64 protein-coding genes and 1 pseudogene are annotated in these 56,864 nt (G+C 45.0%); 54 read left to right on the top strand and 11 right to left on the bottom strand.

Annotated elements, in window-relative coordinates:
* The first annotated feature begins 73 nt into the window (after positions 1-73).
* Together BGM23_RS15485 and BGM23_RS15480 are read left to right on the top strand one after the other, a co-directional pair.
* Complete coding sequence (locus BGM23_RS15485; protein WP_029726253.1) at positions 74-715, top strand: DUF4352 domain-containing protein; 642 nt, start codon at positions 74-76, stop codon at positions 713-715.
* A 78-nt stretch (positions 716-793) separates the two neighbouring features.
* Complete coding sequence (locus tag BGM23_RS15480; RefSeq protein WP_080477798.1) at positions 794-1,420, top strand: NUDIX hydrolase; 627 nt, start codon at positions 794-796, stop codon at positions 1,418-1,420.
* Positions 1,421-1,450: 30 nt separating this feature from the next.
* Here the strand turns inward: BGM23_RS15480 and BGM23_RS15475 are convergent, their stop codons facing one another.
* Positions 1,451-1,729, bottom strand: coding sequence for a hypothetical protein (locus BGM23_RS15475; RefSeq protein ID WP_029726251.1), 279 nt, complete (start codon positions 1,727-1,729; stop codon positions 1,451-1,453).
* Positions 1,730-2,117: 388 nt separating this feature from the next.
* Between BGM23_RS15475 and yjiB the strand changes: the two genes are divergently transcribed.
* Positions 2,118-3,308: a monooxygenase YjiB gene (gene yjiB, locus BGM23_RS15470; RefSeq protein WP_029726250.1), complete on the top strand. Its 1,191-nt coding sequence runs from the start codon at positions 2,118-2,120 to the stop codon at positions 3,306-3,308.
* A 22-nt stretch (positions 3,309-3,330) separates the two neighbouring features.
* Positions 3,331-4,509 (top strand): glycosyltransferase, encoded by a 1,179-nt coding sequence (locus BGM23_RS15465; protein WP_029726249.1) that lies wholly within the window; start codon positions 3,331-3,333, stop codon positions 4,507-4,509.
* Between the two features lie 40 nt (positions 4,510-4,549).
* Here the strand turns inward: BGM23_RS15465 and BGM23_RS15460 are convergent, their stop codons facing one another.
* A complete protein-coding gene (locus BGM23_RS15460; protein ID WP_003232781.1) occupies positions 4,550-4,738 on the bottom strand; it encodes a DUF8096 family protein in 189 nt (62 codons plus the stop codon).
* Between the two features lie 173 nt (positions 4,739-4,911).
* Between BGM23_RS15460 and BGM23_RS15455 the strand changes: the two genes are divergently transcribed.
* Positions 4,912-5,724: a uroporphyrinogen-III synthase gene (locus BGM23_RS15455; protein ID WP_029726248.1), complete on the top strand. Its 813-nt coding sequence runs from the start codon at positions 4,912-4,914 to the stop codon at positions 5,722-5,724.
* Between the two features lie 45 nt (positions 5,725-5,769).
* Here BGM23_RS15455 and BGM23_RS15450 read toward each other — a convergent pair whose 3' ends face one another.
* From BGM23_RS15450 to BGM23_RS15440, 3 genes are all read right to left on the bottom strand, one after another.
* Positions 5,770-6,522 carry an ABC transporter permease gene (locus BGM23_RS15450; protein ID WP_029726247.1) on the bottom strand — a complete coding sequence of 251 codons (753 nt, stop codon included), beginning with the start codon at positions 6,520-6,522 and terminating at the stop codon, positions 5,770-5,772.
* Positions 6,522-7,274, bottom strand: a complete 753-nt coding sequence (locus tag BGM23_RS15445; protein ID WP_003232774.1) for an ABC transporter ATP-binding protein — start codon at positions 7,272-7,274, stop codon at positions 6,522-6,524. The genes BGM23_RS15450 and BGM23_RS15445 overlap by 1 nt, the downstream gene beginning before the upstream one ends.
* Positions 7,275-7,393: 119 nt before the next feature.
* Complete coding sequence (locus tag BGM23_RS15440) at positions 7,394-8,368, bottom strand: DMT family transporter (protein WP_029726246.1); 975 nt, start codon at positions 8,366-8,368, stop codon at positions 7,394-7,396.
* Between the two features lie 131 nt (positions 8,369-8,499).
* Here BGM23_RS15440 and BGM23_RS15435 point away from each other — a divergent pair, with 131 nt between their 5' ends.
* The 13 genes from BGM23_RS15435 to BGM23_RS15375 all read left to right on the top strand — a co-directional run bounded on the left by BGM23_RS15435 (position 8,500) and on the right by BGM23_RS15375 (position 23,574).
* A complete protein-coding gene (locus tag BGM23_RS15435; protein ID WP_029726245.1) occupies positions 8,500-8,997 on the top strand; it encodes a cupin domain-containing protein in 498 nt (165 codons plus the stop codon).
* Positions 8,998-9,385: 388 nt separating this feature from the next.
* Positions 9,386-9,808: a helical membrane plugin domain-containing protein gene (locus tag BGM23_RS15430; protein ID WP_003220510.1), complete on the top strand. Its 423-nt coding sequence runs from the start codon at positions 9,386-9,388 to the stop codon at positions 9,806-9,808.
* Positions 9,809-9,847: 39 nt separating this feature from the next.
* Positions 9,848-11,026, top strand: a complete 1,179-nt coding sequence (locus BGM23_RS15425) for an NAD(P)/FAD-dependent oxidoreductase (RefSeq protein WP_003232765.1) — start codon at positions 9,848-9,850, stop codon at positions 11,024-11,026.
* Between the two features lie 186 nt (positions 11,027-11,212).
* Positions 11,213-12,634, top strand: coding sequence for a glucuronate isomerase (gene uxaC, locus BGM23_RS15420; RefSeq protein ID WP_029726244.1), 1,422 nt, complete (start codon positions 11,213-11,215; stop codon positions 12,632-12,634).
* Between the two features lie 67 nt (positions 12,635-12,701).
* A complete protein-coding gene (locus BGM23_RS15415) occupies positions 12,702-14,081 on the top strand; it encodes an MFS transporter (RefSeq protein WP_029726243.1) in 1,380 nt (459 codons plus the stop codon).
* 104 nt (positions 14,082-14,185) lie between these two features.
* The gene (gene allD, locus BGM23_RS15410; protein ID WP_029726241.1) at positions 14,186-15,199 is read left to right on the top strand and encodes an ureidoglycolate dehydrogenase; all 1,014 of its coding nucleotides are present in this window, start codon (positions 14,186-14,188) and stop codon (positions 15,197-15,199) included.
* Between the two features lie 5 nt (positions 15,200-15,204).
* Positions 15,205-16,224 (top strand): zinc-binding alcohol dehydrogenase family protein, encoded by a 1,020-nt coding sequence (locus BGM23_RS15405; RefSeq protein WP_029726240.1) that lies wholly within the window; start codon positions 15,205-15,207, stop codon positions 16,222-16,224.
* A 25-nt stretch (positions 16,225-16,249) separates the two neighbouring features.
* Positions 16,250-17,329: a mannonate dehydratase gene (gene uxuA / locus BGM23_RS15400; protein ID WP_029726239.1), complete on the top strand. Its 1,080-nt coding sequence runs from the start codon at positions 16,250-16,252 to the stop codon at positions 17,327-17,329.
* The gene (locus tag BGM23_RS15395; RefSeq protein WP_003245605.1) at positions 17,326-18,162 is read left to right on the top strand and encodes an SDR family oxidoreductase; all 837 of its coding nucleotides are present in this window, start codon (positions 17,326-17,328) and stop codon (positions 18,160-18,162) included. The genes uxuA and BGM23_RS15395 overlap by 4 nt, the downstream gene beginning before the upstream one ends.
* 47 nt (positions 18,163-18,209) lie before the next feature.
* Complete coding sequence (locus tag BGM23_RS15390; protein WP_029726238.1) at positions 18,210-19,478, top strand: MFS transporter; 1,269 nt, start codon at positions 18,210-18,212, stop codon at positions 19,476-19,478.
* Positions 19,479-19,565: 87 nt separating this feature from the next.
* Complete coding sequence (locus BGM23_RS15385) at positions 19,566-20,567, top strand: LacI family DNA-binding transcriptional regulator (RefSeq protein WP_029726237.1); 1,002 nt, start codon at positions 19,566-19,568, stop codon at positions 20,565-20,567.
* A 74-nt stretch (positions 20,568-20,641) separates the two neighbouring features.
* Complete coding sequence (locus tag BGM23_RS15380; protein WP_029726236.1) at positions 20,642-22,084, top strand: tagaturonate reductase; 1,443 nt, start codon at positions 20,642-20,644, stop codon at positions 22,082-22,084.
* Positions 22,081-23,574 (top strand): UxaA family hydrolase, encoded by a 1,494-nt coding sequence (locus BGM23_RS15375; RefSeq protein WP_003245409.1) that lies wholly within the window; start codon positions 22,081-22,083, stop codon positions 23,572-23,574. Before BGM23_RS15380 ends, BGM23_RS15375 begins: the two co-directional genes overlap by 4 nt.
* A 38-nt stretch (positions 23,575-23,612) precedes the next feature.
* On the opposite strand, the gene BGM23_RS15370 is transcribed toward BGM23_RS15375, so the two are convergent.
* Both BGM23_RS15370 and BGM23_RS15365 read right to left on the bottom strand, forming a co-directional pair.
* Complete coding sequence (locus BGM23_RS15370; protein ID WP_003245643.1) at positions 23,613-24,377, bottom strand: sulfite exporter TauE/SafE family protein; 765 nt, start codon at positions 24,375-24,377, stop codon at positions 23,613-23,615.
* Between the two features lie 224 nt (positions 24,378-24,601).
* Positions 24,602-25,066 (bottom strand): DinB family protein, encoded by a 465-nt coding sequence (locus BGM23_RS15365; protein ID WP_003245144.1) that lies wholly within the window; start codon positions 25,064-25,066, stop codon positions 24,602-24,604.
* A 148-nt stretch (positions 25,067-25,214) separates the two neighbouring features.
* On the opposite strand from BGM23_RS15365, the gene yjoB reads away from it, so the two are divergent.
* The 3 genes from yjoB (at position 25,215) to phrA (ending at position 27,891) form a co-directional block, all read left to right on the top strand.
* The gene (yjoB, locus tag BGM23_RS15360) at positions 25,215-26,486 is read left to right on the top strand and encodes an ATPase YjoB (protein WP_003245490.1); all 1,272 of its coding nucleotides are present in this window, start codon (positions 25,215-25,217) and stop codon (positions 26,484-26,486) included.
* Positions 26,487-26,630: 144 nt separating this feature from the next.
* A complete protein-coding gene (gene rapA, locus BGM23_RS15355) occupies positions 26,631-27,767 on the top strand; it encodes a response regulator aspartate phosphatase RapA (protein ID WP_010886491.1) in 1,137 nt (378 codons plus the stop codon).
* On the top strand, positions 27,757-27,891 hold the full coding sequence (phrA, locus tag BGM23_RS15350; RefSeq protein ID WP_003245487.1) for a phosphatase RapA inhibitor PhrA: 135 nt from the start codon (positions 27,757-27,759) through the stop codon (positions 27,889-27,891). Before rapA ends, phrA begins: the two co-directional genes overlap by 11 nt.
* 30 nt (positions 27,892-27,921) lie before the next feature.
* On the opposite strand, the gene BGM23_RS15345 is transcribed toward phrA, so the two are convergent.
* Positions 27,922-28,179, bottom strand: coding sequence for a YciI family protein (locus BGM23_RS15345; protein WP_003232731.1), 258 nt, complete (start codon positions 28,177-28,179; stop codon positions 27,922-27,924).
* 120 nt (positions 28,180-28,299) lie between these two features.
* On the opposite strand from BGM23_RS15345, the gene BGM23_RS15340 reads away from it, so the two are divergent.
* Positions 28,300-29,253, top strand: coding sequence for an N-acetylmuramoyl-L-alanine amidase (locus BGM23_RS15340; RefSeq protein ID WP_003244876.1), 954 nt, complete (start codon positions 28,300-28,302; stop codon positions 29,251-29,253).
* A gap of 39 nt (positions 29,254-29,292) precedes the next feature.
* On the opposite strand, the gene BGM23_RS15335 is transcribed toward BGM23_RS15340, so the two are convergent.
* Positions 29,293-29,670 (bottom strand): PH domain-containing protein, encoded by a 378-nt coding sequence (locus tag BGM23_RS15335; RefSeq protein ID WP_003245254.1) that lies wholly within the window; start codon positions 29,668-29,670, stop codon positions 29,293-29,295.
* Between the two features lie 105 nt (positions 29,671-29,775).
* Between BGM23_RS15335 and BGM23_RS15330 the strand changes: the two genes are divergently transcribed.
* Positions 29,776-30,378: a poly-gamma-glutamate hydrolase family protein gene (locus tag BGM23_RS15330; protein WP_003244789.1), complete on the top strand. Its 603-nt coding sequence runs from the start codon at positions 29,776-29,778 to the stop codon at positions 30,376-30,378.
* 76 nt (positions 30,379-30,454) lie between these two features.
* Complete coding sequence (locus BGM23_RS15325; RefSeq protein WP_003245071.1) at positions 30,455-31,291, top strand: manganese catalase; 837 nt, start codon at positions 30,455-30,457, stop codon at positions 31,289-31,291.
* A gap of 43 nt (positions 31,292-31,334) precedes the next feature.
* On the opposite strand, the gene BGM23_RS15320 is transcribed toward BGM23_RS15325, so the two are convergent.
* Together BGM23_RS15320 and xre are read right to left on the bottom strand one after the other, a co-directional pair.
* Positions 31,335-31,931, bottom strand: coding sequence for an ImmA/IrrE family metallo-endopeptidase (locus tag BGM23_RS15320; RefSeq protein ID WP_003232721.1), 597 nt, complete (start codon positions 31,929-31,931; stop codon positions 31,335-31,337).
* A 162-nt stretch (positions 31,932-32,093) separates the two neighbouring features.
* Positions 32,094-32,435, bottom strand: a complete 342-nt coding sequence (gene xre, locus BGM23_RS15315) for an HTH-type transcriptional regulator Xre (RefSeq protein WP_003232719.1) — start codon at positions 32,433-32,435, stop codon at positions 32,094-32,096.
* Between the two features lie 177 nt (positions 32,436-32,612).
* Here xre and BGM23_RS15310 point away from each other — a divergent pair, with 177 nt between their 5' ends.
* The 30 genes and pseudogenes from BGM23_RS15310 to BGM23_RS22205 all read left to right on the top strand — a co-directional run.
* The gene (locus tag BGM23_RS15310) at positions 32,613-32,792 is read left to right on the top strand and encodes a hypothetical protein (RefSeq protein WP_003232712.1); all 180 of its coding nucleotides are present in this window, start codon (positions 32,613-32,615) and stop codon (positions 32,790-32,792) included.
* On the top strand, positions 32,779-33,615 hold the full coding sequence (locus BGM23_RS15305) for a phage-like element PBSX protein XkdB (RefSeq protein WP_003245799.1): 837 nt from the start codon (positions 32,779-32,781) through the stop codon (positions 33,613-33,615). The genes BGM23_RS15310 and BGM23_RS15305 overlap by 14 nt, the downstream gene beginning before the upstream one ends.
* Positions 33,515-34,315 carry an ATP-binding protein gene (locus BGM23_RS15300; RefSeq protein WP_010886492.1) on the top strand — a complete coding sequence of 267 codons (801 nt, stop codon included), beginning with the start codon at positions 33,515-33,517 and terminating at the stop codon, positions 34,313-34,315. Before BGM23_RS15305 ends, BGM23_RS15300 begins: the two co-directional genes overlap by 101 nt.
* On the top strand, positions 34,315-34,482 hold the full coding sequence (locus tag BGM23_RS15295; protein ID WP_003245588.1) for a hypothetical protein: 168 nt from the start codon (positions 34,315-34,317) through the stop codon (positions 34,480-34,482). Before BGM23_RS15300 ends, BGM23_RS15295 begins: the two co-directional genes overlap by 1 nt.
* An 84-nt stretch (positions 34,483-34,566) precedes the next feature.
* Positions 34,567-34,917 carry a phage-like element PBSX protein XkdD gene (gene xkdD / locus BGM23_RS15285; RefSeq protein ID WP_003245290.1) on the top strand — a complete coding sequence of 117 codons (351 nt, stop codon included), beginning with the start codon at positions 34,567-34,569 and terminating at the stop codon, positions 34,915-34,917.
* On the top strand, positions 34,914-35,120 hold the full coding sequence (gene xtrA / locus BGM23_RS15280) for a phage-like element PBSX protein XtrA (protein WP_003244900.1): 207 nt from the start codon (positions 34,914-34,916) through the stop codon (positions 35,118-35,120). Before xkdD ends, xtrA begins: the two co-directional genes overlap by 4 nt.
* Positions 35,121-35,235: 115 nt before the next feature.
* Positions 35,236-35,745 (top strand): sigma-70 family RNA polymerase sigma factor, encoded by a 510-nt coding sequence (locus BGM23_RS15275; protein WP_003245797.1) that lies wholly within the window; start codon positions 35,236-35,238, stop codon positions 35,743-35,745.
* A gap of 115 nt (positions 35,746-35,860) precedes the next feature.
* The gene (xtmA, locus tag BGM23_RS15270; RefSeq protein ID WP_003244697.1) at positions 35,861-36,658 is read left to right on the top strand and encodes a phage terminase small subunit; all 798 of its coding nucleotides are present in this window, start codon (positions 35,861-35,863) and stop codon (positions 36,656-36,658) included.
* The gene (locus tag BGM23_RS15265; protein ID WP_003245584.1) at positions 36,655-37,956 is read left to right on the top strand and encodes a PBSX family phage terminase large subunit; all 1,302 of its coding nucleotides are present in this window, start codon (positions 36,655-36,657) and stop codon (positions 37,954-37,956) included. Before xtmA ends, BGM23_RS15265 begins: the two co-directional genes overlap by 4 nt.
* Before the next feature lie 3 nt (positions 37,957-37,959).
* On the top strand, positions 37,960-39,447 hold the full coding sequence (locus BGM23_RS15260) for a phage portal protein (protein ID WP_003245427.1): 1,488 nt from the start codon (positions 37,960-37,962) through the stop codon (positions 39,445-39,447).
* 19 nt (positions 39,448-39,466) lie between these two features.
* Positions 39,467-40,294: an XkdF-like putative serine protease domain-containing protein gene (locus tag BGM23_RS15255; RefSeq protein ID WP_003245836.1), complete on the top strand. Its 828-nt coding sequence runs from the start codon at positions 39,467-39,469 to the stop codon at positions 40,292-40,294.
* A gap of 25 nt (positions 40,295-40,319) precedes the next feature.
* Positions 40,320-41,255, top strand: coding sequence for a phage major capsid protein (locus BGM23_RS15250; RefSeq protein ID WP_003232690.1), 936 nt, complete (start codon positions 40,320-40,322; stop codon positions 41,253-41,255).
* Positions 41,256-41,276: 21 nt separating this feature from the next.
* Complete coding sequence (yqbG, locus tag BGM23_RS15245) at positions 41,277-41,660, top strand: protein YqbG (RefSeq protein ID WP_014479552.1); 384 nt, start codon at positions 41,277-41,279, stop codon at positions 41,658-41,660.
* Positions 41,657-42,013 (top strand): YqbH/XkdH family protein, encoded by a 357-nt coding sequence (locus BGM23_RS15240; RefSeq protein ID WP_009967053.1) that lies wholly within the window; start codon positions 41,657-41,659, stop codon positions 42,011-42,013. The genes yqbG and BGM23_RS15240 overlap by 4 nt, the downstream gene beginning before the upstream one ends.
* Positions 42,010-42,495, top strand: a complete 486-nt coding sequence (locus BGM23_RS15235) for an HK97 gp10 family phage protein (protein ID WP_003245226.1) — start codon at positions 42,010-42,012, stop codon at positions 42,493-42,495. The genes BGM23_RS15240 and BGM23_RS15235 overlap by 4 nt, the downstream gene beginning before the upstream one ends.
* Positions 42,496-42,507: 12 nt before the next feature.
* Complete coding sequence (locus tag BGM23_RS15230; protein WP_029726235.1) at positions 42,508-42,948, top strand: phage tail terminator family protein; 441 nt, start codon at positions 42,508-42,510, stop codon at positions 42,946-42,948.
* 3 nt (positions 42,949-42,951) lie between these two features.
* Complete coding sequence (locus tag BGM23_RS15225) at positions 42,952-43,170, top strand: YqzN/YkzM domain-containing protein (RefSeq protein ID WP_003232679.1); 219 nt, start codon at positions 42,952-42,954, stop codon at positions 43,168-43,170.
* The gene (locus BGM23_RS15220; protein ID WP_003245369.1) at positions 43,167-44,567 is read left to right on the top strand and encodes a phage tail sheath family protein; all 1,401 of its coding nucleotides are present in this window, start codon (positions 43,167-43,169) and stop codon (positions 44,565-44,567) included. Before BGM23_RS15225 ends, BGM23_RS15220 begins: the two co-directional genes overlap by 4 nt.
* A gap of 1 nt (position 44,568) precedes the next feature.
* A complete protein-coding gene (locus BGM23_RS15215; protein ID WP_003232677.1) occupies positions 44,569-45,012 on the top strand; it encodes a phage tail tube protein in 444 nt (147 codons plus the stop codon).
* A gap of 90 nt (positions 45,013-45,102) precedes the next feature.
* The gene (locus BGM23_RS15210; protein WP_015715734.1) at positions 45,103-45,549 is read left to right on the top strand and encodes a phage tail assembly chaperone; all 447 of its coding nucleotides are present in this window, start codon (positions 45,103-45,105) and stop codon (positions 45,547-45,549) included.
* Between the two features lie 41 nt (positions 45,550-45,590).
* Entirely contained in the window at positions 45,591-45,731 is a 141-nt protein-coding gene (locus BGM23_RS15205; protein ID WP_072692631.1) for a hypothetical protein, read from the top strand.
* An 813-nt stretch (positions 45,732-46,544) separates the two neighbouring features.
* Positions 46,545-50,813, top strand: coding sequence for a transglycosylase SLT domain-containing protein (locus BGM23_RS15200; RefSeq protein ID WP_442855614.1), 4,269 nt, complete (start codon positions 46,545-46,547; stop codon positions 50,811-50,813).
* Positions 50,806-51,465 carry a LysM peptidoglycan-binding domain-containing protein gene (locus BGM23_RS15195; RefSeq protein WP_029727048.1) on the top strand — a complete coding sequence of 220 codons (660 nt, stop codon included), beginning with the start codon at positions 50,806-50,808 and terminating at the stop codon, positions 51,463-51,465. The genes BGM23_RS15200 and BGM23_RS15195 overlap by 8 nt, the downstream gene beginning before the upstream one ends.
* 15 nt (positions 51,466-51,480) lie before the next feature.
* Positions 51,481-52,458, top strand: a complete 978-nt coding sequence (locus tag BGM23_RS15190) for a phage-like element PBSX protein XkdQ (RefSeq protein WP_003245730.1) — start codon at positions 51,481-51,483, stop codon at positions 52,456-52,458.
* Positions 52,458-52,724: a DUF2577 family protein gene (locus tag BGM23_RS15185; protein WP_015715735.1), complete on the top strand. Its 267-nt coding sequence runs from the start codon at positions 52,458-52,460 to the stop codon at positions 52,722-52,724. The genes BGM23_RS15190 and BGM23_RS15185 overlap by 1 nt, the downstream gene beginning before the upstream one ends.
* A gap of 57 nt (positions 52,725-52,781) precedes the next feature.
* Positions 52,782-53,207 carry a DUF2634 domain-containing protein gene (locus BGM23_RS15180; protein ID WP_015715736.1) on the top strand — a complete coding sequence of 142 codons (426 nt, stop codon included), beginning with the start codon at positions 52,782-52,784 and terminating at the stop codon, positions 53,205-53,207.
* A complete protein-coding gene (locus tag BGM23_RS15175) occupies positions 53,200-54,246 on the top strand; it encodes a baseplate J/gp47 family protein (protein WP_015715737.1) in 1,047 nt (348 codons plus the stop codon). The genes BGM23_RS15180 and BGM23_RS15175 overlap by 8 nt, the downstream gene beginning before the upstream one ends.
* Positions 54,230-54,808, top strand: coding sequence for a YmfQ family protein (locus tag BGM23_RS15170; protein WP_015483131.1), 579 nt, complete (start codon positions 54,230-54,232; stop codon positions 54,806-54,808). Before BGM23_RS15175 ends, BGM23_RS15170 begins: the two co-directional genes overlap by 17 nt.
* The gene (locus BGM23_RS15165; RefSeq protein ID WP_015715738.1) at positions 54,805-55,077 is read left to right on the top strand and encodes a hypothetical protein; all 273 of its coding nucleotides are present in this window, start codon (positions 54,805-54,807) and stop codon (positions 55,075-55,077) included. The genes BGM23_RS15170 and BGM23_RS15165 overlap by 4 nt, the downstream gene beginning before the upstream one ends.
* 2 nt (positions 55,078-55,079) lie before the next feature.
* Positions 55,080-55,343: pseudogene (locus BGM23_RS22205) on the top strand (terminase); the annotation flags it as partial.
* Between the last annotated feature and the right edge of the window lie 1,521 nt (positions 55,344-56,864).

Below are 56,864 nucleotides of genomic sequence, written 5' to 3'. Positions count from 1 at the left end.
ACTTTCTTACCTGTTAAGAAAAGGGAAAATCTGATTATAATAGAAATCGATTACTTTAGATGGGGGAACAATCATGAAAAAAGTCTTATTACTATTATTTGTCTTGACGATCGGGTTAGCGCTTTCTGCGTGCAGCCAATCGAGCGATGCGTCAGAGAAGGAAAAACCGAAAGAGAAAAAATCGCAAGAAGAGCTTGAAAAGGAACTTGATAAGGAATTGAAAAAAGGCGGTGAGCCGAAGACCAAAAAAGATGATCAAATACATAAAATAGGAGAAACATTTAAAGCAGGACATACGAATTTTACAGTGAATAAAGTTGATAGAGTGCAAAAAGGTGAATATATGAATGTTGGCGGAGCTGTAAATGAGGAGACAAAAACAATAAAAGATGATGAGGAACGGCTTATTATAGAAGTTACGATGGAAAATATAGGGGGAGATTCAATAAGCTACAATTTTATCGGGTTTGATTTAAGAGATAAGAATGATCAATCAGTGCGGCCTGTTTTTTCTATAGAAGAGAAGGGCAGAATCCTTATGGGAGGAACACTAGTATCGGGGAAAAAGGTTACAGGTGTACTCAGTTATGTCATCCCTAAAGGAGAACAGAAACATTACACACTGGTATATAATCCGTTTTTAGCTGATACAAATAGCAGTAATACAGAAGAGAGAGTAAAGGACGATATTGATTACTTGGTGAAGTTAGATTAGAAGCTAATTTACAGTTGCACGTTTTTCATCTGTGGAAAACGTGCATTTTTTATAGCAAAACTTGACTTGAAAGGATGAGTGATAAAAGTGCAAACCAAATGGCTGGAACGGGCACAGCGGATTCGGGCGATCGCCCAAGCGGGGCTTGCTTTTTCCAAGGATGTGTACGACAGGGAGAGGTACGAAGAGCTAATGAAGCTTAGCGCGGAAATGATGGCGGATTACTCGGAGAAGGACATTGAACTTATCACTGATTTATGGCAAGGCGAGAAGGGCTATCCGACACCGAAAGCGGATGTTCGCGGCGCAGTATTCCGAGAGAATCAGATTTTGCTTGTCCGGGAGAAGCATGATGAGCTGTGGTCGCTGCCGGGTGGATTTTGCGAGATTGGTTTATCGCCAGCTGAAAACGTCGTCAAGGAAATCAAAGAAGAGTCGGGGTACGATACAGAGCCGTCTCGATTGCTGGCCGTGCTAGACAGCCATAAACACTCTCATCCCCCTCAGCCTTATCACTATTATAAAATCTTCATCGCATGCAGCATGACGGGCGGGCAGAGGGAAACAGGGATCGAGACGAATCATGCCGCTTTTTTTCCGGAAGACAGACTCCCGCCGCTCTCTCCAAAACGAAACACACCCTCACAGCTTAGCATGCTGTTTGACTTTTTGCGCCATCCGGACAAGAAAACGATATTTGACTAAAAAAGAAAGAGCCAATGGGCTCTTTCTTTTTTATAATGTAATGTGTTTTTCGTTGGCGAGTTTCAGAAGGGTCAAAATAGAATCGGCTTGTTTATAGCCGAGTTTTTGCTTTAATTTGTTTTCTTCAACTAATCGGCTGCCATAAATTTTGACAGAGGCTTTGTCGACGACAGTATGCCAGTTTTCCTGTTTTTTTCCCTCAACAAGCGGTTTTTCATGTCTCTCAGAAAAAGAGAACACAAACAGTACGAATGCAAGTGAAAGTAGGATGCCGACAACTTGTTTTTTGTAATTAGTCTGTGCTGCCACGTTGTTCTCTCCTTCACCTTTTACCTTCTATTTAATCATAGAATCAGCTTATTTTACATAATGGGAAAGTCATTTTTGGAGTTAGTGCATTTGGTTGAAAACAGAGACGTTTTTTGAGCGGAGCGGTGCAATTGAATCCATATTGGATTTGCGTGCTTATGCCTAAGGTCACGTTGTGAGCCAAAACAGCAGTGCAGAATAGAAAAAAATTGAAAGATTATGGTAAGATGAACGAAATTCGAGGGGGAATATATGATGCCTGCATCGAACATCGTGATCGCCTGCCTGCTGTTATCAATTTGATTATATGTGGTAGTCCCTCTCTTTTTCGAAAGCGGGAGGTGAAGTGGAACATTCATTGCTGAATTTTTTCAAGGGAGTGACCATAATGAGTGTGTTAAACCGCCGGCAAGCCTTGCAGCGAGCGCTGCTCAATGGGAAAAACAAACAGGATGCGTATCATCCGTTTCCATGGTACGAATCGATGAGAAAGGATTCGCCTGTTTCCTTTGATGAAGAAAACCAAGTGTGGAGCGTTTTTCTTTATGATGATGTCAAAAAAGTTGTTGGGGATAAAGAGCTGTTTTCCAGTTACATGCCGCAGCAGACAAGCTCTATTGGAAATTCCATCATTAACATGGACCCGCCGAAGCATACAAAAATCCGTTCAGTCGTGAATAAAGCCTTTACTCCGCGCGTGATGAAGCAATGGGAACCGAGAATTCAAGAAATCACAGATGAACTGATTCAAAAATGTCAGGGGCGCAGTGAGTTTGACCTTGTTCACGATTTTTCATACCCGCTTCCGGTTATTGTGATATCTGAGCTGCTGGGAGTGCCTTCAGCGCATATGGATCAGTTTAAAGCATGGTCTGATCTTCTGGTCAGTACACCGAAGGATAAAAGTGAAGAAGCTGAAAAAGCCTTTTTGGAAGAACGAGATAAGTGTGAGGAAGAACTGGCTGCGTTTTTTGCCGGCATCATAGAAGAAAAGCGAAACAAACCGGCACAGGATATTATTTCTATTTTAGTGGAAGCGGAAGAAACAGGCGAGAAGCTGTCCGGTGAAGAGCTGATTCCGTTTTGCACGCTGCTGCTGGTGGCCGGAAATGAAACCACTACAAACCTGATTTCAAATGCGATGTACAGCATATTAGAAACGCCAGGCGTTTACGAGGAACTGCGCAGCCATCCTGAACTGATGCCTCAGGCAGTCGAGGAAGCCTTACGTTTCAGAGCGCCCGCCCCGGTTTTGAGACGCATTGCCAAGCGGGATACGGAAATCGGGGGGCATCTGATTAAAGAAGGTGATATGGTTTTGGCGTTTGTGGCATCGGCAAATCGTGATGAAGCGAAGTTTGACAGGCCGCACATGTTTGATATCCACCGCCATCCCAATCCGCATATTGCGTTTGGTCATGGCATTCATTTTTGCCTTGGGGCTCCGCTTGCCCGTCTTGAAGCAAATATCGCGTTAACGTCTTTGATTTCTGCTTTTCCTCAAATGGAGTGCGTCAGTATCACTCCGATTGAAAACAGTGTGATATACGGATTAAAGAGCTTCCGTGTGAAAATGTAATAGATAAGGAGACTGGAGATTCATGAAAAAGTACCATATTTCGATGATCAATATCCCGGCGTACGGACATGTCAATCCTACGCTTGCTTTAGTAGAGAAGCTTTGTGAGAAAGGGCACCGTGTCACGTACGCGACGACTGAGGAGTTTGCGCCCGCTGTTCAGCAAGCCGGTGGAGAAGCATTGATCTATCATACATCCTTGAATATTGATCCTAAGCAAATCAGGGAGATGATGGAAAAGAATGACGCGCCCCTAAGCCTTTTGAAAGAATCACTCAGCATTCTGCCGCAGCTTGAGGAGTTATATAAGGGTGATCAGCCTGATCTGATCATCTATGACTTTGTTGCGCTGGCTGGTAAATTGTTTGCTGAAAAGCTTAATGTTCCGGTCATTAAGCTCTGTTCGTCATATGCCCAAAATGAATCCTTTCAGTTAGGAAATGAAGACATGCTGAAGAAAATAAAAGAAGCAGAGGCTGAATTTAAAGCCTACTTGGAGCAAGAGAAGTTGCCGGCTGTTTCATTTGAACAGTTAGCTGTGCCGGAAGCATTAAATATTGTCTTTATGCCGAAGTCTTTTCAGATTCAGCATGAGACGTTCGATGACCGTTTCTGTTTTGTCGGCCCCTCTCTCGGAGAACGAAAGGAACAAGAAGGCCTGTTGATTGACAAGGATGATCGCCCGCTTATGCTGATTTCTTTGGGTACGGCGTTTAACGCATGGCCGGAATTTTACAAGATGTGCATCAAGGCATTTCGGGATTCTTCATGGCAAGTGATCATGTCGGTTGGGAAAACGATTGATCCAGAAAGCTTGGAGGATATTCCTGCTAACTTTACCATTCGCCAAAGTGTGCCGCAGCTTGAGGTGTTAGAGAAAGCTGATTTGTTCATCTCTCATGGCGGGATGAACAGTACGATGGAAGCGATGAACGCAGGTGTGCCGCTTGTCGTCATTCCGCAAATGTATGAGCAGGAGCTCACTGCAAATCGGGTTGATGAATTAGGCCTTGGCGTTTATTTGCCGAAAGAGGAAGTGACTGTTTCCAGCCTGCAGGAAGCGGTTCAGGCTGTATCCAGTGATCAAGAGCTGCTCAGCCGCGTCAAGAATATGCAAAAGGATGTAAAAGAAGCTGGCGGAGCGGAGCGTGCGGCAGCTGAGATTGAAGCGTTTATGAAAAAATCCGCTGTCCCGCAGTAAAAACATAAAAACCGAAATCAATTTGATTTCGGTTTTCTGTTTAAATATTTTTTTTCATCCCGCATCTCCGGCATTCTCTAAGAAATTTTCCGCCTTTTACAGAGCTTTTGAACAGTGTGTAATCACAGTTGTCGCAGCGCCCGCTGCGGGCATCCGGATATTCATTGAATTCGTAAACAATCGATGTATCGTAGCCTTTTGTTTCATATTCTTCTTTTTTGGTTTCCATGTCGATCCTCCGTTACAAGACGTGTCTGCTGTTTATCTTACAGCAAGCTTCCGGCGTATTCAATGGATTTTAGGAGTTTGGGTTTATCTTGATTTCTCCCTTGGTTTGCGCCAAAATAGCTTTAATAAGCTTGTATACATAAAAAGCCTATGCAAAGAGGAGAGGAAACGGGTATGGGAAAAGGGTTACTTGGAAAACGTGTGGCAATCGGTGGCTCACGAAAAACGGAAGAAATCAGTACAATCATTGAAAAACAGGGCGGAATACCTGTCATCCGGCCTCTCCAAGGTACAGTTTACTTAGCAGAGAAGCAGGTGGAGCCGGATTTGCGGACGTTTGCGGAAGAAAAAGCTGACTGGGTCATTTTCACGACAGGCATCGGGTTGGAGACTCTTGTCGATATGGCAGAGAAAATTGGACTGAAAGATGAGTTTCTGCAGGCCATTCGCCAAGCGAAAGCGGCATGCCGGGGATACAAAACGCTGTCTGCGTTGAAAAAGCTTGGAATCACACTGGAAGCTTCGGATGAAGACGGGACAACAAGAGGCTTAATCCGTTCTTTGGAGCCTCACGACTTTTCAGGAAAAACAGTCATGGTGCAGCTTCATGGCGAAAAAGCGCCGGCTCTCATGGCATTTCTTGAAGAAAAAGGCGCGTCTGTCCTGCCGATTCTGCCTTATCAGCACATCCCGCCGGAGGAGGAAACGGTGGAGCGGTTATGCCGAGAGCTGATGAACGGTGAGATCGATGCCGTTTGTTTTACAACGGCCATTCAGGTTCGTTCCCTGTTTGATTTTGCCAAGGGGCGAGGTTATATCAATGAAGTGAAGAAGGTATTCAAAGAACGCGCCATCGCAGCTGCTGTCGGAAAAGTGACTGCTGAAGCACTGCGGGAAGAGGGCATTACGAGACTGCTTGCGCCAGAGATTGAGCGGATGGGTGCGATGATTGTTGAGCTGGCCAAGTATTATGAAGAAAAGGAATAACAAGTACAAAAAGCCGCTTTTCCCTCGGAAAGCGGCTTTTGTCTGTCATTCATTCTGCTTCAGCTGCTGATGAACGGTGAATAATGATGGGTATGTCAGCACGCTTAAGATTACACAAGTCAGCGCGGCTGAGGCCATCGTTGTAAACACGATTAAGAGTTGAAAGCGTACTGCCTGAATCGGGTCCGCGCCGGCTAGAATCTGGCCTGTCATCATGCCGGGAAGCTGGACAAGACCCAGTGTTTTCTGGCTTTCGAGCGTCGGGATCATACTCATTTTCATCGCTGAAGTAAGAATGCGCTGTATGGATTGCTTCGGTGTGCCGCCAAGTGACAATATTAATTGAATTTCTTCTTTGCGAACGCCGGCTTCTGAGTTAAGCCGGTTTAGAAACAAACTCGAGAGCACCATCGAATTTCCGATGACCATCCCGCTGATCGGAATGACATATCGTGCCGTAAGCGGAATGATATGAAGAGACAGCAGAATTCCCTGCGTCACAATTTCTACGATTGCTAACGCGGCAAACACTCTCCAAAACGAACCGATTGTATTTTTCTTTCGCTTGATGACATTTTGTGCCGCCACCGCGAGCATTAACAGCACCATCAGCAGGATAAAAACAGGGTGGTCTCCGCGAAAAATCAGCGACAAAACATAACCGATGATAAGCAGCTGCACCGCGGCCCGGATGGTGGCAATGATCATGTCTTTTTCTACCCCGGCTTTAAAGGATTTTGATAAAAACAAGGCGATCAATACAAAGATCATCGTTAAAGAGAGAGAAAGGTAATCCATTACCGGGTCCCTCCCTTCAAAAATTCTTTCGCTGCTTCATGCTGCGGAGCGGAGAAAAATGTGTCGGTTTCAGCGATTTCAAGCAGCCGGCCATCTGCCATAAACCAAATGGTATCGGCTATTCGTTTTGCCTGCTCCATATTATGAGTGACCCACATGACTGTCCATTTTTTCTCTTGATGCTGACGTTTGATCAGTTCTTCAATCTCAAGAGCAGAGACCGGGTCCAAGGCCGATGTGATTTCGTCCAACAATAGAATGGAGGAAGGATTTGAGAGCGTTCTGGCCAGTGACAGTCTTTGCCGCTGCCCGCCCGATAAGTCTCTGGCGCTTCTGTCTAACAGCTCTGGCGGCAGCCCTGCAAGAGAAGCCAGCTTTTCAGGAGAGTACAGCTGGGATTGATGCAGCCTTTGTACAAGACTTAAATTGTCACGCACTGTCCCGTCGAGCACGGGAGCCGATTGAAACGCGAGGGCTGCCGTTCGCCTCAGCTCATTGACATTCCATTCTCTGACTTCCTTTCCGTATATGTTGACTTCGCCGCTGTCAGGCGTTCTCATTAAATTACACATAGAAAGGAGGGTGCTTTTGCCTGAGCCGGAAGGACCTAAAACGGCTACGATTGCGCCCTGTTGAATGTCTCCGGTGACATCCTGCAGCACATCATAGGTTTGTCCATCTTGTTTATAGCTTTTTCTGACTGATCTGAAGGAGATGGCTGGTATGTTTTGTGTTTGATCGTTTGCTTCCATTACAATAATCACCTTTCAATATAAGTAGGCTGACATTATATTTAACTATAACGTGAAACAGATTCCTTTTGGTAGCACAAATAAAGGAGAACAGGCTTTCACCCATTCTCCTGCAGATGCTACGCAGTCAGATTTGACTGTGCTTTCTTTTTCGGTTTTCTCGGCTGTGAAGCGAAGGTATGTAACATCATCCCCGCTATTATAATGAACAAACCGGCAAATGATAATAGAGATGGGAAAACGCCTGACAGCAGAACAATTTCACCAAGCAGCGCGAAAATCACTTCACCGGATTGAGTGGCTTCAACAGCTGCGAGTTTTTGCGGATTGTCTCTTACCATATCAGTAGCCCAGAAAAATAAAACCGTCGCAATGATGCCTGAGCTGACGGCAACGATAAAGGATTGAACGGTTTGACTTGCTGTTGGAAGGCCATCTGACCACCAGCCGTAGGCTGCTAATATAAGCCAGAATGGAAGGCTTGCCAATGTCATTCCAAGCACGCGCTGAAATGTATCAAGCCGGCCTCCGTATTCTTCGAGCATTCTCCTGTTTCCTAACGGATAGGCAAAAGCCGCAATGACAACCGGCAGCACACTGAAAAGCAGCATCCTCCCAGAAAGCGATTCTGCATGCTGAAGCTGAATCAGAGCCGCTCCAATCAGGATGATCACAGAAGTGCCAAGTGAAACCAGGGGAATCTTTTGGCGAACGAGCTGCGGAGCGCCCGGCATATCTTGTTTGACATAAAACAAAGGAGATAAGAGTACCCCGGCTACAATTGTAATTTGCCAGGTTCCGGCTATGAGCCACCCCGGACCGTATGCAGCCGCAAATGTAATCGGCGCGTAAAAAAGCACGAAGCCGACGAAGCTCCATTTGATCCAATAAAACGGCTTTTTCCTCATCTCTAGTAAGAGAGGCGTGAATGTCCCTCTCATGATGACAATCAAACATAAAAATGGCACCATAAAAATAAAGCGCAGCGAAGAGCTCCAAAGCCAGCTGCCTCCTGATAACTCCATCGCTCTGTTTAATATAAAGGTAACGGCGAAAAAGAGTGAAGCCAATATTCCGATAACGATAGCTTTCATGATATCCCTCATTCTGGCATTATTTTTTTATACTATACTATTCGGTATCATGCAGATCAATGGAATCATGAGAAAAACATCATGTTTGGCGAACCGCTATGTGTGGAAGACAAAAAAGGGAGGTGAAATTGATGGAAAAAGAGACACAGACATACTTCTTTCCGGATGACGGCAGGATTCCGAATCACCCTGATTTTCCGCTCGTGGTGTATCAAAACGCGCTTAAGGACACCGGACTGGCAGAGCGGATCGTCATCCGGCATGGCTGGTCAAACAGCTGGTCAGGGAGTGTTTTTCCATACCATCATTATCACAGCAATACGCATGAAGTCCTGATTGCCCTTAGGGGAGAGGCTGTGATTCAGTTTGGGGGAGAACAAGGGGCTGCCATCCCTTTCAAATCAGGCGACGCAGTCGTGATTCCAGCCGGAGTCGGACATAAAAAGCTTAGCTCAAGTCCCGATTTTACTGTCCTTGGCGCCTATCCCGGTGGCGTTCAGTATGATATGAAGACGGGGAAACCGAATGAGCGGGAGGAAGCGGTCAAACAGATTAAGCAGGCGGCGTTGCCGACGAATGATCCGATCACAGGAAAAAGAGAGCCTCTATTGGAAATATGGGTAAAGTGAAGGGGAGAAATTGCTGGATTGTCAATAACTAGTGACGCAGAAACGTTATGACATGAGCTCCATATAAATTAATTTCATAATCGAAGCAATTCACGTTCAAATTTTGTTCAAAAAGTGTTATCATATAGAAGGTAATCGAATTGGAGTTTTTTGTGTTTGCTATTTTCAGAGAGAGTAAAGGATTTTGACTTATTCAATTGTTTATTTTTAGATAAAAATAATACTGAATATGGCAAGATGAAAAACTGGGTAGTAAACATTTATTTTTGTAAATGATTGTGCACGAATTCACAATCCTTATTCTTATGCCTTAAAAGCGTGAGACAGGGAGAGGCACTACCCTTTCCAAAAAAATCAGCAAACTGCTTATAGTAAAGGAGAATTGGATATGCCAGAAACAATCGATCAAACAAATGCGTCTGTCAGCCAAAGCCAGCAAGATCTTATTGATCAGCTATTAAAGCCAGAAGTTCAAGAATCATTGACTGTTTTAGTTGACCAGCTTCCGAAGCTGACTGAGTTAGTGAATATTTTAACGAAGTCTTATGATTTCGCTCAGTCTGTAGCGACTGACGAAGTGTTAAAGAGCGACACAGTCGGTGCGATCACTGAAATTCTCGAGCCTGTAAAAGAAACAGCGAAAGAAGTAGCTGCGACTGCGATTGAAGCAAAAGACCGCGCGGAAGCAAGCAACGAAACAATTGGACTTTTCGGCCTTCTTCGCATGCTGAAAGATCCTCAAGCTCAAAAGCTGTTCCGTTTTGCTAACAGCTACCTTGAAGTCATGAACGAACGCGAAAACCAAAAATAATCTCAGATTCAAATTGATATAAAGGACGGAGGATATACGATGTCAAAACATATTGTCATTCTAGGCGCTGGTTATGGCGGAGTTCTTTCTGCTCTAACAGTTCGCAAACATTACACAAAAGAACAAGCACGCGTGACAGTGGTAAACAAATACCCAACTCACCAAATCATTACGGAATTACACCGCCTTGCTGCAGGCAACGTGTCTGAAAAAGCGGTTGCAATGCCATTAGAAAAACTTTTCAAAGGCAAAGACATTGATCTTAAAATTGCGGAAGTAAGCTCTTTCTCTGTTGATAAAAAAGAAGTTGCGCTTGCTGACGGTTCTACATTAACTTACGATGCGCTTGTTGTAGGTCTTGGTTCTGTAACGGCTTACTTCGGCATCCCAGGTCTTGAAGAAAACAGCATGGTATTGAAATCTGCTGCCGATGCGAACAAAGTCTTCCAACATGTTGAAGATCGTGTGCGCGAGTACTCTAAAACGAAAAACGAAGCAGATGCAACAATCCTTATCGGCGGAGGCGGCTTAACAGGTGTTGAGCTTGTTGGTGAGCTTGCTGACATCATGCCGAACCTTGCGAAAAAATACGGCGTAGACCATAAAGAAATCAAATTGAAACTTGTTGAAGCAGGTCCGAAGATCCTTCCTGTTCTTCCGGATGATCTTATCGAGCGTGCGACTGCAAGCCTTGAAAAACGCGGCGTTGAGTTCTTAACAGGTCTTCCTGTTACAAATGTAGAAGGAAACGTAATCGATCTGAAAGACGGATCTAAAGTTGTTGCCAACACATTTGTTTGGACTGGCGGCGTACAAGGTAACCCATTAGTCGGTGAATCAGGTCTAGAAGTGAACCGCGGACGCGCGACTGTAAATGACTTCCTGCAATCTACATCTCATGAAGATGTATTCGTTGCTGGAGACAGCGCAGTTTACTTCGGTCCAGACGGCCGTCCATACCCGCCAACTGCACAAATCGCATGGCAAATGGGTGAGCTGATCGGTTACAACCTATTCGCTTACCTGGAAGGCAAAACGCTTGAAACATTCAAGCCAGTAAACTCTGGTACACTTGCAAGCCTTGGACGCAAAGACGCAGTTGCCATCATTGGTGCTAATTCTACACCGCTTAAAGGTCTTCCTGCTTCCTTGATGAAAGAAGCAAGTAACGTACGTTACTTAACACACATTAAAGGACTTTTCAGCCTGGCTTACTAATCCTTTTAATGAATCTGACATTGCCAAAAGCGTTCCTTACCGAGTGCTTTCTGGCAATGTCTTTTTTATGTTTATGACAGCGTTAACATTTCATTTTATTGATCCCAGAGGAATATAAAGGTAAAATAAAAACAAATCAAAATGTTAACGTTAACATTTTGAAATAGAATGAAAGACGGTGAGGACATGGAACCCTTCATGGGCGAAAACTTTTTATTGAAAAATGAAACCGCTGTCAGCCTCTATCATAATTTTGCGAAAGACATGCCAATTATTGATTACCACTGCCACTTAAGTCCGAAAGAAATCTATGAAAATAAGACATTTCAAAACATCACGGAAGCCTGGCTGTATGGTGACCATTATAAATGGCGCATCATGAGAGCCAATGGAATTGAGGAGACATACATCACCGGAGATGCGCCTGATGAGGAGAAATTTATGGCTTGGGCGAAAACCGTGCCGATGGCGATCGGCAATCCGCTCTATAACTGGACTCACTTAGAATTGCAGCGTTTTTTTGGCATTTATGAGATTTTAAACGAGAAGTCTGGGCCGGCTATATGGAAACGGACAAATGAACTGCTCAAAGGGGAAGGCTTCGGGGCAAGGGATTTAATCGTGAAATCAAATGTAAAGGTCGTGTGCACCACAGATGACCCTGTTGATTCTCTTGAATACCATCTATTATTAAGAGAAGACAAAGACTTTCCTGTCAGCGTGCTGCCTGGATTTCGGCCGGATAAAGGACTTGAGATCAATCGTGAAGGCTTTCCTGAGTGGGTGCAGGCGCTTGAAGATGCCGCCGCCATATCGATTACAACCTATGATGAGTTTTTAAATGCGTTGGAAAAACGAGTGCGATTCTTCCACTCAGCCGGCGGCAGAGTTTCTGATCACGCGATAGATTCAATGGTATTTGCCGAAACAACAAAAGAAGAAGCTGGACGGATTTTTTCTGACAGATTACAAGGAACAGAGGTTTCTTATGAAGATGAGAAGAAATTTAAGACACATACGCTTCAGTTTCTTTGCGGTTTGTATGCGGAGCTCGATTGGGCGATGCAGTTTCATATCAACGCTTTAAGAAACACGAATACAAAAATGATGAAAAGGCTCGGACCTGATACAGGCTATGATTCAATGAACGATGAAGAAATTGCTAAGCCTTTATACAAGCTGCTGAACTCAGTTGAGATGAAGAACCAGCTGCCGAAAACGATTTTATATTCACTGAATCCAAATGATAACTATGTCATCGCCAGCATGATCAACAGTTTTCAGGACGGTATTACCCCAGGAAAAATACAATTCGGCACAGCCTGGTGGTTTAACGATACTAAAGACGGGATGCTCGACCAAATGAAAGCGTTATCAAATGTTGGCCTTTTCAGCCGTTTTATCGGCATGCTCACCGATTCCAGAAGCTTTCTTTCGTATACGCGCCACGAATATTTCAGGCGGATCGTCTGCAATTTGATTGGAGAATGGGTGGAAAACGGCGAAGTGCCGCGCGATATGGAGCTTCTGGGAAGCATCGTTCAGGGGATTTGCTATGACAATGCGAAACACTACTTTCAATTTCAAGAAGAGAAAGCAAACGTGTAACAAAGTATCCGCTCAGTATCGCTGAGCGGATCACTATCCGAAAATTCTTAAGACACAGAGGTGGAACATGCGAACTGAACTGGCAAATAAGGTTGTGTCGGTCGAAACGGAAAAAAGGCTTTCATTGAAAGAGAAAATGTCCTATGGTTTTGGTGATTTTGGCAACGGTTTTATGTTTGATCTCGGCCAGATTTATTTATTGAAGTATTTCACTGATGTAGCGGGAATCCCCGCTGCGATGGCCGGCGGCATTTTTTTAGTCAGTAAGCTGTTTGCGGCGATAACAGATCCAATTGTCGGCTCATCAATCGATTATCGCAAAAATATCGGCAAACGGGGGAAATTCAGGCCTTATCTATTAATCGGCAGCATCGTGCTTGCGGTGCTTACTGTTCTTATTTTTCTGTCTCCCAATGTATCAACGACCGGAAAACTGATTTATGCATATGCATCCTATATGATTTGGGGCATCGGCTATTCATTTGTGAATATTCCGTACGGCTCATTAGGGGCAGCGATGACTCAAAATTCTGAGGACCGGACCTCCATTTCGACGTTCCGCCAAATCGGATCACTTGGCGCCTTGTTTATCACAAGTGTGGCCGTGATGCCGCTGCTCATCAAGTTTGATAATCCGAAGGTCGGCTACCCGGTGGTCATGGGCTTGTTCGCCGCACTCGGTGTGTTTTGGTTTTATATTTGCTACCGCAACTGCAAAGAGCGCATTGTCATATCGGAAGCACCAAAAGAAAAATTAACACTCTCATCTGTCGTCAAAACATTTATTACAAATAAACCGCTGTTAACCCTTGTCCTGATGACGATTTTTTCAATTTCCGCATACAACATTAAATCCGCCATGCTCGTCTATTTCGCACAATATAACTTGGGCAATGTTGAATTAATGGCTTATATGAACTTCATCATTATTGGTTCTTCCTTTTTGGGCGTCGTATTCCTTCCAAAGCTCGTCAAGATGTTTGGAAAGAAACGAACGGCAATGATCGGCTTCGGCATCAGTGTGGCCGCGGATCTGATCAACTTTATGCTCCCATCTAACGTATATGTGTTTACAATTCTCGCCAGTATCGCCTTTATCGGAATCAGTATCCCAAATGGCATCACGTGGGCTCTTGTCTCCGATATTATCGACTATGGCGAATGGAAATCCGGTGAACGGAAGGAAGCAACGACATATTCACTTTTCAATTTCTCAAGAAAGCTTGCTCAATCTTTGTCTGGCTTTCTCTCGGGGATCGGTTTGGGGATTATCGGCTATGTCCCGAATGCAGTCCAGACAGCACAGGCGCTGATTGGCATCAAAGCGCTGCTTCTTCTGTATCCGGCCATTGCTTTGGCATTAGCGATGATCATTATCGGCTTTCTTTATAAACTCACAGACCAGCAGCATGCTCAGATCGTTCAGGATCTTCATCAAAAGATCTGACAATATAATATAGAGAATATTTAAAATAATTTGTAAATAAAATGTGTTTGTAGGGGTTTCGCTAGGAGAGTGCCCAAAAAACTGAAAAGGAAGGAGGCACTTGCTTGAAAACGATAACAATTGCAGCTGAAGAAGCAAAGGAACTCGTTCGGCAAAAGCTGGCCGGTGCCGGTTTGAATGAACGAGATGCTGAAAAAGTAGCAGATGTTCTCGTGCACGCTGATTTGCGCAATGTACATTCGCATGGCGTGCTGCGCACAGAACACTATGTGAACAGGCTTTTAGCGGGAGGGATCAATCCTGGGGCACAGCCTGTTTTTAAAGAAACGGGGCCTGTGACCGGGGTGCTTGACGGAGACGATGGTTTCGGTCATGTGAATTGCGACATGGCGATGGACCATGCAATTGACATGGCGAAGAAAAAAGGAGTCGGCATGGTCACGGCCGTAAACAGCAGCCATTGCGGAGCGCTAAGCTATTTTGTGCAAAAAGCGGCTGACGAAAAGCTGATCGGAATAGCAATGACGCATACAGACAGTATCGTTGTCCCGTTTGGGGGGAGGACTCCTTTTTTAGGGACAAATCCGATTGCTTACGGTGTTCCGGCTAAGCATAAAAAACCGTTTATCCTAGATATGGCGACATCCAAAGTGGCTTTTGGGAAGATTCTGCAGGCCCGTGAAGAGGGCAAAGAAATTCCTGAAGGATGGGGAGTCGATGAAAACGGAGAAGCAGTAACTGATCCTGACAAGGTCGTCTCACTTTCAACATTCGGCGGCCCGAAAGGCTATGGACTATCGATTGTAGTGGATGTGTTTTCCGGATTGCTGGCGGGCGCGGCTTTTGGCCCTCATATTGCCAAAATGTACAGCGGCCTTGATCAAAAAAGAAAGCTGGGGCATTACGTTTGCGCGATCAATCCAGCCTTTTTTACTGACTGGGATACGTTTTTAGAGCAGATGGATGCCATGATCGATGAACTGCAGCAATCACCGCCGGCTGTTGGATTCGAAAGAGTGTATGTGCCCGGCGAGATCGAGCAGCTGCATGAAGAAAGAAATAAGAAAAACGGAATTTCTATCGTCCGGAGCGTGTATGAATTCTTAAAAAGCAGGTGAGAAAAATGAAAGCGGTTCAAGTGCGAAAAGCGTATGATCTGGTGACAGCGGAGGTGAAGAAGCCAGTTCTTTCAAAGGATGATGAAGTGCTCGTGAAAGTCAAGCGAGTCGGCATTTGCGGTTCAGACATGCACATTTATCATGGAACGAATCCGCTTGCTACCCTCCCGAGAGTCATCGGACACGAGGTAACGGGACAAGTGGAGGAAGTTGGTGCGAAAGTACAGAGCCTAAAACCCGGTGATCATGTGGTAATTGAGCCGATTTCTTATTGCGGATCGTGCTATGCCTGCCGCAAAGGGCGGCCGAATGTTTGCGCCAAGCTTTCTGTATTTGGCGTACATGAGGACGGAGGCATGCGGGAATATATTGTGCTTCCGGAAAGGCAGCTTCACGCGGTCTTAAAGGACTTGCCTTGGGAGGAAGCAGTCATGGCCGAGCCTTATACGATAGGCGCCCAGGCAGTGTGGAGAGGCCAGGTGGAAAAAGGTGATACCGTCCTGATCCAGGGAGCGGGACCCATCGGGATCTGTGTGTTAAAAATGGCAAAACTGGCGGGCGCTGCTGTCATGATGACTGACTTGAACAACGAGCGGCTGGCATTTGCGAAAGAAAACGGCGCCGATGCTGTTGTAAATGTCCAAGCAGAAAATGTTGCCGAGCGGGTCCATGAATGGACTGGGAATGAAGGAGCAAACGTGGTCATTGATGCTGTTTGCCTGCCGGAGACTTTTGCACTTTCAATTGAGGCTGTGTCACCGGCGGGACATGTGGTTGTGCTTGGATTTGATGAAAGAGCGGCTCAGATTTCTCAGCTGCCGATTACAAAAAAAGAAGTCACGATAACCGGATCGCGATTGCAGACCAATCAGTTTCCAAAAGTGGTAGAGCTTTTGAATGGAGGCCGGTTAGTGCATAACGGGCTGGTGACCCATACATTTTCAGTTGATGACGTTCATCATGCATTTCAGTTTATTAAGGAGCATCCAGATCAGGTGCGGAAAGCCGTCATCACGTTTGATTAAAATGACTGAATCCGGAGGTGCGAGCATGAATATGACATTCCGATGGTATGGACGAGGCAACGATACAGTCACACTTGAACACGTGAAGCAAATTCCCGGAGTCAAAGGCATCGTTTGGGCTCTCCATCAAAAGCCTGTCGGCGACGTGTGGGAAAAAGAAGAAATCCGAGCCGAGACCGAATATATTCAATCCTATGGTTTTCATGCTGAAGTTGTAGAAAGCGTGAATGTTCACGAAGCAATTAAACTTGGGAACGAAGAACGCGGCCGGTATATTGAAAACTACAAGCAAACGATCCGCAACCTTGCCGGATTTGGCGTGAAAGTGATCTGCTATAATTTTATGCCGGTTTTTGACTGGACACGCACGGACATGTTCCGGCCGCTAGAAGATGGATCGACCGCTCTGTTTTTTGAAAAGGCCAAGGTGGAAAGCCTTGATCCTCAAGAGCTGATTCGGACGGTGGAGGATGCATCTGACATGACACTGCCGGGGTGGGAGCCCGAAAAATTAGCTCGGATCAAAGAGCTTTTTGCTGCCTACAGAACGGTCGATGAAGAAAAGTTATGGGACAATTTATCATTCTTTTTGCAGGAAATTCTTCCTGTTGCTGAGGCCTATGGTGTTCAAATGGCCATTCATCCGGATGACCCGCCGTGGCCGATTTTCGGACTGCCGCGCATTATCACAGGAGAGGCAAGCTATAAGAAGCTGCGGGCGATATCAGATTCACCGTCTAATTGTATCACCTTTTGTACAGGTTCAATGGGAGCCAATCCCGCTAACGACATGGTGGAGATCGCTAAAACGTATGCCGGCATCGCTCCATTTTCACATATTCGCAATGTGAAAATTTATGAGAATGGCGATTTTATTGAAACATCTCATTTAACAAAGGATGGTTCGATCAACATTCAAGGCGTGATGGAAGAACTGCATAAGCAGGATTACGAAGGATATGTCAGACCGGATCATGGGCGCCATCTTTGGGGCGAGCAATGCCGCCCGGGATATGGCTTATACGATCGGGCACTTGGCATCATGTATTTGAACGGGCTGTGGGACGCTTATGAAGCAATGGCAAAAAAAGAGGTGGGCATATGATCCCGCTGCATGAGAACCTGGCTGGTAAAACGGCTGTCATCACTGGCGGCAGCGGCGTGCTTTGCTCTGCGATGGCCCGGGAGCTAGCCCGTCATGGCATGAAGGTGGCGATTTTGAATCGGACGGCTGAAAAAGGCCAAGCGGTCGTGAAGGAGATAACGGCGGCTGGCGGCACAGCGTGCGCTGTTGCTGCGGATGTGCTGGACAGGATGTCACTGGAGCGGGCAAAGGAAGACATCCTTGGCCAATTTGGCGCTGTTGATCTGTTAATTAACGGGGCTGGCGGCAATCATCCTGACGCGATAACCGATGTGGAGACATATGAAGAAGCGGGAGAAGGCCAATCCTTTTTTGATATGGATGAGAGGGGCTTTCTAACTGTATTCTCCACCAATTTCACCGGTGCGTTTCTGGCCTCGCAAGTGTTTGGAAAAGAGCTGCTGAAAGCCGATTCACCGGCGATCATCAACCTTTCTTCCATGAGTGCTTATTCACCTATGACGAAGGTTCCGGCATACAGTGCCGCGAAAGCATCCATCAATAATTTTACGATGTGGATGGCTGTTCATTTTGCCGAAACCGGGCTGCGGGTCAATGCGATTGCCCCAGGCTTCTTTCTGACAAAACAAAATCATGATCTGCTGATCAACCAAGACGGAACGTTCACCAGCCGATCTCACAAAATTATTGCAGGAACACCGATGAAGCGCTTCGGAAAACCCGAGGATTTGCTCGGTACGCTTCTTTGGCTGGCGGATGAATCCTATTCCGGTTTTGTCACTGGGATCACCGTTCCTGTCGATGGAGGATTTATGGCTTATTCAGGTGTGTAACGAAAGCGGTGCAACAGAAACTGAACCAACATAGGGGTGAGGTTGAGATGTTTTCAAAAGATAAGCTTCCCGTTATCCTTTTTTTGTTCCTGGCAGGGGTGATTAATTACCTGGATCGCTCGGCGCTTTCCATTGCAGCTCCTTTTATTCAGGATGATCTCACATTGTCTGCCACGCAAATGGGCTTGATTTTCAGCAGTTTTTCGATTGGTTATGCGATTTTTAACTTTCTTGGGGGCGTGGCATCCGACCGCTATGGGGCAAAGCTGACCTTGTTTGTCGCGATGGTTGTTTGGTCGCTGTTTAGCGGAGCAGTCGCCCTCGCTTTTGGCTTTGTCAGCCTGCTGATTATACGCATTCTCTTCGGAATGGGAGAAGGCCCGCTTTCGGCGACCATCAACAAGATGGTGAACAACTGGTTCCCGCCGACCCAGCGGGCGTCTGTTATCGGTGTAACCAACAGCGGCACGCCGCTCGGGGGAGCCATTTCCGGCCCGATAGTCGGCATGATCGCAGTGGCGTTCAGCTGGAAGGTGTCCTTCGTTCTCATTATGATTATTGGATTGATATGGGCAGTGCTCTGGTTCAAGTTTGTCAAAGAAAAGCCGCAAGAGACGATCAAGGAAGCACCGGCAATAAAAGCAGAAACGTCTCCCGAAGAAAAAATTCCGCTCACCTTTTATCTGAAGCAAAAAACGGTCCTGTTCACGGCGTTCGCTTTTTTCGCTTACAACTACATCCTCTTCTTCTTTTTGACGTGGTTTCCGAGCTATCTTGTCGACGAGCGGGGATTAAGTGTTGAATTGATGAGTGTCATCACGGTCATACCGTGGATTTTAGGATTTATCGGGCTGGCTGCGGGGGGATTTGTTTCTGACTATGTGTACAAAAAAACGGCCCGAAAAGGTGTGCTGTTTTCGCGCAAGGTTGTGCTTGTCACGTGTTTGTTTTCATCAGCTGTCCTGATTGGTTTTGCCGGGCTTGTGGCAACGACTGCAGGGGCTGTCACTCTTGTCGCTCTGTCAGTGTTCTTTCTTTATTTGACCGGTGCTATCTATTGGGCTGTCATTCAAGATGTGGTTGATCAAAACAATGTCGGTTCTGTTGGCGGCTTCATGCATTTCCTCGCCAACACGGCAGGAATTATCGGCCCGGCTTTAACCGGATTTATTGTTGACCAAACAGGCACGTTTTCTGGAGCATTTTTGCTTGCCGGAGGGCTGGCTGTCTTCGCTTCACTTGCTGTGATTCGTTTTGTCCGTCCAATCATTGGCAAGCCAGCGGGAACAGAAGCTGAGAATCCTGTGTCTTATTAATCTGGAAATATAGTGGGAGAGGCGGTATATTTGATGATACAATATACAGTAAATAATCGCAGCCGGTATGATAAGGAAGGGAATTAGATGGTAACCATAAAAGATATCGCAAAACTCGCAAACGTATCCCACACAACCGTTTCCAGAGCACTCAACAACAGCCCTTACATCAAAGAACATACGAAGAAAAAGATATTAGAGCTAGCAGAGCAGCTCAACTATACACCAAATGTAAATGCGAAAAGTCTGGCGATGCAAAAGTCGCATACGATCGGGCTTTTCTTTACAAGCATTACAAACGGAACCTCACACAGCTTCTTTGCAGACACAATTAAAGGCGTCAATCAAGCCATAAGTGAGGATTACAATCTGTATGTGCGCGGCATTGATGATCTGAAAAACTATGACTCCGTTACACCGATGAGATATGACGGCATCATTTTAATGAGCCAAAGTGACATTGATAATTCTTTTATTTACCATATTCGCGAAAAAAACATTCCGCTTGTCGTGCTGAATCGTGATATTGATGATCGCACCATCACGAATATTTTGTCCAATGACAAGGAAGGCTCTCAAGAAGCTGTAGAATACTTCATTCAGTCCGGACATCAAGACATCGCCATCATCGAGGGGATCGAAGGCTTTAAATCCTCCCAGCAGCGAAAGGAAGGCTACTTATCTGCACTGATTCAACATCATATTCCGATCAAGCATGAATACAGTGTCAAAGGACAGTACGATATGGAAAGCGGCTTTCAAGCGATGGAGCGGCTGCTGGCGCTGCCGAATCCTCCAACCGCTGTTTTTTGTTCGAATGATGACATGGCAATCGGAGCGATGAATGCAATATTCGCAAAAGGCCTGCGCGTTCCTGATGATATTTCGGTGATCGGGTTTGATGATATTGGGTTTTCACAGTACATCACGCCAAGACTTACAACAGTAAAGCGCCCAGTGGAGAAAATCAGCGTGCTTGGCGCGCAAAAACTCTTGTCTCTGATCAGCAAGCCCGAAACAAAAGCAGAAAAAATCTTGGAAAACACAGAATTTATGGTGCGTGATTCAGTCAGACGATTGACGACGTGATGTCCCGTTTTTCAGCGGGCATTCTTTATACAGAAAAATGTTAACGTGTGCATAAAAAGAGGGAGGCAATAAGGGTGCAGAAGCTGAATAAAAATGTGTACGATCACTATACTCAGTATCCAGAAAAAATTCTCCAATTCGGAGAAGGAAACTTTCTTCGGGGATTTATCGATTGGCAGATTGATCAATTGAATCAACACACTGATTTTAATGGGAGTGTGGTGGTTGTTCAGCCAAGGGGCTCAGAAAAAATCAAACGATTAAATGAGCAAGATGGATTATATACGCTTTTTTTACAAGGAATGAAAGATGGAGAAGCGGTAAACGAGCATATGATTATCAACTCAATCAGCCGGGGAATTGACCTGTTTTCTGATTATGAAGCATACAAAGAATTGGCATCAAGCGAAAGGCTTCGGTTTATCATCTCCAACACCACTGAGGCTGGGATCGTATGTGATGAAAAAGATCGTTTAGAGGATAGGCCGCAAAAAACATTCCCTGGGAAATTAACTGCATTTCTCTACTTCCGCTATCAGGCTTTTAAAGGAGATCAGACAAAAGGGTGTGTCCTAATCCCATGTGAGCTGATCGAGAAGAACGGTGAAAAGCTGAAGGAAACGGTTCTTCATTATGCACATCTGTGGAAGCTGGGGGAAGGATTTACACAGTGGCTTCATGAGGCCAATACATTTTGTAATAGTTTAGTAGACCGGATTGTTCCGGGTTTTCCCGTCGACAGCATTGATGAGATCACGGCGGATCTTGGCTATCAGGATGATTTGATAGTTGTGGGAGAGCAATATTATTTATGGGTTATCGAGGGGCCTGATTGGATTGGAAGAGAACTTCCCTTTGCGGCTGCAGGGCTCCATACAAAGATCGTCAGCGACCTCACCCCATACCGGACTAAAAAAGTAAGGATTTTAAATGGCGCTCATACAGCAATGACGCCAGTGGCTTTATTATACGGCTTAAAAACTGTTAGGGATGCTGTCGAGCATCCGGAAGTTGGGCGATTTATAAGAGAGCTGATTGACGACGAAATTCTTCCTGTTTTAAAAATGGAAGGTCTTTCTCAGTATGCTGACGATGTGCTGAACCGTTTTAAAAACCCGTATATTAAGCATTACCTGGAAAGCATTGCATTGAACTCCGTTTCCAAATTCAAAACGAGAAACCTGCCGACTCTTAAGGAATATGCTGAACAAAAGGGACAGCTTCCTGAACGCTTGGTGTTTTCTTTCAGTGCTCTTCTGTATTTTTATCATGATAACGAGACATTGCAGGATGATCCGGCAGTTCTTCAATTTTTCAAAGAGGTTTGGTGTCAGGAGGATGGCGACATGCTTCGGATTGCATCAAGAGTGTTAGGCGAACAGCGGCTGTGGGGGGCAGATCTCAATGAGATACCGAAGCTGACTGATAGAGTCGCTGTTTACTTGAATCATATTCATGAGCTGGGCATGCAGAGGGCTCTTGAACAATACTGCATACAAGGGGGAGAGGTACGTTGAAGTCGTTTATAAAGATTCATAAGCAAGATAATGTCCTTCTTGCTCTGCGGGATATTCAAAAGGGAGAGAGGCTGCATGCTTACGGCGTGTCGATTGAAGTAAAGGATGATATAAAAAGAGGCCATAAGATTGCATTGCAGTCTATCAAAGAAAACGACAGCATCGTCAAGTACGGGTTTCCAATCGGTCATGCATCACAAGATATCTCGATCGGAGAGCATATTCATGTCCATAATACGAAAACAAACCTGTCTGATATCCAATTATACAGCTATACACCGAGATTTGATGAAAATCCGTATTCTAATGAGAACCGGACGTTTAAAGGTTTTAGAAGAGAAAACGGAGATGCGGGTGTACGGAATGAATTGTGGATTGTCCCAACTGTCGGCTGTGTCAATGGAATAGCAGAAAAAATGCTGCAGCGTTTTGTCAGAGAAACAGGGGATATCGCTCCATTTGATAACGTACTGGTGTTAAAGCATCAATACGGATGCTCGCAGCTTGGCGACGATCATGAAAATACGAAGCAGATCCTGCTGAATGCCATTCGCCATCCAAATGCCGGCGGCGTCTTGGTGTTAGGGCTTGGCTGTGAAAACAATGAGCTGGCAAGAATGAAGGAAGCACTGCAAGATGTGAACTTGAAGCGGGTGAAGTTTCTGGAATCCCAGTCGGTGACCGACGAAATGGAGGCAGGCGTTGCTTTGCTGAAGGAAATTCATGAAGCGGCCAAAGGAGATAAGAGAGAAGACATTCCGCTGTCTGAACTGAAGATCGGGCTGAAATGCGGAGGTTCGGACGGTTTTTCCGGCATAACCGCAAACCCGCTGCTTGGACGTTTTTCAGATTATCTCATTGCACAGGGAGGGAGTACTGTGCTGACGGAAGTACCGGAAATGTTCGGCGCAGAAACCATCCTGATGCAGCGGGCTGCCAATGAAGAAGTGTTTCATAAGATAGTCGATTTAATCAATGATTTCAAACAATACTTTATTAAACATGATCAGCCGGTGTACGAAAATCCTTCACCGGGCAACAAAGCGGGCGGCATTTCTACACTTGAGGATAAATCGCTGGGCTGTACGCAAAAAGCGGGGATTTCTCCTGTCACGGATGTCTTGAAATACGGTGAAGTACTCAAGACAAAAGGGCTGACTCTTTTGAGCGCACCGGGCAATGATTTGATCGCCTCCTCCGCATTGGCGGCTGCCGGCTGCCAAATTGTCCTCTTTACAACGGGAAGAGGCACGCCGTTTGGCACCTTTGTCCCGACGGTGAAAGTAGCGACAAACACCGAGCTGTATGAGGCGAAGCCGCATTGGATTGATTTTAACGCAGGCCTTTTAGCAGAGGATGATGTTCATGAGGAATATGTGCTGCGTGAGTTTATCCACTATATGATTGAGGTGGCAAGCGGCCAGCTTGTGAACCATGAAAAAAATGATTTCAAAGAACTCGCCATTTTTAAATCGGGTGTGACGTTATAATAAGAAAAGGCTATCCTTCAAGCGGATAGCCTTCTTCATTAAATCAATTTTAAACCGCTGACTAAAATAATGGAAGCCATAATAAATTGCAGTGGACGCGGGGAGAATCGAGGCGAAAGATGGCTCCCGATCAGTACGCCGGGAATTGAACCGAGGAGCAGATTAGCTGCCAGCATGTAATCCACGCTTCCGAAGCTTGCGTTCAAAATGCCTGCTGCCGTAACAAGAAGAAAAGCATGCGCGATATCGGTTCCGACAATCTGTGACGCTTTCATGTTAAATAAGTAAATCATGGCGATTGCAAATAATGAGCCGGACCCGATTGATGTTAATCCGACGATAAACCCAAACACAACACCAATAAGAATTGTCAGCGCCCTCTTATTTTCAAGCGGCATCAGCTGCCAGCGGTTGGGGCGAAGTTTTCTATCCAAAAACAAACGAACGATGATTGAAATGGCAACCAGCGTTAACACATATCCTAGAGCGTGCTTAATAATTTCTTCCTGATGCTGGTGAAAGGCGGGGAACAAATGCAATATGCCAATGGCTAGCGAAGCACTCGGAATACTGCCGATGGCTAAGTATTTTACCAATTTAAAGTTAATCGTTTTCTGCCGCCAATGGGAGGCAACGCCAAACAGCTTTGTGATCGAGTTATATACAAGATCCGTACCGACCGCGATGGAAGGATTAATTCCAAGCACAATTAAAAGGGGAGTTAATAAGGCCGCTCCACCCACTCCCGTCAATCCGACTAAGGCTCCGACAAACAAACCCATCAATATGATGCTTACACTCATGATAAAGGCCTCCTGAAAACCCGACTATTTTTATCAGATTATATATGATTAGGACGCGTTAATCAATTAAATTTTTTGAATTTTTGCACGTTAGTTGCTTGAAATTTTGGTATGCTCAATATCTCTATTCATTTGCCCTATAATGAGTGTCTGGACGAAATCGAGAAGTACTAAAGGCGCAAAAAAAAGATACCTCTTAACAGGTATCTTTTTTCTTGTTTACGCTACATGCGCTGCTGATAGAAAGGAAGCTCAGTGTGGCCCATTTCCCGCACATACACGAACAGGTTGCCTTTATGGTGAATTTCATGCTCCATTGCAAGCTGAAGCAGCGCGCGGCCTGTGACTTTTCTGCCGAAAGCGGATGTCAGATCAATTTCTCTGTCCAGCTGCTCTTCAGTCAGCTGTTCAAGGATAGCGACCGTTTTTTCTGTATATGTTTTTGCCAGAACATTGAGATCTGTTTCTGTTTCTTCCTGCTTGTTTTGAAATGGTGAGGCATTGCCTTCCTTAATGACATTTGCGAACAAGTGGAAAGACGTAAGAATGTGTTTGACCAGCTCTTCTGCTGACATTGATGTTTCTGCCGGTTTGTAGCTGTAATGGTCTTTGCTGATTTTTTCGGCAAGCTCATTGGTCACGTTTCGATGGGATAAAAAATGGCTGACAATTTGATTGGATTGGCACATTATGATCTCCTCCATATGTAAAAATAAATGGTGCAATGAAATCCTATATCAACGGTTATGAATTCACAAGTAATATGCTGTGGGATGAAACAAAATGCTATGTCAATCGTATATATAACGTTCACAAAACATGAAATGGAGTATAAACATGACTAACATACCTTTCATTTATCAGTACGAAGAAAAAGAGAATGAAAGAGCTGCGGCGGGCTACGGCACTTTCGGTTACCTTATCACACGGATTGAAGAAACGCTTTATGATCAATACGGTGTATTCTATGAGCTCTATGCCAGTGATGATCCAAATACGGAATACTGGGAGCTTCTTGTAGAAGATGTCCGCAGCGGTTCATTGGAGCCTGAGCATGTGGCATATATATTTGAAAAGCTTGAAAAGAAAACCTTTGCTTACGATGAAGATGAGAAAGAACCGGATTATACCGTCCATAAGTCTATAAGAAACAGTGTATACGCGTATCCTGAAAAGGGAGTTGCTTTTGCCAGAATTCCATATTTTCAAGATGGGAGCATTATGAGTTTTGATTGTCTGTTTGCGGTTAACGATGAAAAGATGCGTGCATTTCTGGAGGGAGTCAGACCGCGTCTTTGGGAAAAAAGCAAGCGGAAAGTGACCGTGTTTACGGATGGAGATGGAGGGACTTCAAGAGAGCAGGAAGCCATTGTCAGAGAGGTTCAGCGGAGTCAAGTCATCATGAATCCGCTATTGAAAAAAGAGATATACAGATCAATTGATCAGTTTTTTCATAGTGATAAATCGTTTTATCAAACATATGACATCCCTTACAAGCGCGGCATTCTGTTATATGGACCTCCTGGAAACGGAAAGACGACGTTAGTGAAGTCGATCGCAGGCAGTATCGATGCACCTGTTGCTTATTGGCAAATTACTGAATTTACGTCGAGCGAGACAATAGAAGAAGTCTTTCAGGCAGCGAGACGCCTCGCTCCTGCAGTTCTGGTCATCGAGGATATAGATTCGATGCCGGAAGATGTGCGGTCCTTTTTTCTCAATACGCTGGACGGCGCGACATCAAAAGAGGGGCTATTTCTCATCGGTACGACAAACTATCCCGAAGAGATCGATCCAGGTTTGATGAATCGTGCAGGACGATTTGACCGTGCCTATGAAATCGGGCTTCCGGATGAAGAGCTGCGGCTGGAATATATGAAAATGAGAGGCTTTGGCATCTTTTTGAGTGAAGGAGAAATAAAAAACGCCGCAAAACTTACAGAAGGCTTTTCCTTTGCACAGCTGGGAGAATTATATGTATCTTCAGCCCTTCAATGGCACCAAGAAGGGAATCACCATATTGAAACCATGGTGAAAGACATGACAGGAGAGCAAAGAAAAAGCCAGCGGGGAAGCTGGATGGAAAGAAACAAAGTCGGTTTTCACTAAAAGAAAGCACGGGTGTTTGAAAAACCCGTGCTTTTTTGTTGCGGTTAGCCGAAATTCGACAATTGCGGTTATTTTGCGTTCTTCTTTTTCTTGTAAATATGATAAAATATGACATATCTCGGGTAATTCAAAAGGGGGGATTAATTGAGGATGAAGCAGACGATTCCGTCCTCTTATGTCGGGCTTAAAATTAATGAATGGTATACTCATATCCGGCAGTTCCACGTCGCTGAAGCCGAACGGGTCAAGCTCGAAGTAGAAAGAGAAATTGAGGATATGGAAGAAGACCAAGATTTGCTGCTGTATTATTCTTTAATGGAGTTCAGGCACCGTGTCATGCTGGATTACATTAAGCCTTTTGGAGAGGACACGTCGCAGCTAGAGTTTTCAGAATTGTTAGAAGACATCGAAGGGAATCAGTACAAGCTGACAGGGCTTCTCGAATATTACTTTAATTTTTTTCGAGGAATGTATGAATTTAAGCAGAAGATGTTTGTCAGTGCCATGATGTATTATAAACGGGCAGAAAAGAATCTTGCCCTCGTCTCGGATGATATTGAGAAAGCAGAGTTTGCTTTTAAAATGGCTGAGATTTTTTACAATTTAAAACAAACCTATGTTTCGATGAGCTACGCCGTTCAGGCATTAGAAACATACCAAATGTATGAAACGTACACCGTCCGCAGAATCCAATGTGAATTCGTTATTGCAGGTAATTATGATGATATGCAGTATCCAGAAAGAGCATTGCCCCACTTAGAACTGGCTTTAGATCTTGCAAAGAAAGAAGGCAATCCCCGCCTGATCAGTTCTGCCCTATATAATCTCGGAAACTGCTATGAGAAAATGGGTGAACTGCAAAAGGCAGCCGAATACTTTGGGAAATCTGTTTCTATTTGCAAGTCGGAAAAGTTCGATAATCTTCCGCATTCTATCTACTCTTTAACACAAGTTCTGTATAAACAAAAAAATGACGCCGAAGCGCAAAAAAAGTATCGTGAAGGATTGGAAATCGCCCGTCAATACAGTGATGAATTATTTGTGGAGCTTTTTCAATTTTTACATGCGTTATACGGAAAAAACATTGACACAGAATCAGTCTCACACACCTTTCAATTTCTTGAAGAACATATGCTGTATCCTTATATTGAAGAGCTGGCGCATGATGCTGCCCAATTCTATATAGAAAACGGACAGCCCGAAAAAGCACTTTCATTTTATGAGAAAATGGTGCACGCACAAAAACAAATCCAGAGAGGAGATTGTTTATATGAAATCTAAATGGATGTCAGGTTTGTTGCTCGTTGCGGTCGGGTTCAGCTTTACTCAGGTGATGGTTCATGCAGGTGAAACAGCAAACACAGAAGGGAAAACATTTCATATTGCGGCACGCAATCAAACATGATGCATAAAAAAAGACCCTTAGGGGTCTTTTTTATTTCTTCAGCTTCCATTCTTTTATCGTCAGCTCAGAAGATCCACTTGCCACCAGCGGATCCGCATGGCCGATTTCCGCTGCCTCTTCCAGTGAATCTGCTTCGATGACATACGCTCCGCCTGTGGCGTCGCTGAATGGCCCAAACATTTTTAAACGTTTTTCTGCCTGTAAACGATCCAGAAATTCATAGTGCCCAGCCACATGCTCCTGATTAAATTTCTCCGTTCTCATTGTCAGCATTAAATATGTATACATATTCAGACCCTCCGTGAACTTCAGTTTAACACATTTATCCATATTACGGTGATAGATGATATGAGCTTTTCGTCCTACGAATGCCACCTATTTATGAAAAAAGAAAAGGAGAGATGATAGGTGAGCATTCCAGTAAAGAAAAATTTGGTTTCTGAGGCGAAATACGCGTTGAAGTGTCCTAATGCAATGTCCGCTGAATACATTACCATTCACAACACGGCAAACGATGCATCAGCGGCCAATGAAATCAGCTATATGATCGGGAACACAAGCTCGACAAGCTTTCATTTTGCGGTCGATGATCAAGAGGTGATTCAAGGTCTGCCGCTTAACCGAAACGCTTGGCACACTGGTGACGGCACAAACGGTCCGGGAAACCGCAAATCAATCGGTGTTGAGATTTGCTACAGCAAATCGGGAGGCCCGAAGTATGAGGCAGCTGAAGCCTTGGCGATTTCATTTGTTGCACAGCTGTTGAAGGAGCGCGGCTGGGGCATCGATCGGGTGAGAAAGCATCAGGACTGGAGCGGAAAGTATTGCCCGCACCGCATTTTATCAGAGGGGCGCTGGGATCAAGTGAAGGCGGCGATTGAAAAGGAATTAAACGGGGGCGTATCAGCGAAAAAAGCTGCAGTCTCTTCTTCGGCGTCTGAATATCATGTAAAAAAAGGTGACACACTGTCAGGGATTGCCGCATCACACGGGGCCAGTGTGAAAACGCTGCAAAGCATAAATCATATCACTGACCCGAACCACATCAAAATCGGACAGGTGATCAAACTGCCTCAGACGGCATCTGCTTCTAAAAGCCATGCCGCATCCTCATATCCGCTCCCATCCGGCGTGATCAAAGTGACAAGCCCGCTGACGCAAGGGACAAAAGTAAAGCAGGTGCAGACTGCTTTAGCCGCTCTTTATTTTTATCCTGATAAAGGAGCGAAAAATCACGGCGTTGACGGCGTTTATGGCCCGAAAACAGCTAATGCAGTGAAACGTTTTCAGTCTGTCAGCGGTTTAACGGCTGATGGGATTTACGGTCCGAAAACGAAAGCGAAGATGGAGGAAAAGCTGTAAATGAAAAGACGGAAGCTGTGAAGCTTCCGTCTTTTCGCCTTACATACAAACTGCGGCAAGCACCTTTTGAATATCATAAATGCTTTCATCTTTTTTAAACTGCTTTGAGACAGCGGGAAGTTCCGCGCCGGAGATCCAAATTTTCAGCTCTGAATCAAGGTCAAAGCGGCCGGCAGTTTCCACGCTGAATCTGGAAATGCTTTTGTACGGAATCGATTGAAATTCCGTTTTCTTGCCTGTAATTCCCTGTTTATCTACAAGGATAAGCCGCTTGTCAGTAAAGACAATCAAATCGCGAACCAGCTTAAACGCGGCTTCAACCTTCTCACCCTCAAGTAAAATATGGGCAAGCTCTTCTTGCACAGCTGCCGTTGACAGTGTTGATGCATTGCCGAGTAATCCATCAATAAACCCCATCATATACCTCCTCTGCGTATTCTATCAAATCATACTATAAAAAAGGTTTTCATTCATAGATGAGTAGAGTAAACTGGTGCTGACTGGTAAAGGGGGGCGTTCAAGATGGAAGATATGTATGACAGCTTTGCGGCCCTTTCTGCTTCTGAGTCGGAGTACCGGATTATTTATGAGGAGAAAAACGGAAGTGAGCTTATCGTCCTCGGTCCTCACGGCGGCAGAATTGAGCCTGGCGTCAGTGAACTGGTGCGGGCATTTTCGGATCGATGTTCCATCTATTTGTTTGAGGGTCTAAAGCAGCGAAACAACCGTTCCTTGCATCTCACTAGCATTCGTTTTGATGAGCCGCTGGCTTTAGAAAAAGTGAATGACCACCATTACGCATTAGCGTTTCACGGGTATTATGATCCGAAAATCCCGCATACATTGGTCGGCGGGGCGGATCGTAAAAAAGCCAAGCTCATTTGTGAGCGTCTGAATGAAGCGGGTTTTAGCGCCGAGCTCACTAATGAGAAAGACCGCCTGGCAGGTGTACACCCAAACAATATTGTCAATCGGACGAAAAGAGAAATGGGACTGCAATTGGAGGTAAGCACGGCACAGCGAAATGCGCTATTCCGCAATTTTGGGTGCCGTGATAAAAGCTACATACAAAACGATTTGTTTGATCGATATGTGGAAGCCGTCAAGCTTGGCTTTTATACATAAAACTAGACGGGACCTGCACGGTTGGCCTATTCCTTCATACGCTGGGGTTGTGCGAAAGTGTGGGGAGGAATGATTCATGTTTTATCATATAAAAGAGCTTCAATATCAAGCAAAGCCAGCTCATCCCGATCCGGTTTATGCGAAAAAACTTCAAGAGGTGCTCGGCGGCCAATTCGGTGAAATTAGCGTCATGATGCAGTATTTGTTTCAAGGGTTTAACTGCAGGGCGGATGCTAAGTATAAAGATTTGTTATATGATGTGGGGACCGAAGAGATTGGGCACGTAGAAATGCTGGCAACGATGATTTCCAGGCTTCTGGACAATGCACCCGCGGATGTACAGGAGGATGCTTATAAAAGCAATCCCGCTATTGCAGCAGTCATGTCAGGGATGAACCCTCAGCACGCGATTGTGTCCGGATTGGGGGCGATGGCATCAGATAGTGAGGGCTATCCGTGGAATGCAAAATACATTATCTCAAGCGGAAACCTGCTGGCCGATTTTCGCGCTAACTTAAATGCGGAGGCCCAAGGACGCCTTCAGGTGACACGGCTTTATGCCATGACCGATGATCCAGGGGTAAGAGATATGCTGTCATTTTTGATTGCAAGGGATACCTATCATCAAAATATGTGGTACGCGGCCATTAAAGAGCTGGAGGAAAGAGAACGGGATATTGTCGTCCCGACGACGTTTCCGCGTGAGCTCGAAAAGCAGGAAGTCTCCTATGACCTGTTTAACTTTTCCAGGGGAGATGAAAGCTCACAAGGAAGATGGGCACATGGGGAAGCCTTTGACGGCCGGGGTGAATTCAGGTATATCCCGGCTCCGATTGCGTTCGCATCTGCGCCTCATCTTAAACCGGCGCCCATGTGGCTGCATAATACAGTTCCCCCAATGTCGAAATGTTAGGTTCTCTTCTGGGCTGAGGAATATATCCTCAGCCCGTATTTGATCAGATGTTTTTACCAATATGATATAACGCTTTTTCCTCAGCGACCTGCAAGTGCTGCTGATCGCCTTCCTCGTACGCATTTGGCCGCTTGTGAGATAATAAATAAGCGAGCCGCTTCTGAAATTGAATACCTGCTTTACGCCGTTCAAACATGTCAAGCCTTTTATCAGCAAATTCCTTTGTTACCCGGAATACCGCCGCAATTGTGGCGAGTGCCTGGCTTCTCCATTGCGGCAGTTCCATCTGCAACAGCATAAAGGTTGGCACACAGAAGTGGTACATAAATTGATTTGCCTGGAATTCCTGAAGCTCTCTGAAGAGCTTGTTCATCTGAAAATGATTGCCTGCATGCTTTAACACGTGGCACAGCTCATGGCCAAAATCCTCCCATTGCTCTTCCCGTGACTTTTTTTGGTTCAATACGATACTGTACATGCCGTCGTATTTCACCATCATGCTCCCCATATCCTCAAAATGCACCCAAATATCCAGATCCTTTGCGATTTTCAGCATGTCAATGTGATGAGGGGATGTGATGCCCAGCCGGCCGTATAAATTTTTAACGTATTCCTCCAGATGTGATAAGTAATCGCCCAATTGAATACTCCCTTTCGAACGTTTGTTCTGTTTTTAGCGAGAAAGAAAAGCCCGTATAGGACTGGAAGGTAGTGTAGAAATCTTTCCCTTTTCTTTAAAAAATAAACACTTTTTTCTTTATATCGGTCTACTTTTTATATGTTTTAGAGAACAGAGAACGATTTATTTATTTTTCGGTTTGCGGTTTTTCTCTTTTTCTTTTAAATAGTTGATAAATTCGATGGCCTGCTGTTTGCTTTCTGGGGAAAAATCCTGCATATCGCGGTATGCAAGCTGCAGGTCCGGATCTGAGAACATATCGTCATCGGATTTTTTGTCTTTCCCCGTTAATAAGTAATCAGTCGTTACTTGAAAGTAATCAGCCAGCTTTTGGAGTGTGTCGTAATCGGGTTCGCTTCGCCCGTTTTCATAGTGGGAATATCGTGCCCGTGACACACCGATGTGTGATGCGATTTCTTCCTGTGTCCTTTTCCCTCTGAGACTCTTCAATCTGCCGCCTATCATACTATGACCTCTCTTTTTTAAACTCCCTACGTTACTTATGATTATAGATACAAAATGTATCAAAATAAAGTTATGATAAAAAAAGTATCAAAAATAACTTGATGATACAGAATGTATCGTTTATACTTGGTAACATCCGATACAAAATGTATCAAAAAAGATCAGGAGAGTGATCACATGTATCCGATCCAAATCGTTTTTAGTGAAAATCCCATAGATCAGCGCCATCTCGGACAATCCGGCGGCACCATTTCGTTTACCGCATGCGGCCTTCCGGTGTTTCACTTTGAAACGCAGGAACAGTTTCAAGCATACATGATGTTAAAAGGAGAAGCGGCGTACAATGAAAAACGATAAAAGCTATCCTTTTCCGACGTATTCAGGGTTGTTGAATTCAGAACATTATGACAAAATTGGCCCGGCGTTATGGCTGTTTCTCTGGTTTATCAGCTCAACAACAAAAGAAATCGAAAAAGACGGCGTAAGCTGGGGCATCGTACTCGGCCATAAGCCGTTAAAAGCGAGAGAAATGGCGGCAGTCTTCGGCGTAAGTGAAAAAACCGTCAGAAGATGGCTGGAGCTTCTCGAAAACCATGATTACATAAAGGCCGTCCGTGCGCCATACGGACTGATGATTTCGGTCAAGCATTCAAAAAAATTCAGCTTCAGATCGGACAATACTGTACACGGGAGTCTAAAAGAACGGCCATTTTCGCCGCAGACACCGGACACAAACGACCGTACAGATATAGATAAAACAAACAAATATACTGCTGCTGATGATGCAGTGGATCACATTGCGAAGCGGTTTACACAATTACGGTCGGCTCAAGAAGGACGCACCGTGTATCCTTCCTCAAGAGATTATCAAGCCATCGCCCGCATTGTTGCCATCGGCGTTCCTGTCACGCAAACAATCAAATGGCTTGAAGAATGCTTTCAGGCTTTTGAAAACCGGCGGACCGCCGCTTCTGAAACAATCAAGGCTTTTCGCTACTGCTCGAAATTCATTGAAGATCGATTTTTCGCGCAGCAAGCCAAAAAGAATGCCGCAATTCAGCATGAGAGGATGAAAAAACATGACAAAACGAACAATCGAACAGATTTTGGACGAGCTGAGAAGAGGGAGACGTCCATTACTGGCGGACAAACCGGCCGAATCAGACGCAAGCAGGTATGATTGCCTGCGCTGCAAGGATCAGGGAGGTTATCTCGTCAGGCAGAATGGCCTGGAAGTCTGGACGATGTGCAGCTGCATGGCAGAACGAAAAGTGAAGCGGCTGCTGGGTGCAAGTGAGATTACCCACGCTTTCAGACAGCTCGGCTTCAAGGAATTCCGCACGGAGGGAAAGCCGCAGGCCATAAAAGACGCATTTGAGTGTACAAAAGAGTATGTTGCCGATTATGAACAAATCAAGGATTGCCGAAAAAACAGCATTGCCCTTTTAGGACAGCCCGGATCAGGGAAAACACACCTTTTGACCGCCGCAGCCAACGAATTAATGAGAACATGCTATGTGCCTGTCATTTATTTTCCGTTCGTGGAAGGCTTTACTGATCTGAAAAATGATTTTGCCCTATTAGAAGCGAAGCTGAACCGGATGAAGCAGGCGGATGTGCTGTTCATTGATGATCTGTTTAAACCGGTTAACGGCAAACCCCGCGCTACAGATTGGCAATTAGAGCAAATGTATTCGGTACTCAACTATCGCTACTTAAATCATAAACCGATTTTGCTTTCGAGCGAGCTGACAATTGAAGGACTTGTACGGGTCGATGAAGCGCTCGGCACGAGAATCTATGAGATGTGCAGTGACTATTTAGTGATTATCAAAGGAGCAGCCTACGAGCTTAACCATAGATTGGAGGGCGTCAGATAATGTGTAAGCTTTGTCAAACAAAGAAAGTCATTGTGGAACATACCGGTATTGGAGTTGTTTTTCATCCATGTCCGAACTGCCGGTCCGGCACTGACTTAACGCCTGTCATTCAAAAGCTGGAGCAAATGCTGACAGCGGGAAAAGCGAGGCTGAATATCTATGATTAAACAGCTGACTGCTCTAATCGCTTTGCTGTTTCGGGCAAAGCGAACAGAAAAAAACATTGAACAATGGTATAAGGACGACGGGAAGTGAAAGTGTTGGCAAAGACAAAACAGGCAGAGAAAAGCCCTGCGCCGTGGCGTGCTGTCCCGTGCGGGGATACGAAACCGATCTATATTTATTCAGCTTACAGTGAAGAAGAAAAAGAAAGATTTCCGTACTCAAACGGGCGGCTGATTGCAGCTGTATTTGACCTCAGCTCTTATTCGCAAAAAAGCAATGCCTCTTTGATGGCCGCTGCGCCTGAATTGCTGGAAGCGTCTAAAGCAGCACTTGATTTTCTGAAAGGGAATTCTATTCATTCAAAGGAGCGTATCATTCAGCTATTAGAAAAAGCTGAAGCAAGCGCTGCACCGAAAAGGGGAGGAAATAAAACATGATTCATCCGAAAAAACTGCTGCATATCGATTCCGTCACGCTTAAGAGCCAGCTGGAGGACGGGAAAATCCGTGTCATTATTGTGGACGGCATCAAGCAAGAAGCATGGATCACAGAAGCGCCAGAGCATGGAAAAACGCTCGTCGAAACAAGAAAGGGCGATCTTGCTCGTGTGGAATTTGAAATCGGCTACAAATTAAATTAAAGCGAAAACAGAATACGTCCAAGACGGAAAGCCTGCGGACACTGATCAACTGCACAGCATTTGTGCGTTGATTGGTGTCCGTTTTTTATTTGCCAAAAATGAGGAGGATCATAGAATGCAAGACTTACTATTTGAATATAAACGCACGCTCAAACAAACAAGAATACAATATAAACCGCTCGCTGAGGCAGATGAATCCGTGCTCTCAGCTGAAGAGCTGAAGGATAAAAAAATCATCAGAAATATGATTACTGATCTTGAATATGTAACAGAATGGCTTGAAAAAGGAAGGCAGCCCGGCATCAGACGGGCGATTGACCGGCGTGATGTTTACCAGCGGCTGATGATCAAGGACCCGAGAATCATCGAATCATTTTCCAGCGCTATGATGTTTGAGCCGGACGGACAGGTATCAGAAGAAGACAGAGATAGAATTCGAGAAGCATTAGCCCTGTTAACGGACAGAGAAAAGGAAATGTTTTTGCTGCATAAGGTAGAATGTTTTTCTTATGAACGGATCGCCGATCTTCTCGGCGTAAAAAAATCGACAGTGCAAACGACGATTAAACGGGCGAGTTTAAAGATGCAAAGACAGCAGGAAGAAATGAATCGATCACTTGCCTGAAAGCTTGTCATACGTTTGCCACCTATAAGTGAATAGAGCATGACACTAAGCGGCTGGCTGATCAGCCGCTTTTATGAATAAACAACCATGCTGGAGGTGGCGGTGATGCAGTAGCATGAAAACACAACAGCGCGAACAAGCATTAGCAATCTATCAACAACATCAAGGAAAGATCACAAATCGGGCGATTGCGGACACAATCGGTGTTTCCGCGAAAACAATCGGCATCTGGAAAAAACAAGACAAATGGAAAGAGGCGCTGTTTTCTGCGTCCAAAAACGAACAAAAACAGCGCCCTATAAACAACGATGAATTAAATGAACGCCAGCGGCTGTTTTGCCTGTATTACGTCAAAAGCTTCAATGCCACACAGTCAGCAATCAAAGCGGGCTATTCTCCGGACAGCGCTCATGTGACGGGCAGCCGACTCTTAAAAAACGAAAAGGTCGCTGCTGAAATTAGACGCATTAAAAAAGAAATGGTCAATGAAATGTTTATTGAAGCGATGGATGTGCTGCAGGTTTATATCAAGATCGCGTTTGCGGATATTACGGACTATGTGACCTTTGGAAAAAAAGAGGTCCAGGCTGTCGGGAAATCGGGTCCGCTGTTTGATGAAGATGATAATCCGATTATGAAGGAAATCAGCTTTGTCGATGTCAAAGACTCCGGGCTCGTTGATGGCACCATTGTAACGGAAGCAAAGCTTGGGAAAGAAGGCATTGCCATCAAGCTTGCAGATAAAATGAAGGCGCTTGAGAAGCTATCCTTATATTTTGATTTGTTTCCAGATCAATTTAAACAAAAAATTGAAAATGAGAAATTGAAGCTTGCCAAACAAAAAGCGGAGAAAACAGATGACAGCCAGGAGCCGATTGAAATTATGATCAAACGAAAAGAGCGCAAGTCATGATTGTAAAAGAAATCAACCCTCATTTCGAAGATTACGTGTTCAATTGGGAGCAGACGTACCAGTTTCTTGTCGGCGGCTACGGCTCATCCAAAAGCTATCATACCGCATTGAAAATCGTGCTAAAGCTGCTGAAGGAAAAACGGACGGCCCTTGTGATCCGGGAGGTGTTCGATACCCATCGGGATTCGACCTTCGCCTTGTTTCAAGAGGTGATCGAAGAGCTCGGTCTCACAAAGGCCGTGGCATCTCTTTCTTCCCCGCTGCAGCTGCGATTTCACAATGGCAGCCGGATCATGTTCAAAGGAATGGACAATCCGGCAAAATTAAAATCGGTTCATAACATTTCATTAATATGGATTGAAGAGTGCTCAGAGGTGAAGTATGAGGGGTTCAAGGAGTTAATCGGACGTCTTCGCCATCCTGAGCTAAAGCTTCATATGATCTGTACCACCAATCCCGTCGGCACCTCCAATTGGACGTATAGGCATTTTTTTCGGGATGAACGCAAGAAACGGTTTGTGCTGGATGACAGCGAACTTTACGAAAAGCGGACGATTGTAAAGGGAGATACGTATTACCATCATTCCACCGCTAACGACAATCTTTTTCTCCCGGAAAGCTATGTGAAACAGCTTGACGGACTCAAAGAGTATGATCCCGACCTGTACCGGATTGCCCGAAAAGGACGATTCGGCGTCAACGGGATCAGGGTGCTGCCGCAGTTCGAGGTACTCCCGCATGATCAAGTGAAAAAATGTATCGCAGCCATCAGCAAACCAATCTTTCGTACAGGTATGGATTTTGGATTCGAGGAATCCTATAATGCCGTCGTCCGGCTTGCTGTAGATCCTGAAAAAAAATACCTCTACATTTATTGGGAGTATTATCAAAATAAAATGACAGATGATAGGACGGCTGAGGAGCTGCGTGAGTTTATTGAGACACAGGAATTGATCAAAGCCGACTCGGCTGAGCCGAAAAGCATTCAATATTTCCGCCAGCAGGGCTTTCGGATGGTTGGAGCCAGAAAGTTTCCCGGCTCCAGGCTTCAATATACCAAAAAGGTAAAACGGTTCAAAAAAATCTTCTGTTCGGACCGCTGTGAAAATGTCATCTATGAGCTCGAGACACTTACGTATGCCAAAGATAAAAACGGAGCTCTGATTGAGGATGAATTCACGATTGACCCGCATACGCTTTCTGCCATTTGGTATGCGCTTGATGATTATGAGGTTGCTGATATGAAAGAGACAGCACACAAACGAATGCGGCCGAACCGAGAAAGGAGGAGGTCATAAATCATGCACAACCAAACAGTCAGAGCAACTGTATTTAAAGCCAATGCCGCGGCTCCTCAGACAAAGCAAATCTATGAAGATGACTTTTCTGAGCTGTACGGAGAGGACATTATTGCTCCGCCCTATAATATCATCGAGCTCAAAACCATTGCCGAATACTCGACCATTCTTCAGCAATGCATTGATGCGTACAGAGTGAATATTACAGGCTTTGGATTCGATGTTGAGTACACATTTGATGTCAACGCAAGTGATGTCGATCAGGCAAAAAAGAAAAGAGCGGAAAAAGACTGGGCCAGACTCGAAGCCTTTTATAAATGTCTTCACTTTGATGAATCAGCTGAAATGATTTTAGGCTATGCCATCGAAGACAGAGAAAAAACAGGCAACGGATTTATGGAAGTGCTTCGCGACGGGGCGGGAAAACCTGCCGGCATCGAATATTTAGATGTGAAATATATGCGTGTATGCGGAGCAGGCGAGCCTGTAGAGGTTTCATTTGTATATGAAGAAAACGGGAAAATGAAAAGGATCAAAAGGCAAAAACGCTTCCGAAAATATGTGCAGATGATCAATGGAAAGAAAGTATTTTTTAAAGAATACGGCGATCCGCGAAAAATGGATATTCGCACAGGTGAATATGTAAACACATTGGCAGAGAAGTATCAAGCAAATGAAGCCATTCACCTCAAAATCGGAAGCGGCGTATACGGTGTACCCCGCTGGATCGGCAATATTGTCAATTTATACGGGGCCCGAAAAGCAGAAGAGCTCAATTTTATGTATTTTAAGCAGGGGCGTCACGTCCCCGCTGCGATTACAGTGGAAAACGGGATGCTGTCTGAAGCTTCTTACCGGGAGCTGCAGGAATACATGAATGATCTTGAAGGCGTGGAGAACGCCCATAAATTTCTCCTGATCGAAGCGGAAGGAATCGCAAAAGAAAAGGATCTCCACGGAGGCGAGGATATTACGCCGGTTTCCGTGGAAATCAAATCTTTGGCTGAAATTCTCCAAAACGACGCCTTGTTTCTTGAATACGATGAAAAAAGCAGAAATAAGCTGCGTTCCGCGTTCCGTCTCCCCCCGCTGTATACAGGCGAGGCCCAGGAATACAACCGGGCGACAGCGGATACTGCTAGAAAAATTACGGAGGAGCAGGTTTTTCAGCCGGAGCGAAAAACTCTCGTGAATAAACTGAACACGCTGCTTTTGCCGGAGCTGAATATCCATGACGTCAGGCTGACATTAAAAGGACCGGACTTTCGTGATCCGCTTGAGATTGCGAAGGTGCTCGGTCCTTTTATTACAGCCGGAGCAGTCTCGCCGAATGATTTACGCGACCTTGCCGGACGGGTGCTTGGCAAAACACTTGAGGAGTGGCCGGAGGACATTTATAAACGGCCTGCAGGACAGGATGCGGAAAAGACAAACCTGGCTGCGCTCATGCAGGAGCTGAAAGAAAGCATCGAAGATATCAAAACGTCCTGAAGGGAGGTGAATCAAGCAGGTGGCGCGAGAATTAAGAAATGCCAAAATCAGCTTTGTCAGTTATGTGGACAAGGCGGCTAACCAGACAGAATTTTTCTTTACGAAGTCAGCCGAACCTCCGTCATTTGAAAAAAAGGTTCGGCTGTTTACAAAAAGTGAGCAGGATGAACAAAAGCTCGTGTACGGAATCGTGTATGAGCCTGATGTTCCTGATGCCCACGGCGATTTTATGACCGCCGAGGAAATTGAAAAAGCGGCGCACGGTTTTCTCGCGGAGGCACGGGAGATTGATATCAATCACAGCTTTGAGGGCGGAACCGGCGTCGTGGTCGAGTCCTATGTGGCGCCCGATGATTTTATGATCGGATCAAAGCGGATTACAAAGGGCTCATGGGTACTCGTGACAAGAGCGTCTGACGAGGTGTGGGAACAGATTAAGGCTGGAATTATCACCGGCTACAGCATGGCTGGCACTGCAGATGTGTATGAAGAAGAACCGGTCGAAAAAGCAGGGTTCTTTAGTGTATTCAAGCAAATGCTTGCTGACAAAACAGGGAAGGAGACTGAAGAAATGAGAAAAGAAGACATGAAAGAATCATTCGAGCATGCGCTTTACCCTCTGCTCAAACGGCTTGAGCGGATTGAAAAAAACACAGACACGGAGGAAAAGCCGGAGCAGACGGGTGATGACGAGCGTCTGAAAAAGCTCGTTGAAGACATGCTTGCCCCGCTGATCGAACGCATCGAGGCTTTGGAAAAAGCGCGAGGCGCGTCTAAGCAGACAGCGGACGATACGGGCGGCAATACAGAGCAAGTCAAAAAATCAATCTGGAGCGGACTGCTGTAAAACCAGTCAAGGAGGAGGAAATCAATTGAGAAATCAAGAGATCATTCGGAAAGCGGAAATGTCGCTTTCTGCTTTAAAAAGCGGCGGGCTTATGAACCCTGCGCAAGCATCGGCTTTTATCCGCATGGTGCAAAACACGCCGACCATTTTCAGTGAATCCCGCGTGATTCAAATGGAAAACGATTCGCAAAAATTTGAAAAAATCGGCTTCGGCCAGCGTATTCTGCGGGCTGCGCAAGAAGGAAAAGCACTGTCAAACGACGAGCTGACAGTTCCAACGACAAGCACTGTCCAGCTGAACACGAAGGAAGTCATTGCGGAAATCAACATTACGTATGACACACTTGAAAACAATATTGAAAAAGACGGCCTGCAGCAGACAATCATGCAAATTTTAGCAGAGCGCGCAGCAGTTGATATTGAAGAGCTGATCGTTAACGGCGATACAGCATCAGCTGATCCGTATCTGGCACAGCTGGACGGCATCCGCAAACAGGCAGTTTCCCATATCGTTGACATGAACGGTGAAGAACTGTCCAGAGCGACATTCAAGAAAGGCTTAAAGGCAGTTCCGCCAAAATATTTGCGCATCCCTCAGGAATTTAGATTCTATACGTCTCATGGCTTAGAAGTTGAATGGAAGGACCGCGTGGCAGACCGCCAGACAAACCTTGGGGACCAGGCTGTTCAGGGCGGCTTGTCAACAGCATTCGGCGTACCGGTCAAAGGAGTATCCAATATTCAGCCGTACACAGTCGGTGAGGGAGACGCGCAATATGACGCTTCTGATATCATTCTCACACATCCGAAAAATATCATTCTCGGCTTCTCCCGCAATATCCGAATTGAAGTCGACAAAGACATCCGCTCCCGTAAATTCATTATTGTCTTAACGGCCAAGCTGGACAGCAAGTTCGAGGAAGAGGATGCCTGCGCAAAATTAATTAACGTAAAAGAATAATAGAAACGAGGTGGTCAGCTCATGCTCATTGAACCGACTGACGTAGCCTCCTATTCGGTCTATGATCGGGTGAAAAACAGGCCGGAAGAGCTGCTGGCGCAGGATATCATCGAGGCGGAAGCAGAAGCGGCTCTCATCACGGGCCACCGCTTTGAAGACAGCTTGTATGATCCGCTGCCCGGCAAGGTGAAGTTGGCTTTAGTAAAGCTTGCCCAGTATTTTGCGCTTGTCAACAGCGATGAATCTGCCTCATCAAGCTATCAGTCTGAGAAAATGGGGGATTATTCCTACACGGTTTCCGGAGAAGGCGGCATTCAGCGGCCAGAGGTATATCATTTGCTCGAGGAGTTTATCACGCCGGGCTACGCCCCTGAATCCTCCAGACTGAAGGTGAGGTCTTTATGAGCTACAGGCAGATGCTCATTCATCGCTGCGACATTTATCATGAAGCAGCGCAAGCGCCGTCTGCAGGCCGATTTGGGATTCCGGCAGACAGGCTGCAGCCGGTGATTTCATATCCGGATACACCCGATGAACAAGATGTCCCTTGTTATTTTACCGAAAAAACACAGCAGCTGATTCAGGAGGAGCCGGATCAAACTGTATATCATAGCTTTCTCGTCCATTTTCCGTTGTCAGCGGACATCCGCGTGAACGATAAAATCATTTGGGAGAATCATAAATATATACTAAAGCTGCCGAAAAGGATCAGACATCATCATTGGGAGGTCGTCGCAGTCAGGGATGAAAGCCTATGAAAATAGCGGGATTGAAACAGCTGAACACGGCATTAAAAGAAGCGGCTTCAGGCGGTTTTTCCAGACAGGCGTCCCGGTGGCTTGAGGAGTGCGGGCAAGATTTTCTGGAGATCGTCCAATCTGAACTCATCAGCACACAAACGATTGATACAGAAAAACTGCTCAGTTCCTTTGAGAAAGGCGCAGAGGACAATCTCTGGATTGTGCAAAGCGGCGGGCTTTCGCTTGAGGTGGGGACACAGCTTGATTACGCCTCATTTCTTAATGACGGCCATTGGACGTCAAAACAAGATGTGAGATGGGTGCCGGGGCGTTTTCAAGGCTCACGGTTTATTTATGATCCAGCGGCTTCAACGGGAATGGCGCTCAAGAGAAAATGGATACCGGGAACGGGCTACTGGGATCATGCACTGCTTTTATATGAACAGCTGTTTGAAAAATCGTTGGAAAGCAAACTGCGCCAGTGGCTGAAGAAGCTGTAAAGGAGGAGCAGGATGAACAGTGAAACAGGATCGATCATGGCGTTTTTGTACAGCCGGTGGTCTGTTCCCATTTATGAACGCGAGCTTCCTGATCACTTTCAGGTGCCGTCGTTATATGTCCCGCCACCATCTGTTTTCGAGGAAACAGATACGGTCTCCACATTTAAAAAAACCTACAGTCTCAATGTAAAACTGTTTCATCTGGACTCCGTTCAGGCGCTGGATGAAGCGGACAGACTCGCGGATGCCATCAGAGAAGCGAGAAATATGATTCCGCTGCTGAGTGAATCCGGCGAGAAGACGGGGGATACGGTTCGCATCTCCCAAATCGAGACAAGGGTAGGAGACAGGGGCGAGGCGGCCATGGTGATCAGGTGGAGCAGCCGATATTATTATCACAAAACAGAACAGCCTGTCTTACAGGATATCGACATGAACAGCGGGGTGAAATAAACGGTGTCAAAGGACAAACAACAGAAGAAGGCTGTACATACAAAGAGCCGGGAAGCTCTATTTGATACAGCGGATTTGATTAAGCACGCGAAGGAACTGTTCGGCGTTAAGCCGGATATTCTTCAGGGGGCTTTATTTGGCGTGGATCAACCACGTATGACGAAATCAGAAGCCAACCAATTGATTCAAACATTTCTAACCAAGGAGGTCATGTCATCATGAATGGCGGAACATTTACAACAGGCAAAGAAAAAGAACGTGCAGGTATTTATTTTAACTTTAAAACGACGGCACAGGAGCGGGTATCACTCAGTGAACGGGGAACAGTCGCACTTCCGGTCGCATCAAGCTGGGGCGAAGCGAAAACGTTCGTCTCCATTTCCAGCGTTGAAGACCTAAACAAAAAAGTGGGCCTCAGCATTGATGACCCGTCTTTATTGCTGCTGCGTGAAGCGAAGAAAAATGCGAAAACGGTATTGATGTACCGTCTAACCGAAGGTGTCCGAGCGTCTGCTGATATTGCTGAAGGCGTCAAAGCAACTGCAGTATATGGCGGAACAAAAGGAAATGACATTATCATCCGCATCAATCAAAATGTGCTGGATGCTAATTCTTTCGATGTGACAACATATATGGACGAATCAGAGGTTGATAAACAGACTGTCAAAAAGGCTGAAGAATTAACAGCTAACGGCTATGTCACTTTTACCGGAACAGGCGATCTTTCTTCAACGATTCCTCTCACTGGATCAGAAGGAGACACTGCAGCTGAGACGCTGAATGCATCCGCGGGAATCCGTTTATCTGGCGGTACGGATAAAGCCCCTGTCAACTCCGACTATACAGATTTCTTAGCCGCGGCTGAAACGGAGAGCTTTGATGTGATTGCGCTGCCTGTTGCAGAAGGTGACCAGTTGAAAGCGACGTTTGCTGCTTTCATTAAACGCCTGCGCGACGGCCAAGGACAAAAAGTGCAAGGCGTCACAGCCAATTATGCCGGTGATTATGAAGGCATCATCAACGTAACAGAGGGTGTGCTGCTTGAAGATGGCACGGAAGTTACACCCGACAAAGCAACAGCTTGGGTAGCTGGAGCGAGTGCAGGAGCAACCTTTAACCAATCACTTACATTTGTAGAGTACGAAGGCGCAGTTGATGTGTTACACCGCCTTGACCACGATACGATTGTTGAACGTCTGGGTAAAGGTGAATTTTTATTCACATTCGACGCCCGTGATAAATCCGTCAGCGTAGAAAAGGACATTAACTCACTCGTGACGTTCACAGCTGAGAAAAACAAGAAATTTGCGAAGAACAAAATCGTTCGTGTCCTGGATGCTGTGAATAATGATTTAACACGCGAGCTGAAAGCCTTAATTAAATCAAGAAAAGGCAGCGGAAGCGATATCCCGGCATCTGAAGACGGACTGCAGTATGTAAAAACGATGATCACACAATACATGACAACGCTTCAGGACGCAGGCGGCATCACTGGCTTTGATTCCGATGAAGATATCACAATTTCAATGAATGAAGATCGTGACGGCTTCTTGATTGACCTGGCTGTACAGCCTGTCGACGCAGCAGAAAAATTCTACTTTAATGTGGAGGTAAACTAATATGGCATTAAAAGCACAAAACACAATCTCAGGAAAAGAAGGCCGCTTATTTCTCGATGGTGAGGAAATGGCGCACATCAAAACATTTGAAGCAAACGTTGAGAAAAACAAATCCGAAGTCAACATTATGGGCCGCCGCATGACAGGCCATAAAACAACAGGGGCAAATGGAACAGGGACCGCAACGTTCTACAAAGTCACATCAAAATTCGTGCTATTGATGATGGACTATGTCAAAAAAGGCAGCGACCCTTATTTCACGCTCCAAGCTGTGCTGGATGATCAATCCTCAGGCCGGGGCACAGAGCGAGTTACGCTGTACGACGTCAACTTTGACTCTGCCAAAATCGCAAGCCTTGATGTCGATTCAGAAGCGTTAGAGGAAGAAGTTCCATTTACATTCGAAGACTTCGACGTCCCTGAAAAGCTATCTGACACGTTTTAATCAAAGCTGAATCAGCCCATACGTAGACCTTTCTCAGAAAGGTCTGTTTTTTAAAGATGAAACCAAACAATAGACAAGGGAGTTTTTTACATGAGCGAGAAGAACGAAAACGTATATGATCTTTCCTTTTTTATGCCGGGAAAAACAATTGAAGCTGAGGAAATCAAAGTGCCGATCTCAAAGCGTTTTGTTGATAAAAAAGGGAACATCGTGCCATTTATTTTTAAAGCGATCACGACGGAGCGCATTGATGAATTGGAGAAAGAAACAACAACGTATAAAAATGTCAAAGGCAGAGGCCGTGTAAAAGATTTAGACAGCCAACGCTTTTATGCCCGAATCGCAGTTGAATCAACCGTTTATCCGGACTTCCGTTCAAAAGAGCTTCGAGAAGCTTACAAAACGGCTGACCCGGTAGAAGTTGCGAAACGCGTGCTCTCAGTTGGAGGCGAGTATGCGAACTGGTTAAACAAAGCGATTGAGATTAATGGATTTGAAGATGAATTAGAGGATCTGGAAGAAGAAGCAAAAAACTAATCAAGGATGGGCATAAAGAAGCCGTGTATCTCTACTATGCGATGCACGAGCTTCATTATTCTCCATCAGATTTATTAGAACTGTATGAAGCGCCTCGAAACTTCAAGGCGCTGTTGTATGGACTGATTGGATATAAGCTCGATCTCCTTGAAAAACAAGCAAAGAAAGGAGGGGCATCGTAATTGGCAAAGCTGACAGCAAGGTTTGAAATGGAAGACCGTGTAAGTAAAAAGTTAAGAAAGATTCAGAATGGGTTTAGAGCACTTGAAAAATATAGAAAAATGGTGCAGCGAAAAAGCGCTATTGATGTACGAAAAGAAAGCAAAACTGTATTAAGGACAATTGATCGCATACAAAAATCATTAAAGAAAAAGCTTGGCGCCCAAATGATCTCCATTTCAACTGAGGATAAAGCCAGCAGTGTCATTCAGCAGGTTAATGTTCAATTGCAGGGATTGCCGTCATCTGTATCTATTAAAATAGATGCTAGTGACCAAGCAACCGAAAAGTTTGAACGATTAAGAGAGCTCGTGGCAGGTTTTAAAGGCTTTACGATTATGCTGAGTGCAGAAGATCAAGTGTTGCCGGCTGTGCAAAAAATACAGCGCTATATGGAAACTGCACTTAAAAATGGTTACTCTGTTACGATACGCGTGATTGATCACGTCATGAAAACAGTCGGTCGTATTTCTGCTGGTATTAATGCCTTAACAGGAAAAGACAACAAACTTGAGCTCGCTATTAATGACAAGGTGTCAAATAAGCTGGATTCATTGCAGAAAAGAATTGACAGCATGGGAAGTTCAGGTCCCTCCGAAAAAGGAGCGCCTTCAGCAGGAGGTACAGGAGATATTGCGAGCATGTTTGATCCAGAAACGATTTTGACAGCACTGGACAAATTTGCTGCTTCATTCATGGAAAAGGTGGATGAAATCGCTACAAAGTTCAGCCCGGAAACAATCTTAACAGAGCTGGATAAATTTACGACATCGTTCATGAATAAGGTGGATGAAGTCGCCACAAAGTTTAGTCCAGAGACAATTTTGTCGCAGCTGGATAAATTCACAACATCGTTCATGAATAAAGTGGACGCAATTGCAACGAAGTTCAGTCCAGAAACGATTCTGGCACAGCTGGATAAGTTTACAACATCGTTCATGAGTAAAGTGGACGCAATTGCAACGAAGTTCAGTCCAGAAACGATTCTGGCACAGCTGGATAAGTTTACAACATCGTTCATGAGTAAAGTGGACGCAATTGCGACGAAATTCAGTCCAGAAACGATTTTGTCGCAGCTGGATAAATTCACAACATCGTTCATGAGTAAAGTGGACGCAATCGCAACAAAGTTCAGTCCAGAGACGATTTTGTCACAGCTGGATAAATTTACGACATCGTTCATGAATAAGGTGGATGAAGTCGCCACAAAGTTTAGTCCAGAGACAATTTTGTCGCAGCTGGATAAATTCACAACATCGTTCATGAGTAAAGTGGACGCAATTGCGACGAAATTCAGTCCAGAAACGATTTTGTCGCAGCTGGATAAATTCACAACATCGTTCATGAGTAAAGTGGATGCAATCGCAAGTAAATTCAGTCCAGAAACGATTTTTAAGCAGCTTGACAAGTTTACAGATTCCTTTATGAAAAAAGTGGATGCAATCGCAAGTAAATTCAGTCCAGAAGCGATTTTTAAGCAGCTTGACAAGTTTACAGATTCCTTTATGAAAAAAGTGGATGATATCGCAAGCAAATTCAGTCCAGAAGCGATTTTTAAGCAGCTTGATAAGTTTACAGATTCCTTCATGAAAAAAGTGGATGATATCGTAAGTAAATTCAGCCCGGAAACAATCTTTAATGAGCTTGACAAGTTTACAGATTCCTTCATGAAAAAAGTGGACGATGTCGTAAGTAAATTCAGCCCGGAAACCATTTTTAACGAGCTTGACAAGTTTACAGATTCCTTTATGAAAAAAGTAGATGATGTCGCCAGCAAATTCAGTCCAGACGCCATTATTACTAAAGCGGAAGACTTTGTAACAAATATTGTTGACAAAATTTCAGAGAAATTTAATTTCCTGAACCCGGATAAAATCGCTAATAAAGCAGAAAAGTTTGTTGATAACATTGTTTCAAAAATCGCCAAGAAATTCGAGAAATTCAGCCCTGATAAAATTATTGAAAAAGTGGGAGAGTTTTTTGAAAAAATTATAAAAGGCATTGCTGAGAAGCTGGGGAATCTGGATATTGGCGGGTTGCTTGGCGGCAAATCCAGCGGAAGCAAAAGCAAACAAAAAGCTTCAAAAGCCAATACAAAGAACTCAACTTCTAACAATTCAAACCGCACTAAAAAACCTTCTATGAACCAAAAATCTTCAGGTTCAAAATCGAAAAAGTCAGGCGGCAAATGGGGCGGGGCTTGTGGTTGCTGCTGTGCCGGAATCAGTACAGGCAAAAGCAAAAAAGTGAAAAATAGAAACGGTTCATCAACAAAAGGGAATAAAACAAATCCTGTGAATACACCTAAATCTGCTAAAGGAGCATCAGGCAAAGGTTTTTCAGGCCTTCTGAAAACATTGGGTGAATCAAAAGGCTTAAAAGGCGGACTGAAGGGCTTAAAAGGAGCGGCAAAAGGAATACCGGGATTAGGCGAAATACTGTCCCTTACTGACTTAGCCGGTATCAATAAGGATAATGCTGGTGAAAAAGTAGGTTCAGCCGGCGGAGGTTTAGCAGGAGCCGCTGCAGGAGCGGCTATTGGAAGCGTTGTGCCGGGAGTCGGGACGGCTATTGGCGGTGTTGTAGGAGGAATTGCCGGTACTTTCGGCGGTGAAAGTTTAGGGAAGGCAATTGATGCCGGCGCTCTAGAGGATACATGGAACAGCATCACAGAGGGTGCGCAAAATGCCTGGTCAGCCATTCAGGATACTTGGGGAACTGTATCAACATGGTTTATGGATAATGTCTGGACGCCAGTGTCAACCGCAGTTGTGGGTGTAGCAACAAGCATATGGTCCAACATCGTAAATGCATGGACAACGATTCAAACGATATTCAGCACGGTGGCAACATGGTTTATGGACAATGTCTGGACGCCGGTTTCATCAGCAGTTGTGGGTGTAGCAACAGCAATATGGTCTAAAATCGTAAATGCATGGACGACAATTAAAAATGTGTTCAGTACAGTTGCTTCATGGTTTATGAGTAATGTGTGGGGGCCAGTCAAATCTGCTGTAATAGGAGCGGCAACTACAATCTGGGATAAAATGACCGGTGCTTGGAATAAGATTAAGAGTGTTTTCAGTACAGTATCGGGATGGTTCATGGATACAGTTTGGAACCCGGTTAAAAATACAGTCTCAGATGTAGGTAAGGGAATCTCAGATGCTTTCAAAAAAGCGATAGACACCGTTAAGAACATTTGGAAAGGCCTGAGCGGCTGGTTTAAAAAGAATATTCAAGAACCTCTTACAAAGGTGGGAGAAGCAATTTCAGATGCTTTTTCTAAAGCGTTCGGCTGGGTGAAGCAAATCTGGGATAAAGCTGGCGGCGTAGCTAGTAAAGTAATTAATTTTGTAACCGGCGGTGGTGATCCGAATAAAGGTAAGGATCCGGATAAAAATGCCACAGGCGGCTACATCACCAAACCAACCATCTCGTGGATCGGTGAAGCCGGCAAGGAATTCGTTATCCCGGTTGATAACAACCGAGGCCGGGGGAAGATGCTTCTTTCACAAGCGGCGTCTAAGCTGGGTATGCAAGTTGTAGACGACATGGGCGCAGCTTCGTCTTCTGGCGGAAGTCCAGCATCTGTTTCAGGAGGAGCAGCTGTCAGTCCTCTATCAGGCACAGCCTCCCCAGTAATGAACACTGCAAATCTTACAGGCCAAGCGTCCACACTCGGACAGCAATTTTCAGAAGGCTTTGGTAAAGGCATCAGCGATCAGCCGGTCAAAATGGAAGACTGGAAAAAGAAAAACATCAATACGCCATTTACACAAATGATTTCTGCTTCACCAAATTACGGTAAACAAATGGTAAGCGGGTATGCCAAGGGCCAAAACGGTACAGCAACCGGAACGGACGGCTTTTTGCAATCAAAAGTTAAAACGCCGTTCCAAGCCACTGTGAGCAAATCGTCTTCATGGGGCACAGGAACGGTCAAAGGCTTTGCGCAAGGACAAAATTCAACCCAAACAGGGACTGCACAGTATGTGAGTACACATGTTGACAAACCGTTCCTGCGTTCAAAAGACACATCGAACAGCTGGGGCTCCGGTTTGATTGGAAACTTTGTGACAGGCATGAATTCTAAATCCAGTGAAGTAAAACAAGCAGCAAAGGATATGGCCAAGAGAGTGGAACAGGCTTTCCGTGAAGAGTTAGATATCCATTCACCTTCTCGTGTCATGATGAGCTTGGGGCGTTTTGCCTCTGTCGGTGTTGTAAAAGGACTGGATTCTGTCGATGTGAAAAAATACGCAGAAAAACAAGCAGGTTCACTGGCAGCTGCTTATTCCGGAATGGGCGCAGTAGGCGGAAATGTTAAACAGTGGCTTATGGCAGCAATGATGGCCACAAAAACACCATTAAGCTGGCTTCCGGGATTGATGACAATTGCTAAGTTTGAATCAGGAGGCAACCCTAACGCCATTAACCTGTGGGATAGTAACGCGAAGGCAGGCAATCCATCCCAAGGGCTCATGCAGACAGTACCAACCACTTTTAACGCACATAAAGCGCCAGGCATGGGTAACATTAGAAATCCGATTCATAACGCTGCTGCCGCGATTGGCTACATCAAAAGCAGATACGGCTCTATTGACAATGTACCTGGTATTAAAAGCATGAGACACGGTGGACCGTATGTTGGTTATGCTAACGGCGGACTTATTACCAAAGAGCAGATTGCACGTGTCGGTGAGGGAAACAAACGGGAATGGATCATTCCAGAGGAGCGGGGCATCCGCGGCCGCTACCTCCTTCAGAGAGCTGCGCAAGCTCTGGGAATGGAAGTGACAGATCCGTCTCAATCCCAGCAGTCTGAGCTTTCTTCAGGACAAGTTTCAGCAGTTACATCCGGTACACGGCAAACGATACAAACAGCCGGAACGAAAGAAATAAAGATTGAGTTTAACGGCGATCAGCATTTCCATAATGGACAGGATGCTGATGGCCTGGTTGCGAAAATCAAGCAGGCATTACTTGATGAATTACAAAATGACATTAACACCGGAACAAAGGGGGTCGTGGCTTTTGACTAAGTCTATCTATGAATTTTGGATATCACAGGGGAAAGAAAAGCTGCGATTCCCTGTTCTTCCTGAAGCGATTGATATAGCGAATAGTGTACAAAATGACTCAGTAAAGATAACGGGATTGGGTGAACTAACGTTTATTGAAGAACCCGGAGCAAAAGAAATTTCATTTTCTTCTTTTTTTCCAAAAAAGTATACGCCGATAGCTGAATATCAAAATCTCCCGTCTCCGGAAAATGTCATTGCGAAAATTGAAAAATGGATGAAGGCAAAAAAGCCTGTTCAATTTTTAATTACGGGAACAAAAATCAATATGACATGCAGTATTGAAAGCCTTAAATATAGTGAGGGAGACAATGAAATAGGAGATCGGGATTTTGATATTGTATTAAAAGAATACAAAACCGCTTCCCCGCGGAAAATCAAGCAGAAGAAAAAAACAAAGGCAAAACGTCCGTCGAAGGCTGCGCCGAAGACATACACAGTCAAAAAGGGAGACACGCTATGGGACATTGCAGGCAGATTTTACGGGAACAGCACCCAATGGCGCAAAATTTGGAACGCCAATAAAACAGCAATGATCAAACGAAGCAAACGGAACATCAGGCAGCCGGGCCACTGGATTTTTCCCGGCCAAAAATTAAAGATACCGCAATGAAACAGGTGATGTATGATGATAGAACTGTTCGTCATTAAAGACACAGAGTGGCTTGAGCTGGTTGCAGAAAGCGTATCGCTTGAAGGCCATCGTTATCAGGCGCCGCGTTCCATTGAAGCGACCATCGTCACCAAGCAGGGCGACCAGACGTATTACAGTGTCTCAGAAGGAGATACGGTCTTGTTTAAATGGAAGGGAAAAGAGCTGTTTCGGGGCATTGTTTTTGCAAGAACCCCGGACGAGCATACGCTTGCCTTCAGCGCTTATGACATGCTTCAGTACCTGGTGAAAAACCAGGATATGTACGTGTTTTCCAATCAGCGGGCCGACCAGATCATCAGAAGGATTGCGAGTGACTTCCAGATACCGACAACCTCGATCGCAAACACAGGCCATACGATCAAAAGTCTTGTCATTAAAAATGATACGACATTGTATGACATCATATTAAAAGCGCTGAAACAGACGAAAAGCCAGACAGGACGACATTACCAGCTGTATTCGGAAAAAGGAAAGCTCGGTCTGCGCGCTTGGCCAGATCCGTCAGAGGTATGGGTGCTTGAAACGGGCGTCAATATCACAGGCTACCAATACAGCACTTCTATAAACGACACTGCTACTCGGGTGGTGCTTCGCCGGCAAAAGGACAATAAGACATATAAAGCCTCTGCCAAGGACAGTTCAGGCTTAAATAAATACGGTGTGCTTCAATATACGGAAACGGTCACAGATGACATCAACCAGGCACAGCTTCAGCAGCGGGCAGATGTACGTCTTGCTGAAAAAAAGGGCGTGAAAAAAGAACTGAAAAATATTCAGGCAGTGGGCATTCCAGAAGTGCAGAGCGGCTTGCCTGTCTATATTTCGATTCCGGAGGCCGGCATCAAGAAAACCTATTGGGTAGATACGGACCGGCATGAATTTAAAGGAACGAAACATACGATGACGATCGATGTTGTCGAAAAGAATACGATGCCGGAAGGAGTTTCCTGATGAGATTAAGTGAGGCTATAAAACATTTGGCAGTCGGCGCAGTTGACGCTAAGTCTCCGGTAGAACTGCTCCCGGCTGAAGTCGTTTCGGTTTCTCCTGTGGAAATCAAATTAAAAGAAAACAGCAAACTGATCATACCGGAAGACGCCATCATTATCCCAAAACGAATGCAGTCCGGAGGAGACGATGCACTCGAGCCGGGGGATCGCCTCATGACCGCGGCTCTGACTGGCGGGCAATCGTTTTTTATTTTAGATAAAGTATAGACAAAACCGCTTCAGTACGAAGGGGTTTTTATTTAGCATGTAAAAGGAGTGGGCATCATGGCCCTGACACCAGAAGTGGAGTTTGAAGATATTGAAGATGAGAGCGAAGTCATTGAAACCTCGCAAACGTACAAAATAGATTTTGAAAACGGAAGAATTACGAATGAGCTGATTACCGGGCTTGAAGCGATCAGGCAGTTCGTGTATATCGCCTTACAGACAGAACGCTATGCATATTCCATATACAGCCATAATGTCGGAAACGAGCTTCAGGACGTGCTGACAGATCATGAGACGACTGAGGCGTATAAAAAGATGGAGATCCCGAGGCTGATAGAAGAGGCGCTGGTTTATGATGACCGGATATCGGCTGTAACAGATTTTGAGATTGAAAAACAAGGCGACGCTTTTCATGTGTCCTTCGTGGTGGAGACGGATGAAGGAACGCTTGAGATTGAGGAGGTGATTGGCGAAGATGTTTGAAGATCAGACTTTTGAAGCGATTATGGAGCGTATGCTGAACAGCATTTCCGCAGATATTGACACAAGAGAAGGCAGCGTCATTTATAATGCGTTAGCCCCAGCGGCGGCCGAGCTTGCGAAGTCTTATATATGGCTGGATACTGTGCTTGAGCTAGTTTTTTCTGATACCGCACAAGGCGAATTTTTAGACAGGCGTGCAGCGGAAGCGGGAATTGAACGGACAGCCGCGACAAAGGCGGTCAGAGCGGGAGAGTTTACATCTGGAGTTACTATTCCTGTCGGCTCCCGCTTTTACGTGGATAATCTTTATTTTCAATATACGGCAGATGGGACGCTCATCTGTGAAACACCTGGTGAAGCGGGAAACGCCAATCTGACCGGACGCAATTTACTGTCATTGGATACCATTCCCGGTTTAGAAACGGCCATAGTCAAAGAAATCCTGATTCCGGGGCGCGAGGAAGAGGGAGATGACAGCTTGCGAGAACGGTATTTTACAAGGGTTCGGCGTGAGGCCGTCAGTGCCAATAAAATGCATTATAAAGAGTGGGCTGAGGAAGTGGACGGTGTGGGAAAGGCAAAGATCTTCCCGCTTTGGAACGGTGAAGGCACTGTCAAAATTGTCGTCACCAATGCGAATCTTGAGCCCGCTTCTCCTATTTTAATTCAAAAAGTGAAAGATTATATCGACCCTGAACCAGGACAGGGAGAGGGACAGGCGCCAATCGGAGCCGTTGTCACAGTGGAGAGCGCGGTCTGGAAAGAAGTTGAGATTTCTGCCGAAGTGCTGCCTGAGATCAATCACTCAATTGATGAAGTGAAGTCAGAAATTGAGGAAGGCGTTTTAAATCTCTTTAAGAAAATGGCGTTTGAAGATAACGTTATCCGCCTGTCTCAAATTAACAATATCGTCTATAATTCATCATCAGTCAGTGACTACTCCAATATTCAAATCAACGGCACGTCTGAAAATCTGGTGCTGAGCGACGTGGAAATTCCTAAGCTTGGGCAGGTGAAGATCATTGAGCAAACAAGATGACATGACAGCGTATCTGCCGCCGTTTCTCACCAGCCTTAAAGAAATGGCCGAGCTGCTGAAAGCGGAAGCGCCTGAGTTTGATAAACAAAATGACAGCATATTTGATCTGACGGATCAGTTATTCGTACCGACGGCGACATGGGGGCTCAGCCGCTGGGAAAAGATTTTAAACGTACCGCGGGAATCAGGTGACACTGATGAGATCAGACGATTGAGGCTCATTTCCAAAATGTCGAACATCCCGCCCATCACATATAGGGCCATTGAGCAGGCGGTAAACCGTTTCTTGAAAAACCCGTCTGCACAGGTCCGTCTGCTTCCCGGTGAATACCGCTTTAACGTCGATATCAATGTTGATGACCTCCAGCACATGAATGAGCTGATCGAAGCGATAGAAAACATGAAACCCGCTCATTTGGCGTATACGCTCAGAGGCGGATTGAATGAGACGCTGCAAATCAAAGATACAGTCATCCTGAATCACCGCAGATACCGAACAGCCAGTGAGCTCAAGGTCGGTTATTCTGTCACTCTTAACAACAATGAGGTGGTTTTAACTTGATCTCAACCATATACAGAGAACGCACAGCGGCTGATCTAAAAAGCAGAATCGATCACGTGCTGCTCAACGGCCAAAAAACAGAAATAGTAGAGCTCGCCATTGACGGTGCGACCGTCACCGTTCTGACAAAACGTGAGGAAGACATCAAGCATATCGAAACGGTACAAATTTTTGACGAGCTGGGCAACATCATTACAGAGAGAAAGACTGACCTGGACGTCAGCGAAAACAGAACACTCGATTTCAGATTTACCTTTGAGGTGGTGTAAACATGGCATACGAAGAAAAAACAGACTGGCTTCCGGATGATCCCATCAACGAAGATGACGTCAACCGCTGGGAAAAAGGCATAAAAGACGCCCACACAGACCTGGCCGCCCACAAAAACGACATGAACAACCCCCACAACACAACAAAGGCGCAAATCGGGCTGGGGAATGTGGATAATGTGCAGCAGGCGGCGAAGAAGGATTTTGACAAGCATGAGCAAGATCAGGTGCGGCATGTTACAGAGGAAGAGCGAGAGAAATGGAATGGGGGTCAGTTATCGAAGATTACAAAAGATGATGGTTCAGTCTTTATCAATATAGACAATGGACAAGATTTTAACAAAGCAGCTGCTGAGCAAAGGAAGTCATTTACTTTTCACACAGAAAATACAGGAGTGAATACACCTCCACAATCAACGAAAGGCATTTATTTATACTTTTCCGAAAACGACGGGGAAGCGATTGCTATGACAAATGACGGGGGAATTTGGAGAAAAACATTAACCAGCGGAGTGTGGTCCGAATGGGTATCATTCGAGACAGAAGCAGGATCTAAGAGTAAGTCTGAACAGGCTGAGGAAAATGCTAAAAATTATATAGACAAACATATTGGTAATAGCAACATTCACATCACTAATGATGAACGTGTGAAATGGAATGGTGCTCAACTCAAAAAATTGACCAAAGATAATGGTAGAAGAACTAGGGTACCTGATGGGACAGATATTTTATCATTATCAACCGGTTTTTATTATGCATTAGGTAAAAATATAGTAAACAACCCAGTTGAAGGAGATAATGCTTGGTATAACTATGATGTCATAGAGGGAGAGAGCAGCAGAAAAACAATTGTTGCTTACCAAAGCTATGAAGTGACCATTTGGATCGGAATGGTTCATACTGACGGTGAGTTCAGAGGATGGAAGCGGCTGATTACTTCAGAAGAATTAAAAAGTGAAAATATCAATAAAATTGCTGATGAGTCACTATATCAAGATGCAGCATATTCAGGTAACAATTATCCAATCGGTATTACCACCGTCAGTATTCTTCAAGGGTCTACAGGTTATCCCTATGAATTTGGTGAGGTGCTGAATATAAAATCGAGCGTATATCGATTTGCACAATTTTTCTTTAATGCCGGAAACGCAGGTCAAAAGAAAATATTTATTCGTCACTGGTATGATAGCACAGGCTGGACTGAGTTTATTACGATCCCTTCATCAGATGAACTAGAAACTGTTTTAAATACAGCAAAGCTTTATACGGACAGTCATGCTAATAACACGGAAATCCATGTCACCCAGAACGATAAAACTAAGTGGAATAACAGTCAGATTTTCAAATTGACTCAAGATGATGGAACGTTGGGAAAATTCTACAATGAAGATTTAAATAATATTATTAAAACAGGATTTTATTATATTTATTCTTCTACGACTGAATTAAATGCTCCTATTAATAGAAATGGGTATTTGCTTGTATATAATGTTGGTACCTATCCGTATCAAGAATTTACTACTTATTCGGGAGAAACAGCTTCTATTCCAGACAATAGAAGAAAATTTATCCGAAATAAAAAGCAAGATTCAGAAGAATGGACTCCGTGGATGGAGATTGAAAATTCACAAGGAGCACAGGCAAAAGCAGACAAAGCTTTAGCTGATGCTAAAACCTATGTAGATACAAATTATACAAATCAAAAATTAACCAAACTTTCAGGTTCTGATGCAATAACAGATGCTAGAACTGGAGGGGATGAGTATCCTCAGGGATTAACTTTAATA

The organism is Bacillus sp. FJAT-14266, from assembly GCF_001719225.1.
GTDB classification, from domain to species: Bacteria; Bacillota; Bacilli; order Bacillales; family Bacillaceae; genus Bacillus; species Bacillus subtilis.
This window is presented reverse-complemented; position numbering and strand designations above follow the sequence as displayed.

Excerpts from the sequence above, each read along its gene's own strand:
- xtmA (WP_003244697.1), top strand. The coding sequence starts at position 35,861 with ATGAAAACACAACAGCGCGAACAAGCATTAGCAATCTATCAACAACAT.
- BGM23_RS15265 (WP_003245584.1), top strand. The coding sequence starts at position 36,655 with ATGATTGTAAAAGAAATCAACCCTCATTTCGAAGATTACGTGTTCAAT.
- BGM23_RS15485 (WP_029726253.1), top strand. The coding sequence starts at position 74 with ATGAAAAAAGTCTTATTACTATTATTTGTCTTGACGATCGGGTTAGCG.
- BGM23_RS15300 (WP_010886492.1), top strand. The coding sequence starts at position 33,515 with ATGACAAAACGAACAATCGAACAGATTTTGGACGAGCTGAGAAGAGGG.
- BGM23_RS15435 (WP_029726245.1), top strand. The coding sequence starts at position 8,500 with ATGGAAAAAGAGACACAGACATACTTCTTTCCGGATGACGGCAGGATT.
- BGM23_RS15460 (WP_003232781.1), bottom strand. The coding sequence starts at position 4,738 with ATGGAAACCAAAAAAGAAGAATATGAAACAAAAGGCTACGATACATCG.
- BGM23_RS15330 (WP_003244789.1), top strand. The coding sequence starts at position 29,776 with ATGGAAGATATGTATGACAGCTTTGCGGCCCTTTCTGCTTCTGAGTCG.
- BGM23_RS15295 (WP_003245588.1), top strand. The coding sequence starts at position 34,315 with ATGTGTAAGCTTTGTCAAACAAAGAAAGTCATTGTGGAACATACCGGT.
- BGM23_RS15220 (WP_003245369.1), top strand. The coding sequence starts at position 43,167 with ATGAATGGCGGAACATTTACAACAGGCAAAGAAAAAGAACGTGCAGGT.
- BGM23_RS15405 (WP_029726240.1), top strand. The coding sequence starts at position 15,205 with ATGAAAGCGGTTCAAGTGCGAAAAGCGTATGATCTGGTGACAGCGGAG.
- xre (WP_003232719.1), bottom strand. The coding sequence starts at position 32,435 with ATGATAGGCGGCAGATTGAAGAGTCTCAGAGGGAAAAGGACACAGGAA.
- BGM23_RS15335 (WP_003245254.1), bottom strand. The coding sequence starts at position 29,670 with ATGGGGTTTATTGATGGATTACTCGGCAATGCATCAACACTGTCAACG.
- BGM23_RS15455 (WP_029726248.1), top strand. The coding sequence starts at position 4,912 with ATGGGAAAAGGGTTACTTGGAAAACGTGTGGCAATCGGTGGCTCACGA.
- BGM23_RS15240 (WP_009967053.1), top strand. The coding sequence starts at position 41,657 with ATGAGCTACAGGCAGATGCTCATTCATCGCTGCGACATTTATCATGAA.
- BGM23_RS15465 (WP_029726249.1), top strand. The coding sequence starts at position 3,331 with ATGAAAAAGTACCATATTTCGATGATCAATATCCCGGCGTACGGACAT.
- BGM23_RS15235 (WP_003245226.1), top strand. The coding sequence starts at position 42,010 with ATGAAAATAGCGGGATTGAAACAGCTGAACACGGCATTAAAAGAAGCG.
- BGM23_RS15190 (WP_003245730.1), top strand. The coding sequence starts at position 51,481 with ATGATAGAACTGTTCGTCATTAAAGACACAGAGTGGCTTGAGCTGGTT.
- BGM23_RS15415 (WP_029726243.1), top strand. The coding sequence starts at position 12,702 with ATGCGAACTGAACTGGCAAATAAGGTTGTGTCGGTCGAAACGGAAAAA.
- BGM23_RS15310 (WP_003232712.1), top strand. The coding sequence starts at position 32,613 with ATGTATCCGATCCAAATCGTTTTTAGTGAAAATCCCATAGATCAGCGC.
- BGM23_RS15215 (WP_003232677.1), top strand. The coding sequence starts at position 44,569 with ATGGCATTAAAAGCACAAAACACAATCTCAGGAAAAGAAGGCCGCTTA.
- uxuA (WP_029726239.1), top strand. The coding sequence starts at position 16,250 with ATGAATATGACATTCCGATGGTATGGACGAGGCAACGATACAGTCACA.
- BGM23_RS15425 (WP_003232765.1), top strand. The coding sequence starts at position 9,848 with ATGTCAAAACATATTGTCATTCTAGGCGCTGGTTATGGCGGAGTTCTT.
- yjoB (WP_003245490.1), top strand. The coding sequence starts at position 25,215 with ATGACTAACATACCTTTCATTTATCAGTACGAAGAAAAAGAGAATGAA.
- BGM23_RS15275 (WP_003245797.1), top strand. The coding sequence starts at position 35,236 with ATGCAAGACTTACTATTTGAATATAAACGCACGCTCAAACAAACAAGA.
- BGM23_RS15395 (WP_003245605.1), top strand. The coding sequence starts at position 17,326 with ATGATCCCGCTGCATGAGAACCTGGCTGGTAAAACGGCTGTCATCACT.
- BGM23_RS15200 (WP_442855614.1), top strand. The coding sequence starts at position 46,545 with ATGAATAAGGTGGATGAAGTCGCCACAAAGTTTAGTCCAGAGACAATT.
- BGM23_RS15365 (WP_003245144.1), bottom strand. The coding sequence starts at position 25,066 with ATGTGCCAATCCAATCAAATTGTCAGCCATTTTTTATCCCATCGAAAC.
- BGM23_RS15305 (WP_003245799.1), top strand. The coding sequence starts at position 32,779 with ATGAAAAACGATAAAAGCTATCCTTTTCCGACGTATTCAGGGTTGTTG.
- BGM23_RS15205 (WP_072692631.1), top strand. The coding sequence starts at position 45,591 with ATGCACGAGCTTCATTATTCTCCATCAGATTTATTAGAACTGTATGAA.
- xtrA (WP_003244900.1), top strand. The coding sequence starts at position 34,914 with ATGATTCATCCGAAAAAACTGCTGCATATCGATTCCGTCACGCTTAAG.
- BGM23_RS15325 (WP_003245071.1), top strand. The coding sequence starts at position 30,455 with ATGTTTTATCATATAAAAGAGCTTCAATATCAAGCAAAGCCAGCTCAT.
- BGM23_RS15175 (WP_015715737.1), top strand. The coding sequence starts at position 53,200 with ATGTTTGAAGATCAGACTTTTGAAGCGATTATGGAGCGTATGCTGAAC.
- BGM23_RS15385 (WP_029726237.1), top strand. The coding sequence starts at position 19,566 with ATGGTAACCATAAAAGATATCGCAAAACTCGCAAACGTATCCCACACA.
- BGM23_RS15185 (WP_015715735.1), top strand. The coding sequence starts at position 52,458 with ATGAGATTAAGTGAGGCTATAAAACATTTGGCAGTCGGCGCAGTTGAC.
- BGM23_RS15180 (WP_015715736.1), top strand. The coding sequence starts at position 52,782 with ATGGCCCTGACACCAGAAGTGGAGTTTGAAGATATTGAAGATGAGAGC.
- BGM23_RS15210 (WP_015715734.1), top strand. The coding sequence starts at position 45,103 with ATGAGCGAGAAGAACGAAAACGTATATGATCTTTCCTTTTTTATGCCG.
- BGM23_RS15260 (WP_003245427.1), top strand. The coding sequence starts at position 37,960 with ATGCACAACCAAACAGTCAGAGCAACTGTATTTAAAGCCAATGCCGCG.
- uxaC (WP_029726244.1), top strand. The coding sequence starts at position 11,213 with ATGGAACCCTTCATGGGCGAAAACTTTTTATTGAAAAATGAAACCGCT.
- BGM23_RS15450 (WP_029726247.1), bottom strand. The coding sequence starts at position 6,522 with ATGGATTACCTTTCTCTCTCTTTAACGATGATCTTTGTATTGATCGCC.
- BGM23_RS15430 (WP_003220510.1), top strand. The coding sequence starts at position 9,386 with ATGCCAGAAACAATCGATCAAACAAATGCGTCTGTCAGCCAAAGCCAG.
- BGM23_RS15440 (WP_029726246.1), bottom strand. The coding sequence starts at position 8,368 with ATGAAAGCTATCGTTATCGGAATATTGGCTTCACTCTTTTTCGCCGTT.
- yqbG (WP_014479552.1), top strand. The coding sequence starts at position 41,277 with ATGCTCATTGAACCGACTGACGTAGCCTCCTATTCGGTCTATGATCGG.
- BGM23_RS15230 (WP_029726235.1), top strand. The coding sequence starts at position 42,508 with ATGAACAGTGAAACAGGATCGATCATGGCGTTTTTGTACAGCCGGTGG.
- BGM23_RS15370 (WP_003245643.1), bottom strand. The coding sequence starts at position 24,377 with ATGAGTGTAAGCATCATATTGATGGGTTTGTTTGTCGGAGCCTTAGTC.
- yjiB (WP_029726250.1), top strand. The coding sequence starts at position 2,118 with ATGAGTGTGTTAAACCGCCGGCAAGCCTTGCAGCGAGCGCTGCTCAAT.
- BGM23_RS15345 (WP_003232731.1), bottom strand. The coding sequence starts at position 28,179 with ATGTATACATATTTAATGCTGACAATGAGAACGGAGAAATTTAATCAG.
- phrA (WP_003245487.1), top strand. The coding sequence starts at position 27,757 with ATGAAATCTAAATGGATGTCAGGTTTGTTGCTCGTTGCGGTCGGGTTC.
- BGM23_RS15390 (WP_029726238.1), top strand. The coding sequence starts at position 18,210 with ATGTTTTCAAAAGATAAGCTTCCCGTTATCCTTTTTTTGTTCCTGGCA.
- BGM23_RS15445 (WP_003232774.1), bottom strand. The coding sequence starts at position 7,274 with ATGGAAGCAAACGATCAAACACAAAACATACCAGCCATCTCCTTCAGA.